The organism is Herbaspirillum sp. VT-16-41, from assembly GCF_001994935.1.
In the GTDB taxonomy this organism is placed as follows: Bacteria; Pseudomonadota; Gammaproteobacteria; order Burkholderiales; family Burkholderiaceae_D; genus Herbaspirillum; species Herbaspirillum frisingense.
The window spans coordinates 1-56399 of record NZ_MUXB01000168.1 but is presented as its reverse complement, the minus strand read 5'-3'; the positions used below and the strand labels follow the sequence as shown (position 1 = coordinate 56399).

General features: G+C 63.8%; 51 protein-coding genes and 1 pseudogene (1 of these 52 running past the window's edge). 30 read left to right on the top strand and 22 right to left on the bottom strand.

Going from position 1 to position 56399, the window contains the following annotated elements:
• Positions 1 to 848, bottom strand: the 5' portion of a protein-coding gene (thiL, locus tag BTM36_RS24730) for a thiamine-phosphate kinase (RefSeq protein ID WP_077238339.1). The gene continues 130 nt to the left of window position 1, outside the view; 848 of the gene's 978 nt are visible here — the first part of the coding sequence; its start codon is at positions 846 to 848; the stop codon falls past the left edge of the window.
• A gap of 416 nt (positions 849 to 1264) precedes the next feature.
• On the opposite strand from thiL, the gene BTM36_RS24725 reads away from it, so the two are divergent.
• The 6 genes from BTM36_RS24725 (at position 1265) to BTM36_RS24700 (ending at position 10881) form a co-directional block, all read left to right on the top strand.
• Positions 1265 to 3577 carry an NADP-dependent malic enzyme gene (locus BTM36_RS24725; RefSeq protein ID WP_077238338.1) on the top strand — a complete coding sequence of 771 codons (2313 nt, stop codon included), beginning with the start codon at positions 1265 to 1267 and terminating at the stop codon, positions 3575 to 3577.
• Positions 3578 to 4016: 439 nt separating this feature from the next.
• Positions 4017 to 5369 carry an MFS family transporter gene (locus BTM36_RS24720; RefSeq protein WP_077238337.1) on the top strand — a complete coding sequence of 451 codons (1353 nt, stop codon included), beginning with the start codon at positions 4017 to 4019 and terminating at the stop codon, positions 5367 to 5369.
• Between the two features lie 132 nt (positions 5370 to 5501).
• A complete protein-coding gene (locus BTM36_RS24715) occupies positions 5502 to 7310 on the top strand; it encodes an ATP-binding protein (protein WP_077238336.1) in 1809 nt (602 codons plus the stop codon).
• The gene (locus BTM36_RS24710) at positions 7310 to 8647 is read left to right on the top strand and encodes a sigma-54 dependent transcriptional regulator (RefSeq protein ID WP_077238335.1); all 1338 of its coding nucleotides are present in this window, start codon (positions 7310 to 7312) and stop codon (positions 8645 to 8647) included. Before BTM36_RS24715 ends, BTM36_RS24710 begins: the two co-directional genes overlap by 1 nt.
• Positions 8648 to 8793: 146 nt before the next feature.
• Entirely contained in the window at positions 8794 to 9432 is a 639-nt protein-coding gene (locus tag BTM36_RS24705; RefSeq protein WP_006462816.1) for a carbonic anhydrase, read from the top strand.
• A gap of 264 nt (positions 9433 to 9696) precedes the next feature.
• The gene (locus tag BTM36_RS24700; protein ID WP_077238334.1) at positions 9697 to 10881 is read left to right on the top strand and encodes a thiolase family protein; all 1185 of its coding nucleotides are present in this window, start codon (positions 9697 to 9699) and stop codon (positions 10879 to 10881) included.
• 96 nt (positions 10882 to 10977) lie between these two features.
• Here BTM36_RS24700 and mctP read toward each other — a convergent pair whose 3' ends face one another.
• The 4 genes from mctP to BTM36_RS24680 form a co-directional block, all read right to left on the bottom strand.
• Positions 10978 to 12471: a monocarboxylate uptake permease MctP gene (mctP, locus tag BTM36_RS24695; protein WP_077238333.1), complete on the bottom strand. Its 1494-nt coding sequence runs from the start codon at positions 12469 to 12471 to the stop codon at positions 10978 to 10980.
• Positions 12471 to 12650: a DUF3311 domain-containing protein gene (locus BTM36_RS24690; RefSeq protein ID WP_077238332.1), complete on the bottom strand. Its 180-nt coding sequence runs from the start codon at positions 12648 to 12650 to the stop codon at positions 12471 to 12473. The genes mctP and BTM36_RS24690 overlap by 1 nt, the downstream gene beginning before the upstream one ends.
• Before the next feature lie 428 nt (positions 12651 to 13078).
• Positions 13079 to 14110 carry an aldo/keto reductase gene (locus tag BTM36_RS24685; protein ID WP_006462812.1) on the bottom strand — a complete coding sequence of 344 codons (1032 nt, stop codon included), beginning with the start codon at positions 14108 to 14110 and terminating at the stop codon, positions 13079 to 13081.
• The gene (locus BTM36_RS24680; protein ID WP_077238331.1) at positions 14107 to 14550 is read right to left on the bottom strand and encodes a MerR family transcriptional regulator; all 444 of its coding nucleotides are present in this window, start codon (positions 14548 to 14550) and stop codon (positions 14107 to 14109) included. Before BTM36_RS24680 ends, BTM36_RS24685 begins: the two co-directional genes overlap by 4 nt.
• A gap of 181 nt (positions 14551 to 14731) precedes the next feature.
• Between BTM36_RS24680 and BTM36_RS24675 the strand changes: the two genes are divergently transcribed.
• Positions 14732 to 15475, top strand: coding sequence for a 2-keto-4-pentenoate hydratase (locus BTM36_RS24675; RefSeq protein ID WP_077238330.1), 744 nt, complete (start codon positions 14732 to 14734; stop codon positions 15473 to 15475).
• A 45-nt stretch (positions 15476 to 15520) separates the two neighbouring features.
• On the opposite strand, the gene bla is transcribed toward BTM36_RS24675, so the two are convergent.
• The gene (bla, locus tag BTM36_RS24670; protein WP_077238329.1) at positions 15521 to 16420 is read right to left on the bottom strand and encodes a class A beta-lactamase; all 900 of its coding nucleotides are present in this window, start codon (positions 16418 to 16420) and stop codon (positions 15521 to 15523) included.
• A gap of 124 nt (positions 16421 to 16544) precedes the next feature.
• Here bla and BTM36_RS24665 point away from each other — a divergent pair, with 124 nt between their 5' ends.
• Together BTM36_RS24665 and BTM36_RS28480 are read left to right on the top strand one after the other, a co-directional pair.
• Positions 16545 to 17408, top strand: a complete 864-nt coding sequence (locus BTM36_RS24665; RefSeq protein WP_077238328.1) for a LysR family transcriptional regulator — start codon at positions 16545 to 16547, stop codon at positions 17406 to 17408.
• A 233-nt stretch (positions 17409 to 17641) separates the two neighbouring features.
• Positions 17642 to 17791, top strand: a complete 150-nt coding sequence (locus tag BTM36_RS28480; RefSeq protein WP_006462807.1) for a hypothetical protein — start codon at positions 17642 to 17644, stop codon at positions 17789 to 17791.
• A gap of 224 nt (positions 17792 to 18015) precedes the next feature.
• Here the strand turns inward: BTM36_RS28480 and BTM36_RS24660 are convergent, their stop codons facing one another.
• Both BTM36_RS24660 and BTM36_RS24655 read right to left on the bottom strand, forming a co-directional pair.
• Positions 18016 to 18429 (bottom strand): RidA family protein, encoded by a 414-nt coding sequence (locus BTM36_RS24660; RefSeq protein WP_006462806.1) that lies wholly within the window; start codon positions 18427 to 18429, stop codon positions 18016 to 18018.
• A 43-nt stretch (positions 18430 to 18472) separates the two neighbouring features.
• Positions 18473 to 19432 carry an agmatinase gene (locus tag BTM36_RS24655; RefSeq protein WP_006462805.1) on the bottom strand — a complete coding sequence of 320 codons (960 nt, stop codon included), beginning with the start codon at positions 19430 to 19432 and terminating at the stop codon, positions 18473 to 18475.
• A gap of 185 nt (positions 19433 to 19617) precedes the next feature.
• Between BTM36_RS24655 and BTM36_RS24650 the strand changes: the two genes are divergently transcribed.
• From BTM36_RS24650 to BTM36_RS24605, 10 genes are all read left to right on the top strand, one after another.
• Entirely contained in the window at positions 19618 to 20517 is a 900-nt protein-coding gene (locus tag BTM36_RS24650) for a LysR family transcriptional regulator (RefSeq protein ID WP_006462804.1), read from the top strand.
• A gap of 312 nt (positions 20518 to 20829) precedes the next feature.
• The gene (locus BTM36_RS24645; protein ID WP_039874981.1) at positions 20830 to 21771 is read left to right on the top strand and encodes a MurR/RpiR family transcriptional regulator; all 942 of its coding nucleotides are present in this window, start codon (positions 20830 to 20832) and stop codon (positions 21769 to 21771) included.
• A gap of 151 nt (positions 21772 to 21922) precedes the next feature.
• Positions 21923 to 22711, top strand: a complete 789-nt coding sequence (locus BTM36_RS24640; RefSeq protein ID WP_039874933.1) for a transporter substrate-binding domain-containing protein — start codon at positions 21923 to 21925, stop codon at positions 22709 to 22711.
• A 17-nt stretch (positions 22712 to 22728) separates the two neighbouring features.
• Positions 22729 to 24117 carry an MmgE/PrpD family protein gene (locus BTM36_RS24635; RefSeq protein ID WP_077238327.1) on the top strand — a complete coding sequence of 463 codons (1389 nt, stop codon included), beginning with the start codon at positions 22729 to 22731 and terminating at the stop codon, positions 24115 to 24117.
• A gap of 382 nt (positions 24118 to 24499) precedes the next feature.
• Positions 24500 to 25267: a dienelactone hydrolase family protein gene (locus BTM36_RS24630; protein WP_077238326.1), complete on the top strand. Its 768-nt coding sequence runs from the start codon at positions 24500 to 24502 to the stop codon at positions 25265 to 25267.
• A 172-nt stretch (positions 25268 to 25439) separates the two neighbouring features.
• Positions 25440 to 26162 (top strand): gluconate 2-dehydrogenase subunit 3 family protein, encoded by a 723-nt coding sequence (locus BTM36_RS24625; RefSeq protein ID WP_077238325.1) that lies wholly within the window; start codon positions 25440 to 25442, stop codon positions 26160 to 26162.
• A gap of 2 nt (positions 26163 to 26164) precedes the next feature.
• The gene (locus BTM36_RS24620) at positions 26165 to 27946 is read left to right on the top strand and encodes a GMC family oxidoreductase (protein WP_077238324.1); all 1782 of its coding nucleotides are present in this window, start codon (positions 26165 to 26167) and stop codon (positions 27944 to 27946) included.
• An 11-nt stretch (positions 27947 to 27957) separates the two neighbouring features.
• Positions 27958 to 29283 carry a cytochrome c gene (locus BTM36_RS24615; protein ID WP_174616914.1) on the top strand — a complete coding sequence of 442 codons (1326 nt, stop codon included), beginning with the start codon at positions 27958 to 27960 and terminating at the stop codon, positions 29281 to 29283.
• A 193-nt stretch (positions 29284 to 29476) separates the two neighbouring features.
• Entirely contained in the window at positions 29477 to 30661 is a 1185-nt protein-coding gene (locus tag BTM36_RS24610) for an ATP-binding protein (RefSeq protein ID WP_077238323.1), read from the top strand.
• The gene (locus BTM36_RS24605; protein ID WP_077238322.1) at positions 30658 to 31659 is read left to right on the top strand and encodes a ParA family protein; all 1002 of its coding nucleotides are present in this window, start codon (positions 30658 to 30660) and stop codon (positions 31657 to 31659) included. Before BTM36_RS24610 ends, BTM36_RS24605 begins: the two co-directional genes overlap by 4 nt.
• Before the next feature lie 128 nt (positions 31660 to 31787).
• Here BTM36_RS24605 and BTM36_RS24600 read toward each other — a convergent pair whose 3' ends face one another.
• The 7 genes from BTM36_RS24600 to BTM36_RS28125 all read right to left on the bottom strand — a co-directional run bounded on the left by BTM36_RS24600 (position 31788) and on the right by BTM36_RS28125 (position 40180).
• On the bottom strand, positions 31788 to 32669 hold the full coding sequence (locus BTM36_RS24600) for a carbohydrate ABC transporter permease (RefSeq protein WP_006462792.1): 882 nt from the start codon (positions 32667 to 32669) through the stop codon (positions 31788 to 31790).
• Entirely contained in the window at positions 32669 to 33568 is a 900-nt protein-coding gene (locus tag BTM36_RS24595; RefSeq protein WP_077238321.1) for a carbohydrate ABC transporter permease, read from the bottom strand. Before BTM36_RS24595 ends, BTM36_RS24600 begins: the two co-directional genes overlap by 1 nt.
• 170 nt (positions 33569 to 33738) lie before the next feature.
• Positions 33739 to 35070, bottom strand: a complete 1332-nt coding sequence (locus BTM36_RS24590; RefSeq protein ID WP_006462790.1) for an ABC transporter substrate-binding protein — start codon at positions 35068 to 35070, stop codon at positions 33739 to 33741.
• Positions 35071 to 35209: 139 nt separating this feature from the next.
• Complete coding sequence (locus BTM36_RS24585; protein WP_077238320.1) at positions 35210 to 36295, bottom strand: ABC transporter ATP-binding protein; 1086 nt, start codon at positions 36293 to 36295, stop codon at positions 35210 to 35212.
• Between the two features lie 208 nt (positions 36296 to 36503).
• Entirely contained in the window at positions 36504 to 37463 is a 960-nt protein-coding gene (locus tag BTM36_RS24580; RefSeq protein ID WP_077238319.1) for a C-terminal binding protein, read from the bottom strand.
• Positions 37464 to 37739: 276 nt separating this feature from the next.
• Positions 37740 to 39476 carry an IlvD/Edd family dehydratase gene (locus tag BTM36_RS24575; RefSeq protein WP_077238318.1) on the bottom strand — a complete coding sequence of 579 codons (1737 nt, stop codon included), beginning with the start codon at positions 39474 to 39476 and terminating at the stop codon, positions 37740 to 37742.
• A gap of 137 nt (positions 39477 to 39613) precedes the next feature.
• On the bottom strand, positions 39614 to 40180 hold the full coding sequence (locus tag BTM36_RS28125) for a hypothetical protein (protein ID WP_139347281.1): 567 nt from the start codon (positions 40178 to 40180) through the stop codon (positions 39614 to 39616).
• A gap of 334 nt (positions 40181 to 40514) precedes the next feature.
• Between BTM36_RS28125 and BTM36_RS24565 the strand changes: the two genes are divergently transcribed.
• From BTM36_RS24565 to BTM36_RS24545, 5 genes are all read left to right on the top strand, one after another.
• Positions 40515 to 41498, top strand: a complete 984-nt coding sequence (locus BTM36_RS24565) for a tripartite tricarboxylate transporter substrate binding protein (protein ID WP_077238317.1) — start codon at positions 40515 to 40517, stop codon at positions 41496 to 41498.
• 73 nt (positions 41499 to 41571) lie between these two features.
• On the top strand, positions 41572 to 42105 hold the full coding sequence (locus BTM36_RS24560) for a tripartite tricarboxylate transporter TctB family protein (RefSeq protein WP_006462784.1): 534 nt from the start codon (positions 41572 to 41574) through the stop codon (positions 42103 to 42105).
• A gap of 9 nt (positions 42106 to 42114) precedes the next feature.
• Positions 42115 to 43611, top strand: a complete 1497-nt coding sequence (locus BTM36_RS24555) for a tripartite tricarboxylate transporter permease (RefSeq protein WP_077238316.1) — start codon at positions 42115 to 42117, stop codon at positions 43609 to 43611.
• Between the two features lie 51 nt (positions 43612 to 43662).
• Positions 43663 to 44724 (top strand): Ldh family oxidoreductase, encoded by a 1062-nt coding sequence (locus BTM36_RS24550; RefSeq protein ID WP_174616913.1) that lies wholly within the window; start codon positions 43663 to 43665, stop codon positions 44722 to 44724.
• 11 nt (positions 44725 to 44735) lie between these two features.
• Positions 44736 to 45506: a FadR/GntR family transcriptional regulator gene (locus tag BTM36_RS24545; RefSeq protein ID WP_006462781.1), complete on the top strand. Its 771-nt coding sequence runs from the start codon at positions 44736 to 44738 to the stop codon at positions 45504 to 45506.
• Here the strand turns inward: BTM36_RS24545 and BTM36_RS24540 are convergent.
• The 3 genes from BTM36_RS24540 to BTM36_RS24530 all read right to left on the bottom strand — a co-directional run bounded on the left by BTM36_RS24540 (position 45494) and on the right by BTM36_RS24530 (position 48725).
• Entirely contained in the window at positions 45494 to 46027 is a 534-nt protein-coding gene (locus BTM36_RS24540; protein ID WP_174616918.1) for a C40 family peptidase, read from the bottom strand. The genes BTM36_RS24545 and BTM36_RS24540 overlap by 13 nt on opposite strands.
• A gap of 36 nt (positions 46028 to 46063) precedes the next feature.
• Entirely contained in the window at positions 46064 to 47266 is a 1203-nt protein-coding gene (locus tag BTM36_RS24535; protein ID WP_006462779.1) for an acetylornithine transaminase, read from the bottom strand.
• Positions 47267 to 47675: 409 nt separating this feature from the next.
• The gene (locus BTM36_RS24530) at positions 47676 to 48725 is read right to left on the bottom strand and encodes a CDP-6-deoxy-delta-3,4-glucoseen reductase (protein ID WP_077238313.1); all 1050 of its coding nucleotides are present in this window, start codon (positions 48723 to 48725) and stop codon (positions 47676 to 47678) included.
• Between the two features lie 36 nt (positions 48726 to 48761).
• Between BTM36_RS24530 and BTM36_RS24525 the strand changes: the two genes are divergently transcribed.
• The 5 genes from BTM36_RS24525 to BTM36_RS24505 all read left to right on the top strand — a co-directional run bounded on the left by BTM36_RS24525 (position 48762) and on the right by BTM36_RS24505 (position 53469).
• Positions 48762 to 49643: a sugar nucleotide-binding protein gene (locus tag BTM36_RS24525; RefSeq protein WP_077238401.1), complete on the top strand. Its 882-nt coding sequence runs from the start codon at positions 48762 to 48764 to the stop codon at positions 49641 to 49643.
• Positions 49644 to 49853: 210 nt separating this feature from the next.
• On the top strand, positions 49854 to 50627 hold the full coding sequence (locus BTM36_RS24520; RefSeq protein ID WP_006462776.1) for an ABC transporter ATP-binding protein: 774 nt from the start codon (positions 49854 to 49856) through the stop codon (positions 50625 to 50627).
• The gene (locus BTM36_RS24515; protein ID WP_006462775.1) at positions 50624 to 51625 is read left to right on the top strand and encodes an ABC transporter substrate-binding protein; all 1002 of its coding nucleotides are present in this window, start codon (positions 50624 to 50626) and stop codon (positions 51623 to 51625) included. The genes BTM36_RS24520 and BTM36_RS24515 overlap by 4 nt, the downstream gene beginning before the upstream one ends.
• A gap of 209 nt (positions 51626 to 51834) precedes the next feature.
• Positions 51835 to 52608, top strand: a complete 774-nt coding sequence (locus BTM36_RS24510) for an ABC transporter permease (RefSeq protein ID WP_077238312.1) — start codon at positions 51835 to 51837, stop codon at positions 52606 to 52608.
• 72 nt (positions 52609 to 52680) lie between these two features.
• On the top strand, positions 52681 to 53469 hold the full coding sequence (locus tag BTM36_RS24505) for a transporter substrate-binding domain-containing protein (RefSeq protein ID WP_077238311.1): 789 nt from the start codon (positions 52681 to 52683) through the stop codon (positions 53467 to 53469).
• A gap of 49 nt (positions 53470 to 53518) precedes the next feature.
• Here the strand turns inward: BTM36_RS24505 and BTM36_RS24500 are convergent, their stop codons facing one another.
• Complete coding sequence (locus BTM36_RS24500; protein WP_077238310.1) at positions 53519 to 54301, bottom strand: SDR family oxidoreductase; 783 nt, start codon at positions 54299 to 54301, stop codon at positions 53519 to 53521.
• The gene (locus BTM36_RS24495) at positions 54298 to 54624 is read right to left on the bottom strand and encodes a nuclear transport factor 2 family protein (protein WP_077238309.1); all 327 of its coding nucleotides are present in this window, start codon (positions 54622 to 54624) and stop codon (positions 54298 to 54300) included. Before BTM36_RS24495 ends, BTM36_RS24500 begins: the two co-directional genes overlap by 4 nt.
• Positions 54625 to 54726: 102 nt before the next feature.
• Between BTM36_RS24495 and BTM36_RS24490 the strand changes: the two genes are divergently transcribed.
• Positions 54727 to 55635 carry a LysR family transcriptional regulator gene (locus BTM36_RS24490; protein ID WP_077238308.1) on the top strand — a complete coding sequence of 303 codons (909 nt, stop codon included), beginning with the start codon at positions 54727 to 54729 and terminating at the stop codon, positions 55633 to 55635.
• Between the two features lie 31 nt (positions 55636 to 55666).
• Here BTM36_RS24490 and BTM36_RS24485 read toward each other — a convergent pair whose 3' ends face one another.
• On the bottom strand, positions 55667 to 56017 hold the full coding sequence (locus tag BTM36_RS24485) for a hypothetical protein (protein ID WP_077238307.1): 351 nt from the start codon (positions 56015 to 56017) through the stop codon (positions 55667 to 55669).
• A 182-nt stretch (positions 56018 to 56199) separates the two neighbouring features.
• A pseudogene (locus BTM36_RS29180) lies at positions 56200 to 56328 on the bottom strand (MBL fold metallo-hydrolase); the annotation flags it as partial.
• Positions 56329 to 56399: the final 71 nt, after the last annotated feature.

The window sequence follows — 56399 nt, the reverse complement described above, 5'->3', positions numbered from 1 at the left end:
GCCTTGTAGACGGCATCGCGCTGGCGTACCGGAGCGGTGAAGCAGAGTTCGTAGTCGTCACCACCGGAGAGCGTAAAGCGGCGGCGCAGGTGCAGGTCGCGCTGCTGCAGCGCCGGGCCGGGCGGCAGGGCGTCCACGTCCAGCGTCGCGCCGACGCGGGAGCGCGTCAGGATGTGGCCGAGGTCACCGGCCAGGCCATCCGAGATATCGATGGCGGCGTGGGCGATGCCGCGCAGGGCCTGGCCCAGTGCCACGCGTGGGGTCGGTGCGTGCATGCGCGGCGCGGCGACGGCCAGTTCTTCCGCATTGACGGCCAGGTCGTCGCTGAATTCGCGGCGATAGCCGGCCAGTGCCAGGCGCGCATCGCCCAGGCTGCCGGAGACCCAGATATCGTCACCGACGCGCGCGGCGTCGCGGCGCAGCGCCTGCTGCGGCGGCACTTCGCCGAACACGGTGATGCTGATGGTCAGCGGCCCCTTGGTGGTGTCGCCGCCGATCAGTTCGCAGCCATGTGCGTCGGCCAGCGCCAGCATGCCCTGGGAAAATGGTGCCAGCCATTCGGCGCGGGCTTCCGGCAGGGCCAGCGCCAGGGTGAAGGCGATCGGCTGCGCCCCCATGGCGGCCAGGTCGGACAGGTTCACGGCCAGGCACTTGTGGCCCAGTGTGGTGGGATCGGCATCGGGGAAGAAGTGGCGGCCGGCGACCAGCATGTCGCTGGAAATGGCCAGTTGCATGCCCGGTGCCGGTGTCATCAGCGCGCAGTCGTCCCCCACGCCGAGCGCCGTGCGGCTGTCGGGGGCGGGTGGGCGGCTGAAATAGCGCGCAATGAGTTCGAATTCGGAAAGCATGGGGCCGATTGTAACCAATCCGTCATGGCTTCAGGCGCACAATATCCGTCAGTTCTTGTGTGCGTATTGTGAATTGCTGCGGTGCAGCGAGAGCTGGCTGGGGGGCGCTATCCAGGCTAGTTCCGTGTGTTCCTCAAAGTCTAGGGGTTTTCCCCAATACCCGTCATTGGGAGGCGGTGGCAGCCTGTCGTGCCGGAAATCAAGCTGTGCGCAAATGCGCACATCACACGGTAACCGGACGTCATCTGCCCGCTGAAAGCCCATGTTCGCGAACATCATGTGCCATTGGTGAAACGCCGCAAAGCCAGTCCCGAAAAGGCTTTGCGCGGGGCAGCATAAGGCCGTCGGCCTATGATTGAGGGCCGACCTCTGCTAGAATCGACCCCCTTCGCAAGTCAACTAGAGAATACAGAGTTATGGATTCGATGATCAGTAAGAAAGAAGAAGTGCGTCAGCAACTTCGTCAGGCAGCGCTGGATTACCACGAGTTTCCCACCCCGGGCAAGATCGCGGTCACGCCCACCAAGCTGCTGACCAACCAGCGTGATCTCTCCCTCGCGTATTCTCCCGGCGTGGCCGCGGCCTGCGAAGAAATCGTGGCCGACCCGCTGAACGCCTTCCGCTACACCGCCCGTGGCAACCTGGTGGCCGTCATCACCAACGGCACCGCCGTGCTGGGCCTGGGCAACATCGGTGCGCTGGCCTCCAAGCCGGTGATGGAAGGCAAGGGCGTGCTGTTCAAGAAGTTCGCCGGCATCGACGTCTTCGACATCGAAATCAACGAAACCGACCCGGACAAGCTGATCGACGTCATCGCGGCCCTGGAGCCGACCTTCGGCGGCATCAACCTGGAAGACATCAAGGCCCCCGAGTGCTTCTACATCGAGCGCAAGCTGCGCGAGAAGATGAAGATCCCGGTCTTCCACGATGACCAGCACGGCACCGCCATCATCGTCGGCGCCGCCATCCTGAACGGCCTCAAGGTGGTCGGCAAGGACATCAAGAACGTCAAGCTGGTGGTCTCCGGCGCGGGCGCGGCAGCGCTGGCCTGCCTGGACCTGATCGTCGACCTCGGCTTCCCGATCGAGAACATCTACGTCACCGACCTGGCCGGCGTGGTCTACAAGGGCCGCAAGGAACTGATGGACCCGGACAAGGAGCGTTTCGCCCGCGAAACCGATGCCCGTACCCTGGCCGAAGTGATCCCCGATGCCGACATCTTCCTGGGCCTGTCGGCTGCAGGCGTGTTGAAGCCGGAGATGGTCAAGCAGATGGCGGCCCGTCCGCTGGTGCTGGCCCTGGCCAACCCGACCCCGGAAATCCTGCCGGAAGAAGTGATGGCCGTGCGCGACGACGCCATCATCGCCACCGGCCGTTCGGACTATCCGAACCAGGTCAACAACGTCCTGTGCTTCCCCTACATCTTCCGTGGTGCGCTCGATTCGGGCGCCACCACCATCACCCGCGAGATGGAGATCGCCACCGTCCACGCCATCGCCGAGCTGGCCCAGGCCGAGCAGTCCGATATCGTGGCCTCCACCTATGGCATCGCCAACCTGTCCTTCGGCCCGGAATACATCATTCCCAAGCCCTTCGACCCGCGCCTGATGATCAAGATCGCGCCGGCCGTGGCGCGTGCTGCCGAGAGCTCCGGCGTGGCCGCCCGTCCGATCCAGGACATGGATGCCTACATCGAGAAGCTGGAACAGTTCGTCTACCACAGCGGCACCTTCATGCGCCCGATCTTCCAGGTCGCCAAGAAGGCCGCCGAAGCCAACAAGCGCATCGTCTACGCCGAAGGTGAAGAAGAGCGCGTGCTGCGCGCGGTGCAGGTGATCGTCGATGAAAACCTGGCCAAGCCCATCCTGGTGGGCCGTCCGGAAGTGCTGGAACAGCGCATCAAGAAGTTCGGCCTGCGCCTGCGCCCCGGCACCGACTTCGAGGTCATCAACCCCAACTTCGACAATCGCTACCGCGACTACTGGCAGAGTTTCCTGGAGATGTCCCGTCGCAAGGGCGTCACCGAGCAGTACGCCAAGCTGGAAATGCGTCGCCGCCACACCCTGATCGGCTCCATGGCGATCCACAAGGGCGATGCCGACGGCATGATCTGCGGCACCTACGGCACCACCCAGTTGCACCTGCACTACATCGACCAGGTCCTGGGCAAGCGCGAAGGCGTCAATGTCTATGCCGCGATGAATGCGGTGATCCTGCCCAATCGCCAGCTGGTGATGGTGGACACCCACGTCAACGAAAATCCCAACGCCCGCGAGCTGGCCGAGATCACCATGTTGGCTGCCGAGGAAATGCGTCGCTTCGGCCTGCACCCGCGTGCGGCCCTGCTGTCGCACTCGAACTTCGGTTCCAGCAACAGCGAATCGGCCCGCAAGATGCGCGAAGCACTGGGCATCCTGCGCGAGATCGCACCGGACCTGGAAGTGGATGGCGAAATGCACGGCGACACCGCGCTCGAATCCAAGCTGCTGCATGCAGTGATCCCGGATTCGCCGTTGAAGGGTGACGCCAACCTGCTGGTCATGCCCAACATCGATGCCGCCAACATCGCCTACAACCTGCTCAAGACCGCATCGGGCAACGGTGTGGCGATCGGCCCCATCCTGCTGGGTTGTGCCAAGCCGGTCCATATCCTGACGCCGTCGGCCACCGTTCGCCGCATCATCAACATGACCGCCCTGTGCGTCATGGATGCGCTGTCGGAGCGTTGATGGTCCGCTGATGGCGCATTGATTCAAGCGCAAGACCGCGAAAGCGGCGCATGTCGAACAGACATGCGCCGTTTTTTTTCGTCCCATCCAGCGGGGTGGTCAGGATGGATTCCCGGACATGCGGCGCGGCAGCATTCCGGGAATCCGCCCGGACTTCTGCACGTTTTTCCCTGATCCAGAAATGAAAATGCAATTAAATCAATGACTTACGTATTTTTGAGGCCCTGCCTGGTTCTTGGCACGAAGTCTGCAATAAGAGCCACAAAACAAAAGCAAAAACGGAGACAGACCTCTGATGCGGGCCAGCATCGTCCACACCCTGACGGCTGCTTGCGTCGCTCTCCTGATTGCCTTGTTCCAGTTCCACCAAAAGCAAGATGACCCGCCGCACGACCGACGCGCCAGCGCCGGGAAGGAGCGGCCCACACAGGAGATATCCATGAGCGACAACGTCAAACTGAGCGCGGCAGAGTACCGCAAGCGCATCTTCGCCATCCTCGGCGCATCCTCGGGCAACCTGGTCGAATGGTTCGACTTCTATGTCTATTCCTTCTGCGCGATCTACTTCGCGCCGGCCTTCTTCCCCAAGGGCGACGCCACCAGCCAGTTGCTCAACACGGCAGGCGTGTTCGCCGCCGGCTTCCTGATGCGCCCCATCGGCGGCTGGCTGTTCGGCCGCATCGCCGACAAGCATGGCCGCAAGACCTCCATGCTGATCTCGGTGCTGATGATGTGCGGCGGCTCGCTGGCCGTGGCCGTGATGCCGACCTACGCCACCATCGGCGCCTGGGCCCCGGCCCTGCTGCTGCTGGCACGCCTGTTCCAGGGCCTGTCGGTGGGCGGTGAATACGGCACCTCGGCCACCTACATGAGTGAGGTGGCGCCCAATGGTCGTCGCGGCTTCTTCGCCTCCTTCCAGTACGTGACCCTGATCGGCGGCCAGTTGCTGGCCGTGCTGGTGCTGTTCGGCATGCAGCAATGGCTCACCAAGGCCGAGCTGATGGCCTGGGGCTGGCGCGTTCCCTTCGTGCTGGGCGCGGTCGGTGCGCTGGTGGCGATGTACCTGCGCAGCTCGCTGGCCGAGACCTCGTCGGCCGGTGCACGCAAGAAGAAGGACGCCGGCACCCTGAAGGGCTTGCTGCAGCACAAGCGCGCCTTCCTGAACGTGGTCGGCTTCACCGCCGGTGGGTCGCTGATGTTCTACACCTTCACCACCTACATGCAGAAGTACCTGGTCAACACCGCCGGCATGGACCCCAAGGTCGCCAACGGCGTCATGACCGGCGCGCTGTTCGTCTACATGATCCTGCAACCGATCTTCGGCGCCATCTCGGACAAGATCGGCCGTCGCAATTCCATGCTCTGCTTCGCCTTCTTCGGCATGATCGGCACCTTCCCCATCCTGCACTTCCTGAAGGACGTGAGCAGCCCGGGCGTGGCCATGGCGCTGGCCATCCTGGCCCTGACCATCGTCAGCTTCTACACCTCCATCAGCGGCCTGATCAAGGCCGAGATGTTCCCGCCCGAAGTGCGTGCCCTGGGCGTGGGCCTGTCCTATGCGGTGGGTAACGCCATCTTCGGCGGTTCGGCCGAGTTCGTGGCGCTGTCGCTGAAGTCGGCTGGCGTGGAATCGGCCTTCTACTGGTATGTCAGCGCTCTGTGCCTGGTGGCCCTGATCATCAGCCTGCGCATGCCCGACCCGCAACGCCATGGCCACCTCAAGGGTGATGTCGCCATGAACCCGGACGAGCAGGACACCGCCGAGCCCGGCAAGCTGCACAAGCCGGCCTGATTGGTGTAACGCCAGCATCAGCGCAGGTTCAGCGCGGCAGCTTCGGCGGTCGCGTTATCATGTGGCCTTCAACGCGGCGCCCAGCGGGGCGCCGCGCTGCTTTTATCCCCGCGGACCTGTCACTTCGAACGCATGCGAGCCAGACGCAACCTGCTGATCCTGATCTTGTTCTTCGCCACCACGCTGCTGGTGTGCGGGATCACCTATCGCGTGGCCCTGCGCAAGGCGGCGACGGACCAGCAGAACATGGGCGCGGCGCAATTGCAGATCGCCGCGCTGGACCTGGAATCGATCCTGCAGAAGTACGAGGCCTTGCCCTTTGCCCTGGGCTTCCAGACCGATGTGCGCCAGGTCCTGCAGCATCCCGAGGACGCCCTGGCGGTGGACCGCCTGAACCGCGCCTTCAAGACCATCCAGCAGCAATCCCGGGCAGTCAATATCTTCATGCTGGATCGCCGGGGACTGACGCTGGCGTCCAGCAACTGGGACGATGAGTTCAGCTTTGTCGGGCGCGACTTCGGTTTTCGCCCCTACTTCCGCGAGGCGGTACAGGGGCGGGCAGGGCGCTTCTACGGCATCGGCAACATCTCCAGCGAGCCGGGCTATTTCATCGCGCAACCGATCTACCGGCGCCAGGACCAGGCCGAGGGTGACCTGCCCATCGGCGTCATGGTGGTCAAGGTGGACCTGGCCGAATTCGAACATACCTGGCGCAGCAGCAGCGATCCGATCACCCTGACCGATGCCGGCGGCGTGGTCTTCCTCTCCAACCGGCCGGAATGGAAATACCACAGCCTGCAGGCCCTGAGCGCGCCGGTGCAGCAGGAGCTGGCCGGCACCCACCAATATGCAGACCTGCCCATCACTCCGGTGACGGCGCTACCGCCGGCCCTGCAGCGCGGCTTCGGCACCCATGTCTCGCGCACGGTGGGGCGGCTGGGCTGGCAACTGATGCTGTTCCCTTCGCAGGCACGCATGCAGCGCACGGCCATGCTCTCGACCATGGCCGCCGCCCTGTTCATGCTGGCACTGGCCATTTCGCTGCTGGCCTGGTACCAGCACCGGCGCCGCCTGCAGGAGCGGCTGGAGTCCCGCGATGCCCTGCGCCGCGCCGCCGCGGAACTGGACCAGCGCATCGCCCAGCGTACCGAAGAACTGACCGCCGCCAACCAGGCCATCGCCACCAAGTACGCCAAGCTGCAGCAGACCGAAAGCCTCTTGCGCAGCACCCAGGACGAGCTGGTCCAGGCCGGCAAGCTGGCCATGCTGGGCCAGATGGCGGCCGGCGTCACACACGAGCTGAACCAGCCGCTGGCGGCGATTCGCGCCTTTGCCGACAATTCGGTGAAGTTCCTGGCCCGTGGCCAGCAGGCCCAGGTGGCGGAAAACCTGCAACACATCAGCAGCGCCAGCGCCCACATGGGCCGCATCATTGGCCAGTTGAAGGGCTTTGCGCGCAAGAGCGGCGATGCGCCGGTGGCGGTCGATCTGCGCCAGGCCATCGAGGCCTCGGTGCTGCTGCTGTCGGGTGACTTCGAGAAGCAGGGCGTCGAGGTACGCATCGAACTGCGCGAAGCCGTCCACGTCACCGGCGACGTGGTGCGCACCGAGCAGGTCCTGATCAATCTCTTGCGCAATGCCCTGGATGCCGTCGAAGAGGCGCCGCGCAAATGCGTCTGCGTGCTGCTGGAGGTCGATCACGCCCAGCGCCAGGCGGTGCTGCGCATCCGCGATTCCGGTACCGGCATCGCCGACGAGGTGGCCCCGCACCTGTTCGAACCCTTCTTCACCACCAAGTCTTCCAGCAAGGGCCTGGGGCTGGGACTGGCGATTTCCTCATCGATCGTGCAAGCCATGAATGGTCAGTTGAGCGCGCATAATCATGAACAAGGCGGCGCCGAATTCGTGGTGCGCCTGCCCCTGTTGAAGACGGAGAATTGATGGACAGACAAAGCGGCGCCCAGAGCGCCATCCTGATCGAGGACGAGCAGGCGGTGCGCCACGCCACCGCCCAGGCGCTGGAGCTGGAGGGTTTTACGGTGACCGCCTGCGCCAGCGCCGAGCAGGCCCTGCCTTTGCTGACCCGTGACTTTGCCGGTGTGCTGGTGACCGATGTGCGCCTGCCGGGCTGGTCCGGCCTGCAGGTGCTGGCGCATGTGGTGGCCATCGACCCCGACCTGCCGGTGATCGTGGTCACCGGCCACGGCGACGTCGGCATGGCAGTGGAGGCCATGCGTGCCGGCGCCTATGACTTCGTCGAAAAACCCTTCAGTTCGGACGGCCTGCTGGAGATCGCCCTGCGCGCCCAGGAAAAGCGCAGCCTGGTGCTGGAAAACCGCCGCCTGCGCGAAGCCTGGGCGCATGACCCGGAACTGCCGCCGCTGGTCGGCCAGTCGCCCGCCATCGAACGCGTGCGCACGCTCATCCGCAGCCTGGGACCGGCCGACGTGGATGTCCTGATCAACGGCCAGACCGGGACCGGCAAGGAAGTCGTGGCGCGCCAGCTGCATGCCGCCAGCGGCCGCAAGGGGCCGTTCGTGGCCCTCAATTGCGGCGCCCTGCCGGAAACCGTGTTCGAGAGCGAAATTTTCGGCCACGAAGCCGGCGCCTTCACCGGTGCGCAAAAGCGTCGCATCGGCAAGCTGGAATATGCCGACGGCGGCACGCTCTTCCTCGACGAAATCGAAAGCATGCCGCTGGCCTTGCAGGTCAAGCTGCTGCGCGTGCTGCAGGAGCGGCGCCTGGAGCGCCTGGGCGGCAACGAGTCGGTCGCCATCGATTGCCGCGTGATCGCCGCCAGCAAGGCCGACCTGCTGAAGCTGGCCGGCGAGGGCCAGTTCCGCGAAGACCTGTACTACCGCATCGGCGTGGTTTCCATCGACCTGCCGGCGCTGAACCAGCGCAGCAGCGACATCCCGCTGCTGCTGGCGCATTTCTGCCAGGCGGCGGCGGTGCGTTACCGGCGCGAGTCGCCCCCCTGGACGGCAGCGCAGATGCAGCAGTGGCAGCAGCGCGACTGGCCCGGCAACGTGCGCGAGCTGCGCAATTTCGCCGACCGCTGGGTGCTGGGCGTGGAACAGATTGCCGGCCTCGGTACGCGTGCCGGCGACCTGCCGTCGTCCCCCTTGCCGGAGCAGGTGGAACAGTTCGAAGCCGGCCTCATCGCCGCCGCCCTGAAGGACAGCGAGGGCAGCGTAGCGGTGGCGGCCGAACGATTGGGGATTCCGCGCAAGACGCTCTACGACAAGATTCGCAAGTACCAGCTGGCGGCCGCTTGAGGCGGGCAGGGAAGAGAAGGGAAAACGAAGCAGCCGGCGGTCCGTGCGGGTTTCGTTCGGTCGACCATTGCCGACTTGCCAAGGCGACGATTGCGATTCCGGGCGATAATGCCGGCTGTTGATCATCCAGACCAAGGCATTCCCCCATGCGCGACATCATCAATGGCTTCCTGCGCTTCCAGCAGGACGTCTTCCCCTCCCGCAAGGAGCTGTTCAAGACCCTGGCCACCGGGCAGACGCCCAAGGCCCTGTTCATCTCCTGTTCGGACAGCCGCATGGTGCCGGAGCTGGTCACCCAGCGCGAACCGGGCGACCTGTTCGTCATCCGCAACGCCGGCAATATCGTGCCGTCCTTCGGCCCCGAGCCGGGCGGCGTGAGTGCCACGGTGGAATACGCGGTGGCGCAGCTGAAGGTCTCCGACATCGTCATCTGCGGCCACTCCGACTGCGGCGCCATGACCGCCGTGGCGACCTGTGCCTGCCTGGATCACATGCCGGCCGTGCGCAACTGGCTGCACCATACGGATGCGGCCCGCATGATCAACGAATCCCGCCCGCACGCCACCGAAAAGGACCGCATCGACGGCATGGTGCGCGAGAACGTGATCGCCCAGCTGAACAACATCCGCACCCATCCCTCGGTGGCGGTGGCCCTGGCGCAGGGCCGCCTGGCGTTGCACGGCTGGGTCTATGACATCGAATCCGGCTCCATCCTGGCGCTGGATGCCGCCAGCAATACCTTCGTGCCGCTGGCCGAACATCCGGCCGCCAGCAGCGCCGACTGAGGCGCTCCTCGCTGCGCCACCACCCGCCGTCGCTCGACGGCGGGCCCCCTCCTGACCTACCGACCCCACGCCGGCAACAGCAAAACTACGAGATGCCAATCTGCGTCCGCAGTGATAGCATCTAGTAAGTTGCATTATGAAAGTAAGTTACCATCCCGCCTCTTGTCGGGATGGCAACGGTGTGCCGCTGCCTGTCAGCGCCGCCCGTCGGGTGGTCGCAGGCGGGGCATGGGTGATGAACGACTTGTGAGGAAGGAGCAGGCCATGCAGCAGGAAATCGTGATCAGTTCGCCGCGTCGCACCGCGATCGGCAGCTTTGGCGGCAGTCTGAAGGACGTCCCCGCCGTGGAGCTGGGCGCCCAGGCGATCCGGGCGGTCTTGCAGAACACCCGTATCGCCCCGGAAGTGGTCGATTCGGTGGTGATGGGCAATGTGATCCAGGCCGGCAACGCCATGAACCCGGCCCGCCAGGCTGCGATCAAGGGCGGTCTGCCGGTCGAGACCCCGGCCATGGCGATCAACCGCGTCTGCGGTTCCGGCGCCCAGGCGGTGGTGACGGCACTGGGCGAGATCAGCGCCGGGCTGTCGCGCTGTGTCATCGCCGGCGGCATGGAAAACATGGAACGCGCCCCCTATCTGCTGCCCGGGGCGCGTGCCGGCATGCGCATGGGCGATGGCGCGGTGATCGACGCCATCCTCAGCGACGGCCTCAACGACGCCTTCTCCGGCAAGCATTCCGGCTGGCATACCGAAGACCTGGTGCAGCAGTTCAGCCTCAGCCGCGAGCAGCAGGACCGCTACGCCGCGCAGAGCCAGCAGCGCTTCGCCGCCGCCCAGGCGGCCGGCTACTTCAGCCGCGAGATCCTGCCCATTACCCTCACCAGCAAGAAAGGTGAACAGATCTTCGACCAGGACGAGTCCGTGCGCCCCGACACCACGGTCGAATCGCTGGCCCGCCTGAAGCCGGCCTTCCGCAAGGATGGCAGCATCACCGCCGGCAATGCGCCCGGCGTGAATGCCGGTGCGGCGGCGATGATCGTGAGTACCCGCGAGACCGCCGATTCTTTGGGCCTGGCCCCGATGGTGGTTGTGCGCGCAGCGGCCGTCAGTGGCGTGGAGCCGGGCATGTTCGGCCTGGGACCGGTGCCGGCGATCCGCCAGGCGCTGGCCCGCGCCCGCTGGAGCCTGGGCGAGGTGGACCGTTTCGAGATCAACGAAGCCTTTGCCGCCATCGCGCTGGCGGTGCAGCGTGAGCTGGACATTCCGTCCGACATCCTCAACATCGACGGTGGCGCCATCGCCCACGGTCACCCCATCGGCGCCACCGGGGCCATTCTCATCACCAAGGCCGCCCACGCGCTGCAGCGCACCGGCCAGCGGCGCGCCGTGGTGTCGCTGTGCATCGGCGGTGGCCAAGGTATCGCCCTGTGTCTGGAAGCGCTGGCCTGAGAACCTCGCGCCACCGGCCTGGAGGAACAAAAAAGCCGAGCCCGACCACATGGGTCGGGCTCGGCTTTTCTACGACGGGCGCCCGCAGGCGCTCGCTCAGCGCTTCAGTGCGGGTTGCGAACCCTTGCCGAAGATCAGGTTGGCGATCACGGCCACGACCACGTTGAGGGTCAGGGCGATCAGGCCGGTGTAGAGGGTGTAGGTCTCGCCACCGATGATGAAGCTATGGACCGGCTTGATGCCATCGGCAAAGGCCATCCAGCTGCCTCCGACGATGCCCACGGCCCAGCCGCACAGCAGGGCGCGCGCACCGAACCAGCCGACGAACAGGCCGAACACCAGGGCCGGGAAGGTCTGCAGGATCCACACGCCGCCCAGCAACTGCAGGTCCAGCGCGAACTTGGTCGGCAGGAACAGGATGAACACCAGCGCGCCGAACTTGACCACCAGCGACACGATCTTGGCCACCTTGGCTTCGCCTTCATGGCTGATGCCAGGATTGACGTAAGGCTTCCAGAAATTGCGGGTGAACAGGTTGGAGGCACCGATGGACATCACCGCAGCCGGCACCAGCGCACCGATGGCGATGGCGGCGAAGGCGAAGCCGGCGAACCAGCCCGGGAACAGGTTGTTGAACAGCGCCGGTACCACGTCGTTGTTGGCTTGCACCTTGATGCCAGCGGCATAGGCCATGTAACCCAGCAGGGCGATCAGACCCAGCAGCACGGTATAGGCCGGCAGGAACACCGCGTTCTTGCGGATGGTATTGGCGTCCTTGGCGGCGAAGATACCGGTCAGCGTATGCGGATACATGAAGGCCGCCAGTGCCGAACCCAGGGCCAGCGAGGCGAAGGGCAGGAACTGCGTGGGCTTCAGGGTCAGGCCGGTAGCGCCACCCTTGAGGGCGAAGGCATCGCGCGCCGAGCTGAACACCGCACCGTAGCCACCCAGCTTGGCCGGCACCACCACCACCGCCACGATCACCACGATGTAGATCATGATGTCCTTGACGAAGGCGATCAGCGCCGGCGCCCGCAGGCCGGCCGAGTAGGTGTACAGCGCCAGGATCACGAAGGCCGCCAGCAGCGGCAGTTCACCGGTCAGGCCCAGGGCCTTGATGACCACTTCCATGCCGATCAGCTGCAGCGCGATGTAGGGCATGGTGGCGACCACGCCGGTCAGGGCGATGGCGAACTCCAGCGGACGCGACTGGTAGCGACCCCAGACCACATCGGCAGCGGTCACGTGACCGGCCTTGTGGGCGGCATGCCACAGCTTGGGCATGATCACGAACACGATGGGATAGACCAGGATGGTGTAGGGCAGGGCGAAGAAGCCATAGGCCCCCACCGCATAGACCAGCGCCGGCACGGCGATGACGGTATAGGCGGTATAGAAGTCGCCGCCGACCAGGAACCAGGTGATCCAGGTGCCGAAGTTGCGGCCACCCAGGCCCCATTCATCGAGGTGGGCGCCCTTGTTGCTGGGGCCGGCCATCCATTTCGAGGCCATGAAGCCCAGCACGGTGACCAGCACGAAGAAGAACAGGAAGACCCAGAGGGCGGTCCAGTGGATGTTGGTGGTCTCCATCACTCGACTCCCTTTTTCAGGCCATCACGATAGACCAGCCAGATGATCAGGGAAGTCAGCGGCACCCACGCCAGCTGATACCAGTAGAAGAAGGGGAAGCCGAACAGGCTGGGCAGTTCCTGGTTGTAGAACGGCACCCAGAGCAGGGCGAGGAAGGGTAGCAACAGCAATAGGCGCAAAGGACTCTTTACGGATGGGGCAGCGACGGACATCTGTTCTCCTCTGTCGTTTTGAAGGTGGTAGGGCGTTTTTGACGCCCTGTTTTTTTATCCCCCGGACAGGTCATGTCCGGGTATTGATGCTGAACCTGCGCGCAGCGGCAGCCTGCCGACGGATGCGCTCAGCCGGCTGGCTGCAGCCTGGTGGTGAATGTCCCTGATCGTGGATTGTCGGCACGCGAATGCGGCTTTTTTTGTTGGTCGTAGTATTGGCATTTACGACAAGCAGAACAAGCGGGGCACCACGTAGAGCGACTCAGTAGGACTACGTAGGGATGGGGCGGAAGGTCGGTGGTTCGGGGAGGTCGCCGGCCCGGCGCCGAGGTCGGCGCCGGGTGCGGGGTCTGCTGCGGGATCGGCCAGGGGGCGGCCAGGGGGCGGCCAGAGAATCAGCCGTTGAGCAGTTTCATGCTGGCTTCGGTGTAGCGCTCACCGGCGGCGGCGCCGCGTGGGAAGACCGCATCCAGGTTCTGCAGATCCTGGGCAGAAAGCTTCACATTGCAGGCGCCGGCATTTTCTTCCAGATAGTGTCGGCGCTTGGTGCCGGGGATGGGGACCAGATGCGGGTCCTGGGCCATCACCCAGGCCAGTGCCAGCTGGCTCGGCGTGCAGCCGTGCTGGCTGGCGATTTCCTTCACTTTTGCCACCAATTGCAGGTTGCGCTGGAAATTCTCGCCCTGGAAGCGCGGATTGCTGCGCCGGAAATCATCCTCGGCCAGATCCTCGACGCGCTGGATGGCGCCGCTCAGGAAACCCCGGCCCAGCGGGCTGTAGGCCACGAAGCCGATGCCCAGTGCGCGGCAGGTGGCCAGCACGTCGCTTTCCGGGTCGCGCGTCCACAGCGAATATTCGCTCTGCAGCGCGGTGACCGGGTGCACCCGGTGCGCCCGCTCCAGCGTCGCCGATGACGCCTCGGACAGGCCGATGTAGCGGATCTTGCCGGCCCGCACCAGGTCGGCCAGCACGCCCATGCTGGCTTCGATGGGGGTGTTGGGATCGATGCGGTGCTGGTAGTAGAGGTCGATGGCCTCGATGCCCAGGCGCTTGAGGCTGCCCTCGACCGCTTGCCGGATATAGGCCGGGCTGCCGTCCACGCCGCGCACGGTGGGATCGGCCGGGTCGCGCTTGAAGCCGAACTTGGTGGCGATGAAGAACTTGTCGCGGCGCCCCTTGATGGCACGTCCGACCAGCTCTTCATTGGTGTAGGGGCCGTACATGTCGGCCGTGTCCAGCAGGTTGATGCCCAGCTCCAGGGCGCGGTCGATGGTGGCTAGCGATTCCTGGTCGTCGCGCCGGGCGTAGAAATCGCTCATGCCCATGCAGCCCAGGCCGATGGCCGAGACCAGCGGGCCGTTGCTGCCCAGTCGGCGGGTACCGACGGCGGATTCCGGTTGCAGGTGGGAGGTGATGGGTTCGGTCATGGTGCAATCCTTTCTTTGGTTGAGGCCGGTCGGGGCAGCCCTGCCGGAATCGCCGGCGCCATGCGCGCCTGCTGTTCCAGGGTGTCGTACAGCACCAGCTTGTGGTGCAGCACGGCCAGGTTTTCCTGCAGTTCGGCCAGGGTTTGCTGGACGCTTAGCGTATGGGCCTGCAGCATCGCCTTGCGTTCCATGACACTCTCCACGGTATTGCCGTCGCGCCGCAGCTCGGCGTAGCGCAGCATGGCGCGCACCGGCAGGCCGGTGGCCTTGAGCTTCTTCAGGAAGGCGATCCAGTTCAGGTCTTCCTGGGTATAGCGCCGGTGCCGGTTGTCGCGCCGCTCGACCGGGTCGAGCAGGCCTATCCTCTCGTAGTAGCGCAGGGTATGCACCGACAGGCCGGTGGCCGCAGCAGCTTGGGCAATGGTCAGGGAAGAGGTCATGGCAGCCAGTCTAGAAGTTGGAGTGCGCTCGAAGTCAAGCGGGCATCGCTGCATTATCGGCCTGTCAGGATGGGCGCGCTGATCGTGGCCAAGATCGGGCCGCGAAGCTGTGCCTTGGGCGATGGCCGCAGCAGACAGTACAATGCGCGCTGCCCATTCCCCTCTCATTGCCGGAGCCCTCATGCACATCGACGCCGCCACCCAACTTCTGCTCGACGCCCGCCACAGCGGCCTGGCCCTGGACTGGCGCCGGCTGGCGGTGGGCGACGCCGAGACCGCCTACGCGGTGCAGGATGCGCAACTGCGCCGGCTGGGGCCGGTGGGCGGGTGGAAGGTGGGCAGCAAGGGCGATGGCAGCACGCCCGGCTGCGCGCCCCTGCCGCTGTCGGGCATCCTGCCCTCGGGCGCCCGACTGGCCGGGCCGCAGTGGCGCATGCGCGGGCTGGAAGTGGAACTGGCCTTGCGGGTGGGGCGCGATTTCGATCCCGGCACGCAACTGCCCGACGAGGCCGAACTGCGCACCGTCTTCGACGCCATCCTGCCGGCTATCGAAGTGGTGGAGACGCGCCTGGGACATCCGCCCTGCGGCAATCCCTGGGCCGGCATGGCCGACCTGCAGAGCCATGGCGCGCTGGTGACCGGTCAGCCCCAGCCGCTGCCGCCGCAGTTGTCATTGCGCACGGTCGAGGCCAGCCTGGTCATCGATGGCCAGCCCATCACCCGCACCAGCGGCGGCAACCCGGCCGACCTGTGGCCCATGCTGGGCTGGCTGGCGCAGCATTGCGCCCAGCGCGGCCAGCCCTGGCGCCGGGGTCAGATCATCACCACCGGCTCCTGTACCGGCCTGCAACTGGCGCGCGGCGGTCTGCTGGTGGAAGCCGCGCTGGAAGGCGTGGGTGCGGTGTCGCTGCAGTTTGCGAACTGAGCCTCAACTGAACCTCAACTGAACCTCAACTGAGCACGGACGCGCTCAGCCCATCACCTGCGCAATCAGGCGACCGACTTCGGCATGCACCGCGTCGCGCCGGGCCGCTTCGGCCGTGTTCTCGGTGAGATAGACCGCAAACAGCAGCGGCGCGCCCTGCGGCGTCCACACCACTCCCACGTCGTTGGCCGTACCGCGGTCACCGGTCCCGGTCTTGTCTCCCACCTTCCAGCCCGCCGGCAGGCCGGCGCGCACGCGCTTGTCGCCGGTCTGGTTGGCCAGCAGCCACTGCGTGATCTGCTCGCGCGAGGCTGGTGCCAGGGCATTGCCCAGCACCACCTGGCGCAGGTCGGCGGTCATGGCGGCCGGGGTGGTGGTGTCACGCGGGTCGCCGGGGATGGCTTCGTTGAGCGTGGGTTCGTTGCGGTCCAGGCGTGTAAGCTCGTCGCCCAGCGTCCGCACGAAACCGGTCAGCCCGGCCGGGCCGCCCATGCTGGCCAGCATCAGGTTGGCGGCGGTATTGTCAGACAGCGTGATGGCCGCCTCGCACAACTGCGCCATGGACAGGCCGGCGCCACCAGTGTGCTTGCCGGTGGTGGGCGAGTAGGGGACCAGGTCCTGCTGGCGATAGACGATGCGCCTTGCCAGGCGCTCCCGGCCTTCATCGACCCGGCGCAGCACCGCTGCCGCCGCCAGGAACTTGAAGGTACTGCACATGGGGAAGCGCTCGTCGGCGCGATAACCCCACTGCCGGCCATGGACGGTATCCACCAGCGATACGCCCAGGCGGCCGCCGATATCGGCTTCCAGCTGCGCCAGTTTCTGAACGATACTGGACGAGTCCATAGTTTTACTTGCGCCTTGTACCTCGCCAGCCCAGCTACGGCTGATCAGGCCACCGGCCGCCAGGGCCGTGAGGGCCAGGAAGTTGCGTCTTCCGGACATGTTTTCTCCTAGTAATTTGTTGATTGCGGGTTTGCGACAGGCCAGATCATAGGCAGTGGCGGCGATGACCACAATTCATGATAATTGGCCGTAGACCCAAGAAAATCTGATGCCTGGAGACTCCATGTATTTGCCGTTGAATGCCTTGCGCGCCTTCGAGATGTCGGCCCGCCACCTGTCCTTCACCCGCGCCGCCGAGCAATTGAGCGTGACCCAGACGGCCGTGAGCATGCAGGTCAAGAACCTGGAACAGCGCCTCGGCGTGGCCCTGTTCCGGCGCTTGCCGCGTGGCCTGGCGCTGACCGATGAGGGACAGGCGCTGCTACCGGTGGTGGCCCAGTCCTTCGGGCGCATCGCCGACGTGCTGGGTCAGTTCGAGCATGGCCGTCGCCGCGAAGTGCTCACCGTGGGCGTGGTCGGCACCTTTGCCGTGGGCTGGCTGATGCCGCGCCTGCGGGAATTCCAGCAGAACCATCCCTTCGTCGACCTGCGCCTGCTGACCAACAACAACCGGGTCGATCTGGCCGGCGAGGGTCTCGATTATGCGATCCGCTTTGGCGATGGTGCATGGCATGGCACCGAGGCTGAACGTCTGTTCGAGGCGCCGCTGGCGCCGATGTGCGCGCCGGCCCTGGCCGCGCAATTGCGCAGCCCTGCCGACCTGGCGAGCCAGACCCTGCTGCGTTCCTACCGCAGCGACGAGTGGAACCAGTGGTTCGCCGCCGCCGGCGCGCCTTGCCCGCCCTTGCGCGGCTTCGTGTTCGACTCCTCGCTGGCGCTGGCCGAAGCGGCTGCCCAGCAGGCCGGTGTAGCCTTGCTGCCGGTACTGATGTTCGAGCGGGAGCTGCGCCAGGGGCGGCTGGTCTGCCCCTTCGAGACCGGCATCGTCACCGGTGCCTACTGGCTCACCCGCCTCAAATCCCGGCCGCAGGGGGCGGCCATGACGGCGTTTCGCGACTGGCTGCAGGGGCATGCGGCCGGGATGTAGGCGCGCCGGAAGTGAGGATTACCTGCAACAGGAAGTCAATGTCAGAAAATTCCTGATAGACGCGGCCGCCGCATGCAAATAGAATAAATCATATAAACAATTTATACGGTTCGTGCCGGGCCGTGAAGCGGGTGATGTGGGTGGGGTGGTAAAGCCGGCATGGGTGGTTCGTCAAGCACTGACACCATCCGCCAACAGACAGCCAACAGAGGCACATTGAAAGGGGGTTAGTCATGCACTACTTCGCAAAGCTCTATCGCAAGCTGGTCGATTACCTGAACGATTCCAGCGAACTGGACACCGGTTCCCATCGTGGCGCGCCGCATAGCTGCAGCCTGTACTCGGGTTTGTCGACAATGTCGCGCGACAACTCTTCCCGCTGATCCTCCCGCTGATCCTCACGCCGGCGGCCCCTGGTCGCCGGTTACGGAGCGGGACTTTGCTGCCCGCACCGCCTGCCTCCTGCCTCCCGCTTCCCGCTTCCCGCTACGCCCCATTCCACCGCGCCGCACCAAAAAAAGGCCGCATCATCGATGCGGCCCAAGTACTGCTACTTACCGGAAGTGTTTCAGTACCGCACCTGGCGGTCACTGCATAAAGGTCTGATCTAGTCGGGAATCACCGCCGTGGCATCCACCTCGACCAGGTATTCCGGACGGGCGAAGGCGGTCACCACGATCCCCGTCGAGACCGGATAGACGCCCTTGAGCCACTTGCCCACCACCGTATAGACATCCTCGCGGAAACGCGGGTCGGAGATATAGATGGTGAGCTTGCAGATATGGTCCAGCTGGCTGCCGGCTTCCTTGAGCAGCATGTCGATGTTCTTCATGGCCTGTTCGGTCTGTCCCTTGACGTCGCCGATGCAGACGCTCTCGGAGGTATCGAGGTCCTGGCCGATCTGTCCCCGCAGGAAGACCATGGTGCCGCGGGCCACCACGGCCTGGCAGAGGTCATTGTCCAGCTTCTGTTCGGGATAGGTTTCACGAGTGTTGAACTTGCGGATGCGGGTATGGGCCATGTCGGTTCCGGAAATGGGTGGTTGGGATAGTGAGCGGGGCTTCTTACTTCTTGTCGAAATAGCCGGCGCGGATGGTGGCGCCGATGAGATTGACGATCAGGCGGCCGGCGGTGACGCCACTGATCTTGCTGGCATTGTCCTTGGCCGGCTGGATTTCCACGATGTCCATGCCCACCACGCGGCCCTTGCGCACCAGGCCGTGGATCAGCTTGCGCGCCTGCAGGAAGGTGACGCCGCCCGGCGCGGGGCCATCGACGGCCGGCATGATGGCGCAGTCCAGGCCATCGGCATCGATGGTCAGATAGTAGTTGCCGCCATCGGGAATGCGCGCCAGCACCGCATCCATGCCGATGTCGTGCAATTCATAGGCGCTGATCAGGTCGGCACCCCATTCCTTGGCGGCGCGATAGTCGGCCGGCCGCCCGCTGCCCTGGGCGCGCAGGCCGATCTGTACGATGTGCTTGACGTAGGGCAGTTCCGAGGCACGGCGGATCACGCTGGACAGGCCGTCGCGCACGCCGTTGACCTCGTCGCGCCAGTCGAGGTGGGCATCGATGTGGACCAGCGTGATCGGCCCGACTTCATCGAAGCCGCGCAGCACCGGGTTGGTGATGCCATGGTCGCCACCCAGCACGATGGGCAGGGCGCCGCCGCGCAGGATCTGGCGCACCGCGCTCTCGGCACGCTGCTTGTGCAGCTCCGGCTGGGCCAGGTCGGGCAGGACATCGCCGCAATCGACGAAGCGGATATCCTCGCGCTCCTGCAGCAGCGGGCCATCGATATCGAAGTCATAGTGGCTGGGATGACGCACCATGCGATCGCTCAGGTCGCGCAGGGCCTGCGGCGCATTGGTCTGGTCGTTGCTGTACTGGCGCGGGCCGTAGGCGGCGCCGAAGGGGACCCCCAGGACCGCAATGTCGGCCTTGAAGTCGGTGAGGTCGGTGACCAGCTCCGAATACAGCAGGGTCTTGTGGCCGGTGCGCGGTGCGGTGAGATTGTCCATGGATGGTTTCCTGATAGAAGAAATGCAGCGGGCCTGCATGCATCGATGAGGCAGCGATGGGCCGCTGTGGATGCATTCACTGTAGTGAGTCGCGGTGATGATAGAAAATGATTCTTTTGGAGGTATAGTTTCATTTTTCGAGACTTTGCAATTTCACCGCAACGGTGCATGCAGACAGGAGCGTCATGATCAGGCTGGATTTCGATGAGCGCGACCTGCGCTCGCTGCGGGTCTTCTGCAACGTCGCCGAGGCCGGTGGTTTCGCCGCCGCCGAGCGGGTGCTGCTGATGTCCAAGGCCTCCATCAGTCGCCATGTACGCGAGGTGGAGGAACGCCTGGGCGTACGCCTGTGCGAGCGTGGACCAGCCGGCTTCCGGCTCACGCCCGAGGGCGAGGTGGCGCTCAAGCTGGCCACCACCGCCCTGCGTTCGCTGGAGCGCATCCGTCCCGAGATCGATGCCGTGCATGGTGTGCTGTCCGGGCCGCTGGCGCTGGGGGTGGTGGAGCATGCCCTGAGTCATCCCGATTGCAAGTTGCCGCAGGCCATCGCCGCGCTCAAGCGGCGCGCGCCCCAGGTGCAGCCGCGCATCGAGGTGATGACCTTTCCCGAACTGAACCAGGCGCTGCGCGAGCAACGGGTCGATATCGCCATTCGCGGCCGTTATCCGGGCGATGATGAATTCGATTACCTGCCGCTGTTCGTCGAGAGCCATCGCCTCTATGGCGCCGTGCGCAAGGAGGGCGGCGAGCCGCGCAAGGCGGTCTGGCCCCTGGTCTACCGGCCCCATCCCTATGTCGATCAGGTGCTGGCCGGCGATGGATACGAGCGCGGGCCGGAGGCCGGTGGCCTGGAAGCCATCGCCCTGCTGGTGGCCAGCGGTGACTATGTCGGCCTGCTGCCCACCCACTACGCGCAATTGATCGGCAAGCGTTATGCCCTGCGCGCGCGCCGCGCCAGTCCCACCTTCGTCCATCCCATCTGCGCCGTGACCGACCCGCACCGTCCTTCCACGCACCGCGCTGAACTGTTCCTCTCCCTGCTGCGCGAATTGCACATCCGCTCCGCCGCCCATCTGTCGAGCTGAGGGAGCAGCATCGCCCACGGCTTTGCGTCGGCGTGGGGCGTGATGTCCCATGACGGGGCGCTGCGCCGCGGCTGACACGGTCCGGGTGCCGCGCCATCCCCACGGCGCGGGAGAGGCGGTCGATACAGCAAGGGCCGATTTCTGTTTCGTTTGTATCGCCCCCGGTCGTCGCCGGGACGGGGCAAGCCCGGTGGCAGGCCCGTGCTGATGCAGGCCAAGCGCGGACGCAAATGGTTCATTTGTATCGTTTGCATCGGCAATTGGCACACATGTTGCTCATGCAGGGCTATCTTCCGCCCCTTGCCCTGCATCGTGAACCAAGCTGCGCTGACCGCCCTCATCAAGGAACGCTTCGACCGCCTGCCGCGCCAGGTGCGGGAGGTGGCTGCCTTCGTGCTGGATCACCCGCATGAGGTGGCGGTGCTGTCCATGCGCGAACAGGCGCGCCTGATCGAACTGCCACCGTCCACCATGACGCGCTTTGCCAAGGCGCTCGGGCTGTCCGGCTACGACGCCGTGCGCGAAGTGTTCAAGGCCAGCCTGCGCAGCCACGGCAGCGAATTCGGTTCACGCGCCCAGGGCCTGGTGGAGTTGCACCAGCGCATCGGCGAGGAAGCCCTGGCCATGGACCTGGTGCAGACCGCCGAGGCGCAGATACGCTCCTTCGCCAGCGGCTCCACCATGCCGGCCATTATGCGCGCGGCCAAGCTGCTGTCGGCGGCACGTGACATCTTTTGCCTGGGCCTGCGCGGTTCCTTCCCGGTGGCCTTCCAGTTCGCCCATGTGTGTGAATTCTTTGCGCGCAATGTCACGCTGGTGGATGGCGCCGGCGAGAGCGGCATCATGAAGCTGATGCACCAGCCCTCCTCGCGCGACGTGGCGCTGATCTGCAGCATGGCGCCGCATTCGCGCCGGGCCATGTCGATCGCCACCCATCTGCAGAAGGCCGGCGTGCGGCTGGTGGTCATCACCGACAGCGCCAGCTCGCCCATGGCGCGCATGGCCAGCGAAGCCATCATCGTGCCCAACAAGGGCGCGTCGTTCTTCGATACCTTGCTGCCGGCCTTTCTGGTGGCAGAAATCCTGGCGGCGCTCATGGCCGCCACCGCAAAGATCAACATCAAGTCACAGATCGCCGACACCGAGAGAAAACTCTGGGGCGTGGGCGAATGGTGGGGCAGCCAGGGCGAGGAAGCTCCCGCGCTGGAACCGCGCGCGGCTGCGCCCACCCGCAACAGACGACGCCGCACCTGAAGAGGCAGCAGCGCAAAAAGCATTACCGGAGCGGCGCATGCCCGAGACATGCGACGGACAACAAGCACGCCAGAAGGCGGCAGGGGCTCGCCCCAGGTTCTCGAACTTTCTTACTGCGTATCGACGGAGCTTGGCTCCAGAAAGGTTTTCCATGAAACGCCGCTCCCTACTTGCCATGCTGACTCTTGCGGCTGGCCTGGCCGTGGCCAGCTCGCCCGTGCTGGCCGACGACCTCTACAGCACCATCATGGCGCGCAAGTCCATCCGCGTGGCCGTGCCGACCGACTACCCGCCCTACGGCTCGGTGGGCAGTGACATGACCCCGCGTGGCTACGACATCGACATGGCGCAACTGATCGGCAAGAAACTCGGCGTGAAGGTCGAACTGGTGCCGGTGACCGCGCCCAACCGCATCGCCTACCTGCAGACCAACAAGGCCGACATCACCATCTCGTCGCTGGGCAAGACCGCCGAACGCGCCAAGGTGGTGGACTTCAGCCTGGCCTATGCGCCGTTCTTCGATGCGGTGTTCGGCACCAAGAAGGTCAAGGCCACCAGCTTCGCCGAACTCAACGGCAAGACCATCTCGGTGACCCGTGGCTCGATGCAGGACCAGGAGCTGGAACAGCTGGCGCCGGGCGCGGTGGTCAAGCGCTTCGAGGACAACAATGCCACGCTGTCGGCCTTCCTGGCCGGGCATGTGCAGATGTTCGCCACCGGCACCACGGTTGCCGCCGCGCTGCAGAAGATGAACCCCTCGCTGGACATGGAACTGAAGGTGATCCTGGCCAATGCGCCTTGCTACGTGGCCATGCCCAAGGGTGAATCGACCCTGCTGGCGAAGATCAACATGATCATCCGCGAAGCCCGCGCCGATGGCACCATCGACAAGTTCTCGCAGACCTGGCTGGGCGCCCCGGCCGGGCAGCTGCCGGATTGAGCGTGCCGCACTGCGCCATGACAGGCGATGCGCCGGGTGTGAGCCTCGCCATCCCTGCCATGGCACGCTGGCTGGTGCTGCAGGAGGCGGGGAGCATCCCGCCGCGCATCCGCCGCATCGCCCTGCATAGCCTCATCGATACCCTCGGCGTGATCAGCGCCGGTGGTCGCACCCGCGTGGCGGCACATGCCCGCCTGCTGGTGCAGGGCGATGGCGCGGCCGGTACCTGTGGCCTGGCCGGCAGCGACCAGCGCACGCAGGCGCGCCACGCCGCGCTGGTCAATGCGGTGGCCGCGCATGCGCTGGACTTCGATGACAACTGCTATGCCGGTTTCGTCCACGGTTCGGCGGTGATCGTGCCGGCCGCGCTGGCGGTGGCCCAGCAGATCGATGCCGATGGCCAGGCCCTGTTGACGGCCCTGGTGGTCGGCGCCGAATGCCAGTACACGCTGGGTCTGGCAAGCGACAACCGGCTCTACCGGCGCGGCTGGTGGAGCAGCGGGATACTCGGCCCCATCGGGGCCTGCGCGGCGGCAGCCTGGCTGCTGCGTCTGGACGAGCTGCAGGTCGCGCATGCACTCGGCCTGGCCGCTGCCAGTGCGGCTGGCATCAAGGCCGGCTTCGGCACCGACGCCAAGGCCCTGCTGGCCGGCCGCGCCGCCGAGGCCGGGGTAATGGCGGCCCGGCTGGCACTGGCCGGCGCCACCGGCCCGGTCGATGCCTTCGAGCATCGCCATGGCGTTGCGCATCTTTTCAATGACGATCATTTCGACGGCAGCGTCTTCAGCGCGCTGGGGCAACGCTGGACGCTGGAAGATCCGGGGCTGGACGTCAAGCGCATCCCGGTCTGCCTGTCTTCGCATGCCGCCGTCGATGTGGTGGTGGAGTTGATCGCGGCGCATGGTGTGCGCAGCGAGGAGATTCTTGCCATCCGTTGCGACGTGCCACCCATTGTGATCGCCAACCTGATCCATGATCGTCCACAGACGCCGCAGCAGGCACAGTTCAGCATGCCCTTCGCCATCGCGGCGGCGGTGCTGCACGACGGGCCGCGCCTGCAGGACCTCGAGGCGGGGCGGCTGGCGCAGGCCGACATGATCGCGCTCATGGCCAGGGTCAGCATGTGCAGTAGCACGCAATGGCAGGAGCCGGCGCGGCAGCAGCAGGCCCCAGAGGGGGCCGAGGTCTGTATCGAATTGAGTGATGGCCGGCAGTTGCGTGGCCGTCGCGATGCGCCGCGTGGCGCAGCACGCGAGCCTTTGACACCGGACCAGCGGCGCGAGAAATTCCTGGAATGCCTGCGCTACGGTGGCATCGATGAGCACATCGCCCACGAGCGGCTGGCACAGCTGGAGGGGATGGAGGCGCTCACTGCCGTACGCACCCTGTTCCCCTTCTCAGCCTGAACGGATCAGCGCGCCCCGAGGATGTGGGCAATCCGTTCGTCGTTGGCGGGGTGGCTGGACAGGTAGGGTGACACGCTGCCGTCGGGTCGGGTAAAAATATTGCTCGCAGACAAATGTCAAGCCGAGCCCTTATCCATGCGGCTTGTATGGAGATTGTAGGGAAACACCTCGCGTTATGACGAGGTCAAGTGGTATGACCTCCTGCAGAAATGCACTGTTTGTGCGAACATTGTTGCCCTGATGTGGTCAAGGTGAAGGCATTGCTGAGCTGGTTTCCAGCTTGCGTTGTCAATCTGCGGCCGCAATCCGCGCCTAAATAAAAGTTTCCTGAGCGCCGGCCGGTCTCCACACCGGCCGGCGTTTTCCACCCAAAGGAGCCTCCATGTCCACGTCCTGGAATACCGCCGCCATTGCCGCCAAGCTCGGCATTGCGGTGACCGATCTTGCCCTCGAAACGATTTCCCACAGCGCCGACGGCGTCGATTACGAAAGCGTCCTGCTCTACAACAAAGCCCAGCCGCCTGTCTCGGGCGTGCTGTCGGTGCCCAACTATTTCGGCCTGCGTCAGCAGGCACTGGAAATCGCCGCCACTACCATCGGAGCCGGCCATGCCATCCTGGTGGCCGACGTGTTCGGCAAGTCGGTACGTCCTACCGATGGTGACCAGGCCCTGGCCGCCATCATGCCCCTGAAGAAAGATCGCGCAGAACTGCGCCGGCGCATGCAGGCAGCGCTGAAGGTCTTGCGCGAGCAGAGCTTCGTGAAGCTCGCGGCCGACAAGATCGGCGCCTGCGGCTTCTGCTTCGGCGGCACGGCCGCGCTGGAACTGGCCCGTGATGGCGCCGAACTGCGCGGCACGGTCTCGTTGCACGGTGCGCTCGATACCCCGGCGCCGGCCGAAAGCAAGATCAAGGGCGCGGTGCTGGTGCTGCATGGCGTACAGGACCCTTCGGTCCCGCGTGAGCAGGTCAATGGCTTCATCGACGAGATGAGCGCGCTGAAGATCGACTGGCAACTGGTCAACTATGGCCAGGCCGGCCACTCCTTCACCGATCCGGATGCCAACAATCCCGGCTTCTTCTATCACCGCCAGACCGCCGAGCGCGCCGCCGTGGCGCTGCAGGCCTTCTTCGGCGAAGTGCTGGCCTGAGTTCGGACCGTGTTCCTGACCCTGTCGGTCGGCGCCAGGAGCCGGCCGGCAGGGGGCATCACCACAACAACAAGAGATAGACGTCCATCAAGGGGCGGGGTGTATCCCTGCTTCCGGCCGTGGCGTAGCGTCCGTGTTTTCCCTCGTCAAATCCCACGTCCAAAGGATAGTCATGTCACAAGATAAAGAGCCGAGGCGGCGTTTCCTGCGCCAGGTATTGGCCATCGTCCCAGCAGCAACAACGCTAGGCGGCGCCACTACCGTCGCAGTCAGCCAGCAGGCAATCGCCGACAGCGGCTCACCGGGCAAGCCCCGCGCCTACACCCCCACCTACTTCAACGCGGCCGAATGGGCCTTCATCAACGCCGCCGTCGATCACCTGATTCCCTCCGACCAGTACGGTGCCGGTGCCCTCGAAACGGGCGTGCCGGAGTTCATCGACCGCCAGATGGAAACCCCCTATGGCGCCGGCAAGCTGTGGTACATGCAAGGCCCTTTCCATCCTGACAGCGTTCCCGAACTGGGTTACCAGCTTTCGCTGGTGCCGCGTGACATCTATCGCCAGGGTATCGCCGCCTGCAACGACTGGTGCAGCAAGAACCACGGCAAGGTCTTCGCCGAACTGGACAAGGCCAAGCAGCTGGAAGTGCTGAAGATGATGGAAGGCGGCAAGATCGCCTTCGAGACCGTCCCGGCCAAGACCTTCTTCAGCTTCATGCTGGGCAATACCAAGGAAGGCTACTTCGCAGACCCGATGTACGGCGGCAACCAGAAGATGGGCGGCTGGAAGATGGTTGGCTTCCCCGGCGCGCGTGCCGACTACGCCGACTGGGTCGATCAATACAACGTTAAATATCCATACGGCCCCGTGTCGATTCTGGGAGAGAAGGGCTGATCATGGCTATCAAAAAAGACAAAGTGGATGTAGTGATGGTGGGCCTGGGCTGGACCGGTTCCATCATGGGCATGGAACTCACCGAAGCCGGCCTGAACGTGCTGGCGCTGGAACGCGGCGACATGCGCGACACCAATACCGACACGCCCTATCCCAAGGCCGTCGATGAACTGAAATACTCCGTGCGCGGCGCACTGTTCCAGGACCTCTCGCGCGAGACCGTGACCATCCGTCACACCCTCTCCGACGTGGCTGTCCCGTATCGCCAGCATGGTTCCTTCCTGCTCGGCGATGGCGTGGGCGGTGCCGGTTTCCACTGGAACGGCATGATGTACCGCAACCTGCCCGAAGAGCTGGAGATGCGCACCCACCACGAGCAGAAGTACGGCAAGAAATTCATTCCCGAGGACATGACCATCCAGGATCACGGCGTGACCTACAAGGAACTGGAGCCGTTCTACGATTTCTCGGAAAAGGTCATGGCCGTCTCCGGCAAGGCCGGCAACCTCAAGGGCAAGATCGTCCCCGGCGGCAACCCGCTGGAAGGCGAACGCACCGACGAATTCCCGACCCCGCCGCTGCAATACCAGTACAGCGCCTCGCTGGTGGAAAAGGCCATGCGCGACGTCGGTTACCACCCGTATCCGGCACCCGCTGCCAATGCTTCGCAGCCTTTCACCAACCCGTATGGCGTGCGCATCGGCCCCTGCAACTACTGCGGCTTCTGCGAAAACTACGGCTGCTACATGTATTCCAAGGCCTCGCCGCAGACCACCATCCTGCCGGTGCTGTTGAAGCGCAAGAACTTCGAGGTGCGCACCAAGGCCCAGGTGATCAAGGTCAACCTGGACGCCTCGGGCAAGCGCGCCACCGGCGTCACCTACATCGACGCCCAGGGCCGCGAAGTGGAACAGCCGGCCGACCTGGTGCTGCTGACCGCCTTCCAGACCCACAACGTGCGCCTGCTGCTGCTGTCCGGCATCGGCAAGCCCTATGACCCGGTCACCGGCGAAGGCGTGGTGGGCAAGAACTTCGCCTATCAGTACAACGGCGGCATCAACGTGGTCATGCCCAAGGGCACCCAGTTCAACCCCTTCATCGGCACCGGTGCCGGTGGCGTGGGCATGGACGACCTCAACGCCGACCAGTTCGACCACGGTCCGCTGGGCTTCATCGGCGGCGCCTCGATCCGTCACGTGCGCTATGGCGGTCGTCCCATCAAGCAGGCCGGTACCATGCCGGGCGAGAAGGTCCCCAACTGGGGTTCCGAGTGGAAGGCCAGCGTGCAGGACGCCTACCAGCGCACCCTGACCATCGGCATGTCCGGTTCGGTGATGGCCTATCGCGACTGCTACCTGTCGCTGGACCCGACCTACAAGGATGCCAATGGCCAGCCGCTGCTGCGCATGACCCTGAACTGGAAGGAAAACGAAGGCAAGATGCTGACCTACATCGCCGGCGAAATGGAAAAGGTGGGCCACGCCATGAACCCCGAGAAGGTGGTCAAGGCCGTGCGCAAGACCGGTTCGTCCTGGGATACCCGGGTCTACCAGTCCACCCACCTGACCGGTGGCGCGATCATGGGCACCACGCCCAAGAACAGCGTGGTCAACAAGTACCTGCAGAGCTGGGATGTGCCCAATGTGTTCGTGTATGGCGCCTCGGCGTTCCCGCAGAACATGGGCTACAACCCGACCGGGCTGGTCACGGCGCTGGCGTATCACTCCGCCAAGGCGATCCGCGAGCAGTATCTGAAAAACCCCGGCCCGCTGGTGCAGGCATAAGGATAACGACCATGATCAAGCATTATTTCATCGCCGCCTGCGCGGCAGTCATGTCGCTGTCCGCGTTCACCGCAGCAGCGCAAGGCACGACAGCGGCGCCGTCCGTCGACCAGCAACTGGTACAGCGCGGCGAATACTTGGCCAAGGCTGGCGACTGCGTGGCCTGCCACACGGCCAAGGGCGGCAAGCCGTTCGCGGGTGGTCTGGCCATCGCCACGCCCATCGGGACGGTATATTCGTCCAACATCACGCCCGACAAGGAACAGGGCATCGGCAGCTACAGCGAGGCCGATTTCGACCAGGCCCTGCGCCACGGCATCCGCAAGGATGGCGCGTCGCTCTACCCGGCCATGCCCTATCCGTCCTACGCCAAGGTCAAGCCGGCCGACGTGAAGGCCTTGTATGCCTACTTCATGAACGGCGTGCAGGCTGACCCCACGCCCAACCGTGGCGTGGACATCACCTGGCCGCTGTCGATGCGCTGGCCGCTGTCGCTCTGGCGCAAGGTATTCGCACCGGCGGTAGCGGTCGATGGTCCCGAGGACAACAGTCCTCTGGTTCGCGGCCAATACCTGGTCGAGGGCCTGGGCCACTGCGGCGCCTGCCACACCCCGCGTGGCGTGGGCATGCAGGAGAAGGCACTGAGCAATGACAGCAGCGCATTCCTCTCCGGCGGCGTGATCGATGGCTACCTGGCCAACAACCTGCGCGGCGATGCCCGCGACGGTCTGGGCAACTGGAGCGAGGCCGACATCGTGGCCTTCCTCAAGACCGGCCGCAACAGCCATTCCGCTGCCTTTGGCGGCATGGCCGAGGTGGTCGCCAACAGTACCCAGTACATGACCGAGCAAGACCTGGCGGCCATGGCCACGTACCTGAAGTCGCTGAAACCGGTGAAGGAAGGCACGGCCGCGCTGGCCTATGACGACAAGACCCACCAGGCCTTGCGCAAGGGCAGCGACCAGAGTCCGGGAGCGATGGCCTTCCTGAACAACTGCGCGGCCTGCCACCGCAGCAGCGGCAAGGGCTATGACGAGACCTTCCCGACCCTGGCGCTGTCGCCCACGGTCAATGCGGAAAATCCCGCTTCGCTGATCCGCATCGTGCTGGAAGGTGCAGAAATGCCCTGGACCCACAAGGCCCCGACGCAGTTCGCCATGCCGGCCTTCGGCAGCCGCCTGTCGGATCAGGAAGTGGCCGATGTGGTGACCTTCATCCGCAGCAGCTGGGGCAACCAGGCCTCGTCGGTGAGCGCTTCCGATGTGGCCAAGGTGCGCAAGCAATTGCCGGAGAAGAAGACAGTGGAGGCGGGAACTGCGCCGTTGGCCAAGCAATAGCGTTTAAAGTCTGGAATGCGCTCTGCTCTGAATGGCGAAAGTTAAGAGCAGAGAGCATGGAAGCCCACGCCGTGAAGGTGTGGGCTTTGTTTTTTGCTCGGCGGCTCGGTCATGTATGGGGGCCTTTGCAGGGCGCCTGCACAAGACCTGAAATGTATAATTGCCCGAATGAAGACAAGCTTTGGGGCTAGCAATGCTATCTAATCAGGAAGTGGTCGCTCTGGTATCAGACATGGAGTCAGACCGGATCGAAAGAACCGTTTCTCTTACGAACAAAGACAAATACTGCGAGGCGATCTGCGCGTTTGCGAACAATCTTCCGAACCATCGCCACCCAAGCTATCTTTTAATCGGCGTAACAGATGATGGCAAGGTTGCCGGGCTCACCATTTCCGATGATTTTTTGCTGACGCTTGGGGCGATCAGGTCAGAAGGAAATATATTGCCGCAGCCCTTTATAGGCGTGGACAGGTACAGCCTGGAGGGCGGTGAGATTGCTGTGGTGACGGTACACGCTTCTGACCTGCCACCTGTTCGTTATAAAGGACGGGTTCATATCAGAGTGGGGCCACGCAAGGCCATCGCCAACGAGCAAGAGGAGCGGGTATTGTCTGAGCGACGAGTGGCCCTGGCTCGTTCCTTTGATGCACAACCCGCACGTGAATCCACGATAGACGACCTTGCGCTAGGGCAATTCGATGCGTATAGACGGGAGGTCGTTGATGCCGAAACAATTGAAAGTAATCATAGGCCTGTTGAACAGCAACTGGCATCCTTGCGCTTATATGATCCCCAATCAAAGAATGCGACCAATGCCGGTTTGATTCTATTTGGGAAAAACACGCGTTTCTTCTTGCCCGGCGCCTACGTCCAATATCTGCAGCTACCCGGCACGGACCTGACGGACGAGCCTATTGATCAGGATGAGTTGGATGGCGATCTTAATACAGTCGTCCGAGCACTTGAGCTCAGGCTCAAATCGATCAACAAGACCCGGTTGCTCAAATTGACTGCGTTTGAAGAAAAGGAAGTGCAAGATTATCCGGAGCTCGCGCTCAGAGAGTTGCTGATGAATGCAGTCATGCACCGGAACTACAATAGCAATGCGCCGATCCGGTTTTATGTGTTCAGCGATCATATTGAAATTCAGAGCCCCGGCGGTTTATATGGTGAAGCTACTCCAGAAAATTTCCCTCTGCGAAATAGCTATCGCAATCCGGTGATCGCCGAGGCTATGAAATCACAAGGTTTTGTCAACCGCTTTGGCTATGGCGTTCAGCGTGCCCAAGCCAGGCTTGAAGCCAATGGAAATCGCCCAGCAGAGTTTGAGTTTGACACCCATACGGTCCTGGTCAAAATCTTTAAAAATATCCAATGAAGACAATCGCGTTTTTTAACAATAAGGGCGGCGTTGGAAAGACATCCCTTGTTTACCATCTGTCTTGGATGTTTGCGGATCACAACGTAAAGACCTTGGTGGTGGACCTGGATCCACAAGCCAATCTCACAGCCATGTTTCTCAGAGAGGAACGTCTAGAGGAGATTTGGCCGGATGGAGAACATCCCGATACCGTATTCGGTTCAATCAGGCCGATCCTCAGAGGTACAGGAGATATCGCCACGCCCCACGTTGAGAAGATCAATGAAAATCTGGGATTGATCTGCGGGGACCTTGGCCTTTCAAGGTTCGAAGACAAGCTGTCGGACGCTTGGCCGCGCTGTCATAACCAGGATGAGGCGTCTTTTCGGACGATGACTGCGTTTCACCGATTGATAGAACAAGGTGCTGCGTTCTGGAACGGTTCCGGCGCAGATCTGGTGTTAATTGATGTCGGGCCAAATCTTGGTGCGATCAATCGATCAGCGTTAATTGCCTCTGATCAGGTTTGTGTGCCACTGGCTCCCGATTTGTTTTCCTTGCAAGGTCTTAGAAATCTGGGCCCCGCCTTGAGAGATTGGCGGCGTGTCTGGGGAGATCTTGTTCTTAAAGCCCCTGAGGATCTTTCCATCCCTGCGGGTAGCATGACTCCAGTGGGTTACATCGTGATGCAGCACGGTATCCAGGATAGTTCGCCAGCGAAGTCGTATCGACGTTGGATGAATAGGGTGCCAAAGGTATATCGTGAATCTGTTCTGGATGAGAAAAGCTCCAGTCCGATGGAAGTGATCGAAGATCCCTTCTGCCTGGCAATGCTGAAGCACTACCGAAGTCTGATGCCCATGGCGATGGAAGCTCGAAAGCCGATTTTCTTCTTGAAGTCGGGTGACGGCGCCATTGGCTCACACCTGGAGGCAGTGAAAAATTGCTATGGAGATTTCGATAAGCTGGCAAAAAAAATCGCGGCTGCGGCCGGAATTGCTTACCAGAGCATTTGAGCAGACTGCTCTAAGGTAGCAAGAGCTTTTCCCGGGGCAGCCCTCCAGCATTGATCCAATGATTCGATGCTGGAGGGCGGCTCTTCTTTTTGGCAATGCTATTTCTAGCAGTTGGCGCTACCGCAACACTACTCCTTCACCGCCCCCGTCATCCCCGAGACGTAATACTCCACGAAGAAGGAATACACCACCGCCACCGGTAGCGAGCCCAGCAGGGCGCCGGCCATCAGGGCGCCCCAGTGGTAGACGTCGCCATCGACCAGCTCGGTGACGATGCCCACCGGTACCGTCTTCACTTCGGATGAAGAGATGAAGGTCAGGGCGTAGATGAACTCGTTCCACGACAGCGTGAAGGCGAAGATGCCGGCCGAGATCAGGCCGGGCACGGCCAGCGGGAGGATGATCTTGACCAGGATCTCCCAGCGGGTGGCGCCGTCGATGAGCGCGCACTCTTCCAGCTCATACGGAATCGAGCGGAAGTAACCCATCAACAGCCACGTGCAGAACGGGATGAGGAAGGTCGGGTAGGTCAGGATCAGCGCCCAGCGGGTGTCAAACAGGCCCAGCTTGAACACGATCGCCGCCAGCGGGATGAACAGGATCGAGGGCGGGATCAGGTAGGCCAGGAAGATGCCCAGGCCGACCTGCTTGGAACCCTGGAAGCGCAACCGTTCGATCGCATAGGCAGCAAAGACGCTGGCTGCCAGCGAGGCGAAGGTCGACACCACCGAGACGATCACCGTGTTCAGCAGCCAGGCCGGATACTGGGTGTCGAACAGCAGCTTCTTGAAGTGCGCCAGGGTCGGTGCCACCACCCAGAAGGGATTGCCGGTCTGGGAGAGCAGTTCGCCGTCAGGCTTGAAGGCGGTGATCACCATCCAGTAGAACGGGAACAGCAGCACGAACAGGAAGATCAGCAGCGGGATGTAGATCGTCACCCAGCGGCGCGGTGTCGATTGCAGGAAATCCATGCCCTGGGTTTCCTGTTGGTCGTCTTTTTTCTTGGCCATTATTTGTCACCTCCTTGTTGCCAGCCGCGACGTTGCAGGCCGAAGTACGAGAACATGATCGCTGCCAGCAGGAACGGGATCATGTAAGTAGCCATCGCCGCACCTTCACCCAGGGCACCACCGGGGATCGCGCGCTGGAACGACAGCGTGGCCATCAGGTGGGTGGCATTCAACGGACCGCCGCGGGTCAGCACGTAGATCAGCTGGAAGTCGGTGAAGGTGAACAGCACCGAGAAGGTCATCACCACCGCGATGATCGGGGTCAGCAGCGGCAGCGTCACGTGGCGGAACTGCTGCCAGGGCGTGGCGCCGTCGATGGCGGCCGCTTCATACAGCGAAGGCGAGATGGTCTGCAGCCCGGCCAGCAGCGAAATGGCCACGAACGGGATACCGCGCCAGACGTTGGCAAAGACGGTGGACCAGCGCGCATTCCAGGGGTCGCCCAGGAAGTCGATGTAGTGGTTGATCAGGCCCATCTTGGTCAGCGCCCAGCTGATGACGGAGAACTGCGCGTCATACAGCCACCAGAACGCCAGCGCCGACAGCGCGGTCGGCACGATCCAGGGCAACAGCACGATGGCGCGGAAGAAGGTCTTCAGCGGCACGTTCTTGTTGAGCAGGATGGCCAGCCACAGGCCCAGTGCGAATTTGAGGATACTGGCGCTGACCGTGTAGAACACGGTGTTGAACAGCGACAGCTGGGCCAGCGAATCGCCGGCCAGGTAGGTGAAGTTGTCCAGGCCGACGAAGCTGCCTTCGCCACCGATCTTGGTGTCGGTGAAGCCCAGCCAGATGCCCAGTCCCAGCGGGTAGGTCAGGAACACCACCAGCAGGATCACGGCCGGGGCCATGAACAGCATGCCCAGTACGTTACGGTTGTTCAGGAATCGGGATAGCATGATTTGCCTCGATGAAAGGGCCGCAGGACAGGCCTGCGGCCGATACGGTGTTCGCTTCTGGTGATGGCCGGACGCCGTCGCGCCGGGTCGGCAGGCCCTGACAACCTGCCCCTTGCCCGCTGTCCCGAGGGAACCCGGCGCGGCGCCGTCCCGCCATCATGCCGTCGGCATCAAGCCTTGTAGTAGCGCTTGGCGCGTTCGGCGGCGCGGTCGATGGCCTGCTGCACGGTCTTGGAACCGCTGGCAGCTTCGGCCACCATGTCCACCACCACGTAGTCGGCCATGCAGGCGGCCGAGGCTTGTCCCAGCGGGCCTTCGTGACCGTGGTCCAGCATCAGCGAGGCCGAGTCGCGGTAGACGGTGGCCTTCGGGTCTTCGGTCCAGATCGGGTTCTTCTCGTAGGCCTTCAGCGGCTGGCTGACGTAGCCGATGGAGGCCTTCATCCACGGGTTGTACTGGTCCGGCTCGAACATGAATTGCACGAAGGCCTTGGCGGCATTGGGGAACTTGGTGTGCTTGAACACCATCATCTGGGTGATCTGCATCAGCTCGGTGGGCTTGCCGGCCGGGCCGATCGGGAAGTGCGCGTGCTGCGTATCCTTGCCGATGTCCTGCATCTTCGGATCGGTGGAGTTCTTGGCCGCGTAATAGACCGAGATGCCGTTGGCGGTCATGCTGATCTGGCCGTCCAGGTAGGCCTTGTTGTTGGACGGGTCCTGCCAGGACAGGGTGCCGGGTACGAAGGTGGCGTACAGCTGCTTGGCGTATTCGAGTGCGGCACGGGTCTCGGGCGAGTTGATGGCGACCTTGCCGCTCTTGTCGACCAGCTTGCCGCCGTGCGACCACAGCAGCCAGTGCGCCCAGTTGTTGGCATCACCCACGGCCTTGCCGAGAGCGAAACCGACCGGGGTGTCCTTGGCCTTCAAGGCCTGGCACAGCTTCAGGAAGCCGGCGGTGTCCTTGGGGATGGCGTCGAAGCCGGCGGCCTTGATCTGGCTTTCGCGATAGACCAGGGCATTGCCGATCACGCCCAGCGGCAGGGCGATCCACTTGCCGTCCTTGGTGCCGTACTTGCGGCAGACGTCGTACCAGCCACCATAGCGCTTGCCCAGCGAATCGGCCAGGTCGGTCATGTCGATCAGCTTGGTCGGATACTGCTGCGGGTCGTCGAACCAGCCCAGCACGATGTCCGGGCCGCTGCCCACGTTGGCGGCCACGGCCGACTTCGGACGCACGTCTTCCCAGCCTTCGCTGTCGGTACGCACGGCCACGCCGGTCAGTTCGGTGAATTTCTTGACGTTGGCGTTCCACAGGTCTTCGTCACCCTGGACGAAGCGCTTCCAGCGCAGCACGCGCAGGGTCGCACCTTGTTCGATCGGGTACTTGATGCTGTCGGCGCCGGCAGCGCCGGGGCCGGCGGCAAAGGCATTGACGCCCATGCCGGAAGCGGCCGCTGCGGCCGCACTGGTGACCAGGAATTCGCGTCGTGTCAGCTTGCTCATGTCTCCTACTCCTTCGGTTGAAAGTCGAATTGGACCGCTGTCGGATCGCGACGGAATCGCTCCCCTGCGGATGGACTCTTGTTCTTCTGATGCTGCGCTACTGGTGTTGCCTGGGTACTGCGGTAATGGAGCTTGCGGTTCAGCGGGCCGCCAGCGACTTGCCCGATTCGGCGTCGAACAGATGCGTGCGGCCATGGTCCGGGACCAGGTGGATCAGGTCGCCGGCGCCGAAGTCATGGCGTTCGCGGAAGATCGACGTCAGGCTGGTTTCGCCAAAGCGCGAGAATACTTCTGTATCGGCGCCGGTCGGCTCCACCACGATGACCTTGGTGGCGATGCCCTGGCCGGCGCCACCGATGGAGAGGTGTTCGGGACGCACGCCATAGGTGACCTTCTGGCCATCGCTGCCCTGCAGTGCGCTGCCGTAAGGGGCCGGTACGCGGGTGCCGTCGGCGAACTCGACCTCGGCCGCGCCGCCGGTCTTGCGCAGCGTGGCGGGGATGAAGTTCATGGCCGGTGAGCCGATGAAGCCGGCCACGAACAGGTTGGCCGGGTGGTCGTACAGGTCCAGCGGACGGCCGCGCTGTTCCACCAGGCCATCCCGCATGACCACGATCTGGTCGGCCATGGTCATGGCTTCGATCTGGTCGTGGGTCACATAGATGGAAGTGGTCTTCAAGCGCTGGTGCAGTTCCTTGATCTCGGTGCGCATCTGCACGCGCAGCTTGGCGTCGAGGTTGGAGAGGGGTTCGTCGAAGAGGAATACCTGCGGATCGCGCACGATGGCACGACCCATCGCCACGCGCTGGCGCTGGCCACCGGAGAGCTGGCGCGGGTAGCGGTCCAGCAGCTGGTTCAGGCCGAGGATGTCGGCGGCCTTCTTGACGCGCTCATCGACGAAGGACTTGTCCTTCCTGGCCAGGGTGAGCGAGAAGGCCATGTTGTCGCGCACCGTCATGTGCGGGTAGAGCGCGTAGTTCTGGAACACCATGGCGATGTCGCGGTCCTTGGGCTGGACGTTGTTGACCACCGTGCCGCCGATCAGGATTTCGCCGCCGGTGATCTCCTCCAGCCCGGCCAGCATACGCAGCAGTGTCGACTTGCCGCAGCCGGAAGGGCCGACCAAAACCGTGAATTCGCCATCGGCGATATCGATGTCGACGCCCCGGATGATCTGGGTGCTGCCGAACTGCTTCTTGACTGCGCGAATCTGTACTGATGCCATCAAATGCTCCTCGTGTGTATCCTCGTATCGACGCTGCGGAACCGGTTCCAGGCGGAGACGGCCACAACGCACTTTGTTCATGCACACCCTGCTCGGGCATGTGGAGGATCTGGTCGATCCTCCTTTTTTTTCTGTTTTCTACACTGATGCATCGCCGGCTGGCGGCCGGCGATGGTGCTGCATTGGCGCCCCGTGGCGGGGTTGATGATTATGGATTCTTGCCAGCGACGACCACGTAGGAGGGCCGTCCGTTGCGGTCCCAGTCGATCAGGTTCTGGGCCGCCTTGCGCCGCAGTTCGCGCGCTGCGACATCGGAGAAGAATGCCGCGTGCGGCGACAATAGCACACGTGGATGCTGGACGATAGCCGCCGATGTCTCGGGTGGTTCGACCGGCAACACATCCAGCGCAGCGCCCTTGAGCTTGCCGTTTTCCAGTGCCGCCAGCAGGTCGTCGATCTTGATCAGGCCACCGCGTGCGGAGTTGACCAGGTAGCTCTGCGGTTGCAACAGGTTCAGCAGCGAGGCGTCGATCATGTTGCGCGTTTCATCGTTGAGCGGCGTGTGCAGCGAGACCACATGGGCCTGGCGGAACAGTTCCTCGCGGCCGACGCGCTCCACGTAGGCGGGGAAGTCGCCGTCGATGATGTAGGGGTCATAGGCGATCACGCGCTTGAAGAGATTGCGCGAGATATGCGCCATGCGCTTGCCGATGCGACCCAGGCCGATGATACCGATGGTGAGGTCGGAGGCGCGCGGGATGATGCCGGCCGTGGTGTAGTGCCATTCACCGGCCTTGACGGCACGGTCATAGACGGTGATGTTGCGGATCAGGTCCAGCGCCATCGCCAGGGCATGGGTAGAGACTTCGCCCACGCCATAGTCGGGCGAGTTGGCAACCCAGACGCCGTGCTGCGCGGCGTCGGCGGTGTTGATGGTGTCGAAGCCGGCGCCATAGCGGCTGGCGATGCGGATTTCAGGACGTGCCGCGAACACCTTGGCGTTCACCGGTGCGTATTGCACCAGCAGGCCCTGGCAGCCCTCGGAGGCGGCGATCACCTCGTCTTCGGTGCGGCATTGTGCGGTCACGACTTCCACACCGGCCTCCTTGTAGAGCGCCAGCTCCAGGTCGACATCGGGGAAATCGTAATCGGTAATCAGTACTTTCATTGCTCGTCTCCGTGATGGTTGTCTTGGTCCACCTGATGCAATTACTTCCTGGAGCATGGCCGCCGCTTGTGTGGCTGTACCGTGATCCCGGGTACGACTGATGCTGATATTAATGTGCTGCTAATGCTGATTGAGTTGTCGTTAATCCTTGCTTAATGACGCTCGATGATGCTCGATGTTGCTTCAGGTGGAGTTCGCTGCAATCGGGTTTCTTGAAAAAAATCCTTGCTGCCCGCGTCCCGGCCAGCCAGCCGGGACGCGGATCGTTCTGCTTGCCTAGTGGTTATCCTTGGGCACATAGGGGCCGCTCTTGCCGACCAGGAAATCGAGGTCGGCACCCTGGTTGGCCTGCTGCACGTGGTCCACGTAGAGCTTGACCCAGCCACGCTGCATCTGCGGCGGCAGTTCCGGCTTTTGCCACTGGGCGCGGCGTCGCGCCAGTTCTTCCTCCGACACATCCAGGTGCAGCTTGCGGGCTTCCACATCCAGTTCGATGAAGTCGCCGTTCTGCACCAGCGCCAGCGGTCCGCCAGCGGCGGCTTCCGGCGAGACGTGCAAGACCACGGTGCCATAGGCGGTACCGCTCATGCGCGCATCCGAGACGCGCACCATGTCGGTGATGCCTTTACGCAGGACCTTCGGCGGCAGCGGCATGTTGCCGGCTTCGGCCATGCCGGGATAACCCTTGGGGCCGCAGTTCTTGAGCACCAGCACGCAGGTTTCGTCGACGTCCAGGTTCTCGTCGTCGATGCGCTTGTGCAGGTCGTCGCTGTTCTCGAAGACCACGGCGCGGCCGCGATGCTTCAACAGGGCCGGGGTGGCGGCCGAGGGCTTGATCACGGCGCCATCGGGGGCCAGGTTGCCCTTGAGGATGGCGATGCCGGCAGCTTCCTTGAATGGCTTGTCGAAGGAGCGGATGACTTCCTCGTTCCAGTTCGGCGCGTCCTCGCAGTTTTCCCACAGGGTCTTGCCGTTGGCGGTGAGGGCGGTCTTGTCGATCACGCTTTCCAGCTGGCGGATCACCGCCGGCAGGCCACCGGCATAGTAGAAATCTTCCATCAGGAATTTGCCGGAGGGCTGCAGGTCCAGCAGGCAAGGCAGCTTCTGGCCGATGTCGTCCCAGTCCTTGAGGTCGAGATCGATGCCGATGCGACCGGCGATGGCCAGCAGGTGGATCACCGCATTGGTGGATCCACCGATGGCGGCATTGACGCGGATCGCATTTTCAAACGCCTGGCGCGTCAGGATCTTGGACAGCACCAGATTTTCCTCGACCATCTGCACGATGCGGCGGCCGGCATTGCGGGCCAGTACGTTGCGGCGCGCATCCACGGCGGGAATGGCAGCGTTGTGCGGCAGACCCACGCCCAGCGCCTCGACCATGCTGGCCATGGTGGAAGCGGTACCCATGGTCATGCAGTGCCCATGCGAGCGGTGCATGCAGCTCTCGGCCTCGAAGAATTCTTCCTGCGTCATCTTGCCGGCGCGCACATCTTCCGACATCTGCCACACGCCGGTGCCGGAACCGAGTTCACGGCCACGGTACTTGCCCGAGAGCATGGGGCCGCCGGACACGCCGATGGTCGGCACGTCCACCGAGGCCGCGCCCATCAACAGGGCCGGGGTGGTCTTGTCGCAGCCCATCAAGAGCACCACGCCGTCCAGCGGATTGGCGCGGATCGACTCTTCCACATCCATGCTGGCCAGGTTGCGGTAGAGCATGGCGGTGGGGCGCAGCAGGGTCTCGCCCAGCGACATCACCGGGAATTCCAGCGGGAAGCCGCCGGCTTCCCAGATGCCGATCTTGACCTGTTCGGCCAGGGCGCGGAAGTGCGAGTTGCAGGGGGTGAGTTCGGAATAGGTGTTGCAGATGCCGATCACCGGACGGCCATCGAACTGGTCGTGGGGGATGCCGCGGTTCTTGACCCAGGAGCGGTAGATGAAACCATCGCGGTCCTGGCGGCCGAACCAGGCCTGGCTGCGGCGGGGGGGGTTTTTGGTGTCGTCAGTCATGATCTTCCCTGACAGGCAGGCCGGATTGGGTGGCGCTGCCCGTGCAAATCCATCTGCTGCAGGCCGGATGGGCCTGCAGTGCGTGCAATGCGGTTGGTGCTTGCGTGATGCTTGCGTGCTGCTGCGCGCCGGTCCGGTCAGGACTGGCGCGCGGGGACCGGGTGACTGTCGCCCTGGTCAAAGAAATAGCGGGAAAAATCGATCAGCAAAAAGGCCAGCAGGGACCCGAAGGAAGAGGCGCGATGCAGGGCGCGACGGGCGCGCACGCTGGAAGCCGAGGCGGCGCAGACGCTATGCGCCCAGCCAGCCGAGGTCCTGCGGTTCAGACTCGTTGCTCTGCCTTGGTAAGCCAATGAGATGTCTCCGTTGCCTGAAGCCGCCGGCGTCTGCCGTGGCGGCTGGGTCTGTGCCGTCCGTTCTGCATGCGCTGCGGTCAACGGGTGGAAACCACCTGGGCCAGCCTGCGGATGCGACGTGACTTGTTCGATTGGCTGCGAGTCTATTGCAGCAGGATTTGTTTGGTCAAGTGGTAATACCAGAACGCGGGAAAGCTTTTTCCGCGACACCACACCGGTGCTTTCTGCTGCGCCCCTGCAACATGGGGTGAAATCGGCCATGCGGCTATAAGCCAGTGCTGACAAGGGTTTGCGGCCGGCAAAAAATGTTGCGAAGCACCAAGCATGAATTATTTTGATGCGTTCCATTCATCCTTGACACTGCCGAAGTGATGTGAAATTCTAGGTCCCGCTGGTCAGACCACATTACCTGTCGCTTTCATGCCTGCCTGGATGAAAGACGAATGAAGGACGACGGGAAAGCGTCCAGAACAAACATCCGGCCCGAACCGGAGCATAAGAAAGCAGCAAGGCACCAGGCCTGCACAACGACGAGACAGTCGGAGACATCCAGAAAGCGCATGGACACCATCCTGTCCTGCCGTTTCGGTGCGCTCATGCAGGTCATGCAGCGCCAACGAAAGTCCTTTGCCAAACGTTGGCCGTAACCCAGTGTTAGCCGCAACCGACAACGGAGGAGACGATGCATTTCACCCGCAGAACCCTATTGAAGAGCCTGCTCGCGGCCAGCGCCGCCTGCAGCATGCTGGCCGCGCCGATGGCCTTTGCCGCCTGGCCGGAACGTCCTGTGACCCTGATCGTGCCCTGGGGCGCCGGGGGTGGCACTGATGCCACGGCGCGCATCATCGGCGCCTTGCTGGAAAAAGACCTGGGCCAACCGGTCAACGTGGTCAACCGTACCGGGGGCAATGGTGCAGTGGGCCACCAGGCCATCGCCAGTGCGGCACCGGATGGCTACACCATCGGCATCGCCACCGTGGAAATCTCGATGATGCACCACCAGGGCCTGACCAAGCTGACCCCGCGTGACTTCACGCCACTGGCGCTGATGAATTTCGACCCGGCCGCCCTGACGGTGAGCCACGATTCCCCCTACAAGAATTTCGATGACCTGCTCAAGGCGGTCAAGGCCAATCCGGGCAAGCTCAAGGCCTCCGGCACCGGGCAGGGCGGCATCTGGCACCTCGGCCTGGCGGGCATGCTGAACGACCTGAAGGTGGCGCCCAATGCGGTGCGCTTCGTACCTTCCAACGGCGCGGCGCCGGCCATGGTGGACCTGGCGGCTGGTGGCGTGGATATCGTGGCGGCATCCTTGCCCGAGGCCCGTTCGCTGATCGATGCCGGCAAGGCGGTACCGCTGGTGGTGATGTCCGATGAGCCGGCGGCGCTCTATCCCAAGGTGCCGACCCTGAAGAGCCTCACTGGCAGCACCTGGACCAACGGCGCCTGGCGCGGCATCGTCGCGCCCAAGGGCTTGCCGGCCGACGTGCAGGGCAAGCTCTCGGCCAGCCTGAAGAAGATCTATGAGAGCAAGGAGTACAAGGACTTCATGAGCGGACGTGGTTTCGGCGTGATGTATGCCGATTCGGCCGAGTTCGGCAAGTTCATGGACAAGAGCGACCAGGACATGGGCGCCATCCTGAAGACGCTTGGCATGGCCAAGTAATGCCGCGAGCGCGCCCTGCCTCGTTGAAGGGGGGGCGCGCCGCTGTCGTCGTTTCTTTTCCAGGGTCGTTTCCATGAAAATCAATGATGCCTTGTCCGGACTGCTGGTCGCGCTGTTTGCGGTGGTGCTCTGGATTGCCTCTTCCCGCCTGCCTGCGATGGGGCAGGATATCGGTCCCAACGTGTTTCCGCAGGCGCTGGCCGGCGGCCTGATGATCTGCGCCGTATTGCTGGTGCTGCGCGGCCTGCGTGGCCTGCGCAAGACGCGTTCGTCCCACGGCACCACCATCTCCACGATCTCCACCACCGATGCCGATGACCAGGACGCGCACTGGTTCACGCTGCCGGACTGGTTCGGCAGCCGCCATGCGGTGCTGGCCTTCCTGCTCGTTCCGGCCTCGCTGCTGTTCTACATCTGGGTGTCGGAACCGCTGGGCTTCCTGCCCACCGCCGTGCTGCTGCTGCTGGTACTGTTCCTGACCTTCCGCACCCGTCTGATGGTGGCCGTGCCGGTGGCCCTGGTCAGCGCGCTGATCATTCACACCATCTTCTACAAACTGCTCAAGGTGCCACTGCCCTGGGGCATCCTGACGCCGCTGGCCTGGTAAGGAGACCACATGCTTGCCAATATCTATGCCGCCTTCGGGATGGTGTTCGATCCCTACGTGCTGGCGGTCATCCTCGGTGCGTCCATCTTCGGCCTCTTCATGGGGGCCGTGCCGGGCCTGTCGGCCACCATGGCAGTGGCGCTGCTGGTGCCGGTGACCTTCTTCATGCCGCCGGTGCCGGCCATCGCGGCCATGGTGTCGGCCACGGCCATGGCGATCTTCTCGGGCGATATTCCGGGCTGCCTGCTGCGCATTCCCGGCACGCCCTCGTCAGCGGCCTACACCGACGAAGCCTATGCCATGACCATGAAGGGGCAGGGCGAAATCGCACTCGGCGCCAGCCTGGTGTTCTCGGTCATCGGTGGCCTGTTCGGTACCATCGTCCTGATCCTGGCCGCGCCCGCGCTGGCCGAGCTGGCGCTGAAGTTCTCCTCCTTCGAATACTTCTGGCTGGTGCTGCTGGGGTTGACCTGTGCCATCTTCATTGCGTCCGATAACCCGCTGAAGGGTTTCGTATCGCTGTTCCTGGGCATGTTCATCGCCTCGGTCGGCATGGGCAACCCGGCCGGTGCGCCGCGCTTCACCTTCGATCAGCCCGACCTGCTGGGCGGGGTTTCGCTGGTGCCGCTGATGGTGGGCATGTTCGCCATGTCGGAGGTGCTGCGCTTCGCGGTCTCGCGCGACTTCACCATGAAGGTCGCCAAGAGCGAGGTGGGCAACGTCTTCAAGGGCATGTGGGGCCTGATGGTGAAGTACCCGAAGTCGGTACTGCGCGGCAGCGTGCTCGGTACGCTGGTGGGTGCCTTGCCGGGGGCCGGCGCCGATATCGCGGCCTGGATGTCGTATGCGATGAGCAAGAAGATGTCCAAGGAACCGGAGAAGTTCGGCACCGGCCATCCGGAAGGCATCGTCGAATCGGGCGCGGCCAACAACTCGGCGCTGGCCGGTGCGTGGATTCCGGCGCTGGTGTTCGGCATCCCGGGAGACTCCATCACGGCCATCGTCATCGGTGTGCTGTACATGAAGAACCTCAATCCGGGGCCGATGATCTTCGTCGAAAATCCGGTGTCGATGTATGCGATCTTCCTCGTCTTCATCCTGGCCAACCTGCTGATGCTGCCGCTGGGCTTCTGGTGCATCAAGATGGCCAAGCGTATCCTGTCCATTCCGCGTGGCATCCTGATGCCGCTGATCCTGTTGTTCTGCATCGTCGGTTCCTACGCCACCAACAACAGCGTGACCGATGTGGGCATCATGCTGGTGTTCGGCCTGTTGGCCTATGTGATGGAAGAGAACGGCTTCCCGGTCGCGCCGGCGGTCCTGGGCGTGGTGCTGGGCGGCATGCTGGAAGAGCATTTCGTGACCTCGATGATCAAGTCGGACGGTCAGTTCCTGGCCTTCTTCGAGCGTCCCATCGCCGGCACGCTGGGCGTGATCACGGTGCTGCTGTGGTTGCTGCCGGTGGTGCTCAAGCTGGTGCGCAGGAAGAGCATGGCCGCCGCGTAGGACATTTCAGTTTCTGTCAATGATTCAAGCAAGGAAAGGATGGTTGTTGCAATGGCTGCACCCGAACGTTTTTCCGCTGATGCGCTGCGTCAGTTCGCCACCACGCTGCTGCAGAAAGCCGGGCTGGAAGCCGACAAGGCCGACAGCGTCGCCGCCACCCTGGTGGACGGCGACCTGCTGGGCCACGACACCCACGGACTGGCGCTGCTGGCGCCCTATGTCAAGGAGCTGGAAAAAGGCAGCATGACCAAGACCGGCCAGCCGGAAGTGCTGTCCGAACGCGCCGCCGCGCTGGCCTGGGACGGCCGTCGCCTGCCGGGGCCGTGGCTGGTGCATCAGGGCATCGATGCGCTCATCCCCAAGGCGCGTGACTACGGCACCGCTTCGCTGACCATCCACCATAGCCATCACATCGCCTGCCTGGCCGCCTATCTGCTGCGGGCCACGCAGGAGGGCTTCATGATGATCCTGGCCAGTTCCGACCCGGCGGTGCAGAGCGTGGCGCCGTTCGGCGGCACCCAGGCGGTATTTACGCCCAATCCGATTGCGGCCGGTATTCCCACCTCCGGCACGCCATTCCTGGTCGATATCTCGGCCTCGATCACCACCAATGGCATGAGCAATCGCCTGCACAAGGCCGGCAAGCAGTTCGAGGAAGAATGGCTCATCGATGGCCAGGGCAATCCCAGCCGCGACCCGGCCGTGCTGGCCACCGATCCGCCCGGCACCATCCTGCCTCTGGGGGGCTTGTCGGCCGGGCACAAGGGCTTCGGGCTGGCGGTGCTGATCGAGGCGCTGACCGGCGGGCTGTCCGGTTTCGGCCGCGCCGATCCGCCAGCGGGATGGGGCGCGACGGTGTTCATGTCGCTCTACGATCCTTCGGCCTTTGGCGGCGAACAGGACTTCCGGCGTCAGATGGACCATATCGCCGCATCCTGCCGCAACAATCCGCCGCGTCCGGGCGTGGGCCAGGTGCGCATGCCGGGCGACCGGGGCATGCAGCGTCGTGCCGAGCAGATGGCCCAGGGCGTGGCGCTGCATCCGACCATTGCGCCCATGCTGCGCGAGAGCGCCGCCGCCTACGGACTGGAGTTTCCCGCCACCCTGAGCTGATCACACACAACATGCCCATCGAAGCGATCGAACCGCAGCGGCTGTACCGGCAGATCAGCGACCAGTTGCGCAAGCTGATCGTGGATGGCGAGTTTGCGGTCGGTTCGCGCCTGCCTTCCGAGCGCGATCTGGCGCTGCAACTGGGGGTGAGCCGGCCCTCCTTGCGCGAGGCCCTGATCGCGCTGGAGGTGGAAGGGCATATCGAGGTCAGGATGGGCTCGGGCATCTATGTCTGCCCGCCGGTGCAGCGTGAGCGGCGCAGCGACCTGTCCGGCGAGGAGGGGCCGCTGGAGCTGATCCGCGCCCGCGAGATGATCGAAGGGGAGGTGGCCTACGCCGCCGCCCAGCATGGCAGCCGGCAGCAGATCGCCGCCATCGAGGAGGCCTATGCGCTGATGATTTCCAATGCCGAGGCCGGCATCGATCCGCTGGAGGCTGACCGGCTGTTCCATATCCGGATGGCCGAGGCGACCGGCAACAGCGTACTGGTCGGGCTGGTGACGCAATTGTTCGATGCCCGCCTGGGACCGCTGTTCGAACGCCTGCACAGTCACTTCGACGGGACCCGCGTGTGGCAGGAAGCCATCGATGAGCACGGCCTGATCATGCAGGCCCTGCGCGAGCGCAATCCCGAGCAGGCGCGTGCGGCCATGCGGCGGCACATGGATATCGCCTTCACGCGCTACAGCGCCAACCTGATCCGCGAATACGGCAATCGCCAGCAGCAGGAGGGCAAGCCGCGCAAGCGCACGGCCCGCAAGGTCGACACTCAGTTGAAATAGGTACGCGCCATCTCGAAGCGGGTGGCGAAGTAGGGGTTGTCCATACGCGTGATGTGCACCTTGCCGTTGGTGGAGGGCGCATGCACGAAGCGGCCGTCACCGAGGTAGATGCCCACGTGCGAGAAGGGCTTGTTCATGGTGTTGAAGAACACCAGGTCACCGGCCCGCAGCTGCGAGGGATCGATCTGGCGACCACGCCGCGCGATGTCGGCGGCGCTGCCGCTGATGCGGTAATTGGCGGCCTGACCGAAGATGTAGGAGACCATGCCGCTGCAATCCAGTCCGGCCGAGGGATTCTTGCCGCCGAAGCGATATCCGGTATCGATCAGCGAGAGCGCATAGAGCGCCACTTCATTGCCATTTTCACTGGCCGGCAGTGCCGGTACCTGCGATTGCGGGGCGCCGGGCAGCCGTTCGATGGGGGGCGCGGTCGGTGCCGTGCCGCAGGCGGCCACCACCAGCGCGGTGGCCAATGCGGCCACTGCGGCCAGGGTCGACCGGGGGGATGGCGCGCTGGCCATCCGGTTCGAAACAATCCGCACGCGCCCCGCCATCGCTTATTTCCCGATCTTGGCCAGGACCACTTCCAGCATGTCGAACATCTGGTCGATTTCTTCCTTGGTCACGTTCAGGGCCGGCATGAAGCGCAGCAGGTTGGGACGCGGGGAGTTCAGCAGCAGACCCACCGGTTCCAGGTTGCGCGCCGCTTCGACGATCTGCGGGCCGATATCGCGACCCAGTTGCAGGGCACGCAGCAGGCCTTCGCCACGCTCGCCTTCGAAGCCGTACTTTTCCGAGATTTCCAGCGAACGCTGGCGCAGGTACTGGCCGCGCTCGCGCACGCCTTCCATGAAGCCGGGCTTGAGCAGTTCCTTGATCACGGCCACGCCCACTGCGGTCATCAGCGGATTGCCGTTGTAGGTGCCGCCTTGTTCACCGGCTTCGAAGCAGGCGATCTCTTCACGCGCCAGCAGGGCTGCCAGCGGCACGCCGCCGCCGATGCCCTTGGCCAGGGTCATGATGTCGGGTTCGATACCGGAATGCTGGTAGGCGAACAGCTGGCCGGTACGGCCCATGCCGCTCTGCACTTCGTCGACGATCAGCAGCAGGTTCTTTTCCTTGGTCAGGGCGCGCAGGCCCTGCATGAATTCCTTGGTGGCGGGGATCACGCCGCCTTCGCCCTGCACCGGCTCCAGCATCACGGCCACGGTGTGTTCGCCGATGAGCGCCTTGACGCTGTCCAGGTCATTCAAGATGGCCTTGGGGAAGCCCGGCACCTGCGGGGCGAACATGGTGTCCCAGCCGTCCTTGCCGCTGGCCGACATGGTGGCCAGGGTACGGCCGTGGAAGCTGTGCTTGAAGGTGATGATCTCGAAGCGTGCCGAACCGTTGGCGGCCGGGTTCTTCTTGCCCCACTTGCGGGCCAGCTTGATGGCGCCTTCGTTGGCCTCGCCGCCGCTGTTGGCGAAGAACACGCGGTCGAACACCGAGTTCTCGGTCAGCAGCTTGGCCAGCTCGATGGAGGGCTGGTTGTAGAAGGCCGGGGAGGGATTGATCAGCTTCTTGCTCTGCGCGGCCAGGGCGTCGGCGATGCATTGCGGTGCGTGGCCCAGGGTGTTGACGGCCCAGCCCTGGAGGTAGTCGAGGTAACGCTTGCCGTTATGGTCGGTCAGCCACATGCCCTGGCCTTCGGTGAAGACCAGCTCGGGGCGGTTGGTGACGTACATCAGCTTGTTGGCGTCGGACTGGCTGTATTGCATCGATGGACTCCTGCAAGGATTGCTTGCGATAGGGTGATAGGAATGGTGCGGGACAGACCGTTGCTGACACACTGGCAGGAAGCGGTAGGCGCACGACAGACCCGGATGGCGGATAAAAAAAAGCCACAGGGTTTGCCTGTGGCTTCGCGATTCGTTTCACTTCACGCGCGCAGCAGCAAACCTTTCTCAGGTTGGCTGCGACGTCGTAAAAATGTGGCGTTGGCGATCATTCGGTGAATATTAGGACGTTTTGCGCATAGCGTCAAAAAGAAATTTCCCGTCGGACCCGCTCGCGGGCGCATCCGGCGGGCCACCGTTGCAATTTCATCGCATCGCGCCGGGCCGCGTGGCGTCAGGCTTGGGCGGCATCTTCGCAAATGCGCGTGACGCCGGCATGACAGTACGCTGCTCAGCTTGCCGGGCTGTCCGAGACGGCCTTGGCCAGGTCGGCTTCGGAGGTGAAGGAGTCGGCGTAGAACTCGTCTTCCGGCAAGCCGCACTGGGCGCTGAAGTCGCGCTGTGCCGATTCGACCACGATGGGCGCGCCGCAGGCGTAGACCTGGTGGCCGGAGAGGTCGGGGAAATCTTCCATCACGGCACGGTGGACGAAGCCGCTGCGACCGCTCCACTGGTCTTCCGGCTGGGCGTTGGATACCACCGGCACGTAGGTGAAGTTGGGCAGGTCGCGCTGCCACTGCTGGCACAGCGCGTCCATGTACAGGTCCTGCGGCCGGCGACCGCCCCAGTACAGCGTGACCGGGCGGGTGGAGCCGGCATGTTCCAGCTGCTCGACGATGGCCTTGATGGGCGCGAAACCGGTGCCGGAGGCCAGCAGGATGATGGGCTTGTCGGAGTCCTCGCGCAGGAAGAAGGTCCCCAGCGGGCCTTCGATGCGCAGGATGTCGCGTTCCTTCAGGGTGGTGAAGACCTGGTCGGTGAACAGGCCGCCCGGCAGGTGGCGGATGTGCAGGCTCATGTGCTCATCCTTGTGCGGGGCGGTGGCCATGCTGTAGCTGCGGCGCTTGCCGTCGCGCAGCAGGAATTCCACGTATTGGCCGGCCTTGTACTGCAGACGGTCGTTGGCCGGCAGTTGCAGCGAGAGCACGATGACGTCGTCAGCCACCTTGTCCAGCTTGGCCACGCGCACTGGCAGCTTGCGCACCGGGATTTCGCCCACGCCGGCCACTTCACGGGCCTCGATGGTGACATCGCTCTGCGGCTTGGCCACGCAGAACAGGGCGAACCCCAGTTGCTGCTCGTGCGCCGACAGGGCGCGTTCCTGATGCGGGCCGTGCTCGACCTGGCCGGACACCAGCTTGCCCTTGCAGGAGCTGCAGGCGCCGTTCTTGCAGCCGTAGGGCAGGCCCACGCCGGCGCGAATGGCCGCGGTGAGAATGGATTCACCTGCGTCGCAGGAGAACTGACGGCCGCTAGGCTGGACTGTGACTTGGAAACTCATACAATTCTGCTTCTGGATAAATTTGGATTGAATACCGTGAAAAAACTGGGCCTGCCCCGCGTACTGATCCTGGGCTGTGGCGATGTCGGCCTGCGCCTGCTGCCACTGCTGCTGCCGCGCTATCGCGTGCTGGCCGTGACCAGCCACCCCGAGCGCTGCGCCGAACTGCGCGCGGCCGGCGCCATTCCCGTCGTCGCCGACCTCGACGCGCCCCTGACGCTGGGCCGCCTGGCACGCCTGGCGCCGACCATCCTGCATCTGGCGCCACCGCAGTCGGACGGCCGCATCGACCGCCGTACCCGCAATTTGGCCGCCATTTTACCCGAGGGCGCGCGCCTGGTTTACATCAGCACCACCGGGGTGTACGGAGATTGCGCTGGCGCAAGCTTCGACGAGACCCGCCGCGTCAACCCGCAGAACCTGCGCGCCGTGCGCCGGGTCGATGCCGAAACGGTGCTGCGGGCCTGGGCGCGGCGCCGGCACGGTCGCCTTTCCATCCTGCGCGTACCAGGGATCTATGCGGCCGACCGCCTGCCGCTGGAACGCCTGCAAAAGGGCCTGCCGGCGCTGGTGGCGGGGGAGGACGTGCATACCAACCACATCCATGGCGACGACCTGGCCCGCATCGCTGCCGCTGCCATGCGCCTGGGCGCGCCCAACCGCGTCTATCATGCCGTCGACGACACGCAGCTGAAGATGGCCGACTACTTCGACGCCGTGGCCGACGCTGCCGGCCTGGCCCGTCCGCCGCGCCTGCCGCGTGCCGAGCTGGAACGCAGCGTCTCGCCGATGATGCTGTCCTTCATGTCGGAATCGCGCCGTCTGGCCAACCGGCGCATCAAGCAGGAACTGGGCGTACGGCTGCGTTATCCCGACGTCCAGGCCTTGTTGACTGAATGGAAACTGACGAAAACCTGACGTCTATATGCGTTTTGGGCGTCTTTCTTATTCGAAATACGAATAAGCATACGATTTTTAAGTAGTTGTTCGGCCTGGCCGGCAACAGTACAGTGCATCCCTGACAAAAAGGGGGAAAGCGCGCCCGGGGCGCTCTGCCATCCCTCCCATGCATCCTGATCCAGGCATTTCAACCGCATCTCAACCTGCGCGGCTCGGCCGCCGGACGACATGAAGCTATCTTTCAACAACGTCGCCAAGCGCTTCGGCGACCTGCACGTGATCGAGGAATTCACCCGCGACATCGCATCGGGTGAACTGGTCGCGCTGGTCGGCCCCTCCGGTTGCGGCAAGTCCACCCTGCTGCACATGGCTGCCGGCCTGGAAAAGCCCAGCAGCGGCACGGTCGCCGGTGATGGGCAGGCCATTCGTGGCCCGCATCCAGAGCGCACCCTGATGTTCCAGGAAAACGCGCTCTATCCGTGGCTGACCCTGCAGCAGAACGTGGCCCTGGCCCTCGAATTCCAGAACATCGACAAGAAGAAGGCCGCCGAGCAGGCCGCCGTCTGGCTGGACAACGTCAAGCTCAAGGGCTTCGAACACTATTACCCGCACCAGGTCTCGGGTGGCATGCGCCAGCGCGCCGCGCTGGCACGCGCCTTCATCTCGCAGCCCAAGGCCCTGCTGCTGGACGAGCCCTTCGGCGCCCTCGATGCACTCACCCGCATGACCCTGCAGGACGCCCTGCGCGACCTGATCCGCCAGCAGGGGCCGACCGTGGTGCTGGTCACCCACGATGTGGACGAGGCGCTGTTCCTGGCCGACCGCATCTTCGTGTTCAGCCCGCGCCCGGCCAAGGTCTTGAAGGAATTCAATCTCGTGCATCACGAAAAGACGCACGACCTGTCCGAATTCGCGGCCACCCGTCGCGAGATCCTCTGCCTGCTGGGCATCCATGCCGAGCAGGACGAATTTGCCAAAAACATTGAAGGGGTTGGAGTATGAAACTCGCACGCATCCTGGCACCGGCCATCGCCGCCGCTGCCCTGGCTTTCACCGGCAATGCCTTTGCCCTGGAAAAATTCAAGATCGGCTACCTGCGCGTGATGGACGATGCCCAGGCCATGGCCGCCTATGAAGCCGGCCTCTACAAGAAGTACGGCCTGGATGTGGAGCTGATCGAGTTCAAGTCCGGTACCGACCTGGTCAAGGCCATCGTCGGCGGCCAGCTCGACAGCGGCGTGTTCGGTTTCTCCAACGCCGTGGCCTGGGCCTCCAAGGGCGCCGACCTGAAGGTGGTGGGCGGTGCGCAACTGGGCTATCACGCCCTGGTGGCACGCGAGGATTCCGGCATCAACAAGGTCGCCGACCTGAAGGGCAAGACCCTGGCCTCGCAAGCCGAGGGCAGCACCGCTGATACGGTGCTCAAGGGCGTGGTCCTGCGCGACGCCGGCGTCAAGCCGGATGACGTCAACGTCATGGGCGTCTCGCCCCAGGTGGCGGTGCAGTCGCTGGTGGGCAAGCGCGTGGATGCGGCCTTCCTGTTCGAACCGCAGGCCCGCATCGCTCAACTGATTGCACCGGTCAAGCAGATCTATGAGATCGGCGAAGTCTGGCCCTTCCCCTGCATGGTGGTGATCACCTCCGGCGAGACCCTGAAGAAGAAGCGCGACGCTGTCTGGAAATCGCTCGACGCCCAGCGTGACGCCATCACCCTGCTGCAGAAGAAGCCCGCCGAGGCCTCCAAGCTGATCGCCGGCTACTTCATCGCCGAGCCGACCCTGAAGACCTTGAAGCATGGCGAGATGCTGCGCGAAGACGTGATCCGCGATGCCATCAAGAGCCAGACCTTCACTGCCAAGATCAACAAGAAGGACCAGGATCGGATGCAGGAGATCGCCGATATCCTGCAATCGCAGGGTTCGCTCAAGACCCGTGATGGCAAGCCCTTCGATGTGAACTCCATCACCGACCTGTCGTGGCAGAACGCCCGCAAGCTGTGATGTCGGGATGGCAGGATGCCTGAGGACTGTGCTGCCTACCGTTCGCCCTGAGTAGCGGCGCAGCCGCGTATCAAAGGCACTGCGTCGGGGGCGCCTTCGATACGGCCCTGCGGGCCTACTCAGTCCGAACGGTTGGAGGTCGGGTTGAAGAGGTTTAATGTTTTTTGATCTGGCCGGAGCGACTCCGGCCATCGCCTTTTATTTGTCTTATGAGCTCACAGCGTCGCGTTACCGGTCTCCGCAAGAAGCTGGCCATGGTTCTGGCCATCGTCTTCATCCTTCTGATGTGGCAGATCGCGGCCTGGTCGCTGCCGTCCTTCCTGATGCCGGGCGTGCCGTCGGTGGCGGCGCGCCTGTTTGAAGAGGTGCAGTCCAGCAATTTCCGCCTGGCCCTGTTCGGCAGCCTCTATCGCCTGGGCATGGGCTATGGCTCGGCGCTGGTGCTGGGCATCGGTTTCGGCCTGATCGGCGCGGTATTGTTCTTCTTCCGCGAAGTGCTGAAGTCGGCCATCGTGATCCTGCAATCGATCCCGTCCATCGCCTGGGTACCGCTGTTCCTCATCCTGATGGGCTTCGGCAACCTGCCCATCGTGGTGGTGGTGGCCATCGCCGCCTTCTTCCCGGCAGCGCTGTCGGTGATGAACGCCACCGAGAGCGTGCAGCAGGTGCATGTCTCGGCCGCCCGCGTGATGGGCGCGTCGCGCCTGTCCATGCTGCGCCGGGTCTACCTGCCGGCAGTGATGCCGGAGCTGATCACCGGCGCCCAGCTGGCCTTCGGCAACGCCTGGCGCGCCCTGATCTCGGCCGAGATGCTGGTCGGTTTCGGCAAGGGGCTGGGCCGCACGTTGGCCTACTCGGGGGAGACTGCGGACATGATCGGCGTGATGGCCAACATCCTGACCATTGCCATCCTGGCGGCGCTGATCGATCAGGTCATCCTGGAAAACCTCAAGCACCGACTGCTGCGCTATCAGTATGTCTGAGCAGGATGTCTGAGCAAGACTCCTGATCCGGGTTTGATCCAACACCAAGTATTCAAGTCATCTGGACTCACGATGCGCGGTCTTCATTCTTTCATTTTTGCGCTGGCGGCATTGCTGTCATGCAGCCTGCAAGCCGGTGTGCTGGATGACGCCCGTAGCAGCGGGCAGCTGCGCATAGGGCTGGATCACGTTCCGCCGACGTACAAGGGCGGCATGAAATTTCGCACGCCGGAAAACATCGCCACCGTGCTGGCCGATGACCTGGCCGCGAAGTGGAAGCTGAAGGCCGAACTCCAGACCAACGGTGCAGAACGTGCCGCCCTGAAAGGGATGCGGCCCGAGCTGGTGTTCACCCGCACGCTGCCCGGACAGGCCGCGCTGAGCGATGTGGTCGAGATCCCCACCGGCTACAGCGCCGGCGGCATGGCCATCATGCGCACCGACACCACCATCCGCAAATGGGAAGACATGCAGGGCCGCAGCGTTTGCGTCTCGGCTGGTTCCCCCTATGTCGGCACGCTCGCTGCGCGTTACGGCGCCATCGAAAAAGTGATGCCGGCCCCGGCCGATTCCCTGCTGGCAGTACGTATCGGCCAGTGTGATGCAGCCGTGCATGACGACACGCTCATGAAGGCCCTGCTCAAGCTGCCGGAGTGGAAGAAGTTTTCCGCCCAGCTGCCGCCCACCTCCCGCCAGGCATTGGTACTGCAGGTGCGCAGCGGCGACCCGGCCGATCTGGCCGCGGCACGCCAGGTGGCGGCGCGCTGGAACGAGGCGTTCTGGGGCAATGCCATCAAGAAGTGGGTCAACAGCGTGGCCTTCGAGGTCTATCTGGACCAGAACGTTCCGGATTGTCACTGACCCGCAGGCAAATTCGCGCCTTGCACTTCCTCCCAAACGGGACTCGCAGCTACACAGTCGGCACTGTGCCGCCGTCTATCCGATACTCGGTTCCCGCCATCGAAGCCGCTCGCGGGGATGCCAGAAATGCGATCAGATCGGCGACCTCCTGCGGTTGCGCGGGCCGGCCGACCGGGATGCCTCCCAACCAGTCCATGATGATTTTCTTGCCACCCTCGTAGTCCGTCCCGGCCTGCGTTGCCATCCGCTGCGCGAACGTCACGGAAGCCTCGGTCTCGATCCAGCCCGGGGCGACACTCAAGACGCGCACGCCCTTTGACGTCACCTCTCTTGCCAGTGACTTGCTGTAGGTCGTGAGCGCCGCCTTGGCAGCGGCATACGCGGTGGTCGACTCGGGCAGGGGCAGCACGCGCTGGATGGAGCTGACGTGAATGATGACCCCGGAGCCTTGCGCCAGCATGGTGGGCAACAGTGCACGATCCAGACGCACGGCCGGCATCAGGTTCAGGTTGAGCTCGGCGAACCAGTGCTCATCGCTGATCGCAGCGAAACCACCGACGGGCGTTCTTGATCCTCCAAGGACGTTGATCACGATGTCGACGCCACCCCAGTCCTGCAGGATGGCGTGGGCGAGGTGATCGCTCCCGTCCGCCGTGGACAGGTCGGCAGCGAGGTAGCTCACTCCCTCGACTGGCTGCGCAGGCAGGGAGCGCGCCGATGTCATCACCCGGGCACCAGCCTGGGCGAGGGTTTTCACGACGGCAGCGCCAAGGCCCTGCGTGCCGCCAGTGACCACGGCCCGCAGGCCCTTGAGATGAAGGTCGAAGCTCATGCGCTGATCTCCAGCGAGGCGATCAGGCCACGCTCCAGGCGAAAGCGATAGGTCAACACGATAGGGCTAGCGGGGAAGTTGCCGGAGACCTTGGCACGCACGAGTTGGACGCCGTCGTCCAGTTCCATGGCAAACGGCACGCTCGTCGCGCTGTACCTGGCCGATGCCTCGGCCATGAAGGCCGTGATGGCGTTGACGCCGGTATAGGTATGGCCGTCATCCCTCATGACGGCCTGTGCCGTGAAGCAGCGCGCCAGCGCTTCGGGATTGTGTTCTGCCGCGAAGTACGCGGCAATTGGCTCAGGAAGGGGCAGGGTGTCCATGTGCTTGGCTCGATGAGGTTGGTAAAGGCCTCAGGATGCGCGCCAATGTGAATTTAGTTAATATCCTAGAATTCGTATGTTCTATGTAGAAAACAATACATAATGCGTGGATCCGATTTTGCTGAGTTGAAGGCCTTCGTCGCTGTCGTGGAGCGACAGAGTTTTGCCCGCGCGGCGGAGCATCTGGGTCTCTCGCCGTCGGCCCTGAGCCAGACCATCCGGCAACTCGAAGGCCGCATTGGCGCCCGTTTGCTGAACCGGACCACGCGCAGCGTCGCGCCTTCGCCGAGTGGTGAACTGCTCTACCGACGTGTGGCACCGCTGTTTCGGGAGATGGCTGCTGCAGTCGCTGAAGCCAGCGAGGCCACAGGCAAGATGAGTGGCACGCTGCGCATCAATACGCTGGGGATCGCGGCGCGAACCCTCATTGCGCCCCGGCTTTCACGTTTCCATCAGGCGCACCCGGACGTGATCCTCGACATCGTCGTGGACGACGCGCTGGCCGACATCGTGGAGGGCCGTTTCGATGCAGGTATCCGCGTCGGTAACCGGCTCGAGAAAGACATGGTGGCGGTCCGCCTCACACCGGACCTGAACATGGTGGCCGTGGCGTCTCCGGACTATCTCGCCCGTCGCGGAACGCCCAGGTCACCTGCCGACTTGCACCAGCACACCTGCATCAACTGGCGGCTCCAGATGGACGGCAGGCACTACCGTTGGGAATTCAAGAAACGTGGGCGACAGATGGAGGTCGCGGTGGACGGTCCCATCGTCACCAACCATGCCGATATCGGCATCGCTGCAGCACTCGACGGGCTTGGCATTGCCTATCACTTTGAACGGGATGGCGTGGCCGAACTTCTGGAACAGGGGCGGCTGGTCCAGGTGCTGGCGGACTGGTCGATTTCGCGCCCGGGGCTGTTCCTCTATTACCCGAACAGGCGGCATCGACCAGCTCTCCTCGGTGCGTTCATCGACTGTCTGCTGGATCGGGAGCCAGAGACTGTCTGACCATAGTTGCGTCGACGACCGGGAAGCCGGTCTAGGCCATCGTGGCCGCATTGAGCGTGCCGTTCTTGGCCATCTCCTTGATGCGCTCGCGGACCTTCTCTGCCAGTTTCTGCTTGTCGTCGGACGACATCTGCTCGTATTGATCTTTCGTTACCCCCAGGGACTGCAGCACCATATAGAACAGCCGCTGATCCGGCGACATGGCCGCCCATTCCTGCAGTTCCCGCGCCGGATCGGACTTCGTCGAGGCTGACAGCGAGCCACTGGCCTTGGCCAGCTGCAGCCTGCTCTCGAAAGAAGATCCCGATGTGTTGCCCCCGCCTTGCGTCGAACCACTGCCCGGATAGGTCGTTTTTTTATCAATCGAGTCGATGATGTTCATGATGAGCTTTTTATCTCCGATAAAACTTCATTGTGCGTGGGCTGGACGCACGCTTGCAGCCCACGGTCTGACAGGTCAGCGGCCGCCGGTCCGTCCTGGCGGGGGTAGGCAATTTAGAACTTATTTTATCAACAGGCGTGAGAACAGACTGGGGGGGGGGGGGGGGGGTAAAATCAGGGCTATCAACGCTTGCCTACAACCCGATAACTCTTTCCCGTGCGAACAATCTGGACGAAGCCTTCCTCACCGAGGTGCATACCCGCGATAAGTAGTTGGTCCGCACTCACCATATCCAGCAAATGAACCCGGGTCCCCCCCCCCCAAGCGGGTCGCGAGCGGAATCGCACGGGAAAGGGGGGGGGGGGGCACCGGGGGGGGGGCG

Bases quoted from the DNA above. Each gene is read 5' to 3' on its own strand.
- BTM36_RS24725 (WP_077238338.1), top strand. From the start codon at position 1,265: ATGGATTCGATGATCAGTAAGAAAGAAGAAGTGCGTCAGCAACTTCGT.
- BTM36_RS24720 (WP_077238337.1), top strand. From the start codon at position 4,017: ATGAGCGACAACGTCAAACTGAGCGCGGCAGAGTACCGCAAGCGCATC.
- BTM36_RS24715 (WP_077238336.1), top strand. From the start codon at position 5,502: ATGCGAGCCAGACGCAACCTGCTGATCCTGATCTTGTTCTTCGCCACC.
- BTM36_RS24710 (WP_077238335.1), top strand. From the start codon at position 7,310: ATGGACAGACAAAGCGGCGCCCAGAGCGCCATCCTGATCGAGGACGAG.
- BTM36_RS24705 (WP_006462816.1), top strand. From the start codon at position 8,794: ATGCGCGACATCATCAATGGCTTCCTGCGCTTCCAGCAGGACGTCTTC.
- BTM36_RS24700 (WP_077238334.1), top strand. From the start codon at position 9,697: ATGCAGCAGGAAATCGTGATCAGTTCGCCGCGTCGCACCGCGATCGGC.
- mctP (WP_077238333.1), bottom strand. From the start codon at position 12,471: ATGGAGACCACCAACATCCACTGGACCGCCCTCTGGGTCTTCCTGTTC.
- BTM36_RS24685 (WP_006462812.1), bottom strand. From the start codon at position 14,110: ATGACCGAACCCATCACCTCCCACCTGCAACCGGAATCCGCCGTCGGT.
- BTM36_RS24680 (WP_077238331.1), bottom strand. From the start codon at position 14,550: ATGACCTCTTCCCTGACCATTGCCCAAGCTGCTGCGGCCACCGGCCTG.
- BTM36_RS24675 (WP_077238330.1), top strand. From the start codon at position 14,732: ATGCACATCGACGCCGCCACCCAACTTCTGCTCGACGCCCGCCACAGC.
- bla (WP_077238329.1), bottom strand. From the start codon at position 16,420: ATGTCCGGAAGACGCAACTTCCTGGCCCTCACGGCCCTGGCGGCCGGT.
- BTM36_RS24665 (WP_077238328.1), top strand. From the start codon at position 16,545: ATGTATTTGCCGTTGAATGCCTTGCGCGCCTTCGAGATGTCGGCCCGC.
- BTM36_RS28480 (WP_006462807.1), top strand. From the start codon at position 17,642: ATGCACTACTTCGCAAAGCTCTATCGCAAGCTGGTCGATTACCTGAAC.
- BTM36_RS24660 (WP_006462806.1), bottom strand. From the start codon at position 18,429: ATGGCCCATACCCGCATCCGCAAGTTCAACACTCGTGAAACCTATCCC.
- BTM36_RS24655 (WP_006462805.1), bottom strand. From the start codon at position 19,432: ATGGACAATCTCACCGCACCGCGCACCGGCCACAAGACCCTGCTGTAT.
- BTM36_RS24650 (WP_006462804.1), top strand. From the start codon at position 19,618: ATGATCAGGCTGGATTTCGATGAGCGCGACCTGCGCTCGCTGCGGGTC.
- BTM36_RS24640 (WP_039874933.1), top strand. From the start codon at position 21,923: ATGAAACGCCGCTCCCTACTTGCCATGCTGACTCTTGCGGCTGGCCTG.
- BTM36_RS24635 (WP_077238327.1), top strand. From the start codon at position 22,729: ATGACAGGCGATGCGCCGGGTGTGAGCCTCGCCATCCCTGCCATGGCA.
- BTM36_RS24630 (WP_077238326.1), top strand. From the start codon at position 24,500: ATGTCCACGTCCTGGAATACCGCCGCCATTGCCGCCAAGCTCGGCATT.
- BTM36_RS24625 (WP_077238325.1), top strand. From the start codon at position 25,440: ATGTCACAAGATAAAGAGCCGAGGCGGCGTTTCCTGCGCCAGGTATTG.
- BTM36_RS24620 (WP_077238324.1), top strand. From the start codon at position 26,165: ATGGCTATCAAAAAAGACAAAGTGGATGTAGTGATGGTGGGCCTGGGC.
- BTM36_RS24615 (WP_174616914.1), top strand. From the start codon at position 27,958: ATGATCAAGCATTATTTCATCGCCGCCTGCGCGGCAGTCATGTCGCTG.
- BTM36_RS24610 (WP_077238323.1), top strand. From the start codon at position 29,477: ATGCTATCTAATCAGGAAGTGGTCGCTCTGGTATCAGACATGGAGTCA.
- BTM36_RS24605 (WP_077238322.1), top strand. From the start codon at position 30,658: ATGAAGACAATCGCGTTTTTTAACAATAAGGGCGGCGTTGGAAAGACA.
- BTM36_RS24600 (WP_006462792.1), bottom strand. From the start codon at position 32,669: ATGGCCAAGAAAAAAGACGACCAACAGGAAACCCAGGGCATGGATTTC.
- BTM36_RS24595 (WP_077238321.1), bottom strand. From the start codon at position 33,568: ATGCTATCCCGATTCCTGAACAACCGTAACGTACTGGGCATGCTGTTC.
- BTM36_RS24590 (WP_006462790.1), bottom strand. From the start codon at position 35,070: ATGAGCAAGCTGACACGACGCGAATTCCTGGTCACCAGTGCGGCCGCA.
- BTM36_RS24585 (WP_077238320.1), bottom strand. From the start codon at position 36,295: ATGGCATCAGTACAGATTCGCGCAGTCAAGAAGCAGTTCGGCAGCACC.
- BTM36_RS24580 (WP_077238319.1), bottom strand. From the start codon at position 37,463: ATGAAAGTACTGATTACCGATTACGATTTCCCCGATGTCGACCTGGAG.
- BTM36_RS24575 (WP_077238318.1), bottom strand. From the start codon at position 39,476: ATGACTGACGACACCAAAAACCCCCCCCGCCGCAGCCAGGCCTGGTTC.
- BTM36_RS28125 (WP_139347281.1), bottom strand. From the start codon at position 40,180: ATGGAACGCATCAAAATAATTCATGCTTGGTGCTTCGCAACATTTTTT.
- BTM36_RS24565 (WP_077238317.1), top strand. From the start codon at position 40,515: ATGCATTTCACCCGCAGAACCCTATTGAAGAGCCTGCTCGCGGCCAGC.
- BTM36_RS24560 (WP_006462784.1), top strand. From the start codon at position 41,572: ATGAAAATCAATGATGCCTTGTCCGGACTGCTGGTCGCGCTGTTTGCG.
- BTM36_RS24555 (WP_077238316.1), top strand. From the start codon at position 42,115: ATGCTTGCCAATATCTATGCCGCCTTCGGGATGGTGTTCGATCCCTAC.
- BTM36_RS24550 (WP_174616913.1), top strand. From the start codon at position 43,663: ATGGCTGCACCCGAACGTTTTTCCGCTGATGCGCTGCGTCAGTTCGCC.
- BTM36_RS24545 (WP_006462781.1), top strand. From the start codon at position 44,736: ATGCCCATCGAAGCGATCGAACCGCAGCGGCTGTACCGGCAGATCAGC.
- BTM36_RS24540 (WP_174616918.1), bottom strand. From the start codon at position 46,027: ATGGCCAGCGCGCCATCCCCCCGGTCGACCCTGGCCGCAGTGGCCGCA.
- BTM36_RS24535 (WP_006462779.1), bottom strand. From the start codon at position 47,266: ATGCAATACAGCCAGTCCGACGCCAACAAGCTGATGTACGTCACCAAC.
- BTM36_RS24530 (WP_077238313.1), bottom strand. From the start codon at position 48,725: ATGAGTTTCCAAGTCACAGTCCAGCCTAGCGGCCGTCAGTTCTCCTGC.
- BTM36_RS24520 (WP_006462776.1), top strand. From the start codon at position 49,854: ATGAAGCTATCTTTCAACAACGTCGCCAAGCGCTTCGGCGACCTGCAC.
- BTM36_RS24515 (WP_006462775.1), top strand. From the start codon at position 50,624: ATGAAACTCGCACGCATCCTGGCACCGGCCATCGCCGCCGCTGCCCTG.
- BTM36_RS24510 (WP_077238312.1), top strand. From the start codon at position 51,835: ATGAGCTCACAGCGTCGCGTTACCGGTCTCCGCAAGAAGCTGGCCATG.
- BTM36_RS24505 (WP_077238311.1), top strand. From the start codon at position 52,681: ATGCGCGGTCTTCATTCTTTCATTTTTGCGCTGGCGGCATTGCTGTCA.
- BTM36_RS24500 (WP_077238310.1), bottom strand. From the start codon at position 54,301: ATGAGCTTCGACCTTCATCTCAAGGGCCTGCGGGCCGTGGTCACTGGC.
- BTM36_RS24495 (WP_077238309.1), bottom strand. From the start codon at position 54,624: ATGGACACCCTGCCCCTTCCTGAGCCAATTGCCGCGTACTTCGCGGCA.
- BTM36_RS24490 (WP_077238308.1), top strand. From the start codon at position 54,727: ATGCGTGGATCCGATTTTGCTGAGTTGAAGGCCTTCGTCGCTGTCGTG.
- BTM36_RS24485 (WP_077238307.1), bottom strand. From the start codon at position 56,017: ATGAACATCATCGACTCGATTGATAAAAAAACGACCTATCCGGGCAGT.